At 68.8% G+C, this 56668-nt stretch carries 47 protein-coding genes, 2 pseudogenes and 2 CRISPR repeat arrays (1 of these 51 cut by a window edge); of the genes and pseudogenes, 19 read left to right on the forward strand and 30 right to left on the reverse strand.

What is annotated here, in order from left to right; all coding sequences use genetic code 11:
* Nucleotides 1–154 precede the first annotated feature (154 nt).
* Nucleotides 155–546: direct repeats of the CRISPR family, unit length 37 nt; unit sequence GTTTCAACCCACGCCCCGCTCCGAAGAGCAGGGCGAC.
* A 101-nt stretch (nt 547–647) separates the two neighbouring features.
* Nucleotides 648–3386: direct repeats of the CRISPR family, unit length 37 nt; unit sequence GTTTCAACCCACGCCCCGCTCCGAAGAGCAGGGCGAC.
* A gap of 189 nt (nt 3387–3575) precedes the next feature.
* From cas2 to NR810_RS49475, 19 genes and pseudogenes are all read right to left on the reverse strand, one after another.
* Nucleotides 3576–3866: a CRISPR-associated endonuclease Cas2 gene (gene cas2, locus NR810_RS49385; RefSeq protein ID WP_257463037.1), complete on the reverse strand. Its 291-nt coding sequence runs from the start codon at nt 3864–3866 to the stop codon at nt 3576–3578.
* A gap of 166 nt (nt 3867–4032) precedes the next feature.
* Nucleotides 4033–4572 (reverse strand): annotated as a pseudogene (cas1, locus tag NR810_RS49390) (CRISPR-associated endonuclease Cas1); the annotation flags it as partial.
* Nucleotides 4573–4647: 75 nt separating this feature from the next.
* Entirely contained in the window at nt 4648–5589 is a 942-nt protein-coding gene (gene cas7c, locus NR810_RS49395; protein ID WP_257463039.1) for a type I-C CRISPR-associated protein Cas7/Csd2, read from the reverse strand.
* Nucleotides 5590–5629: 40 nt separating this feature from the next.
* The gene (cas8c, locus tag NR810_RS49400) at nt 5630–7360 is read right to left on the reverse strand and encodes a type I-C CRISPR-associated protein Cas8c/Csd1 (protein ID WP_257463042.1); all 1731 of its coding nucleotides are present in this window, start codon (nt 7358–7360) and stop codon (nt 5630–5632) included.
* Nucleotides 7357–8019, reverse strand: coding sequence for a type I-C CRISPR-associated protein Cas5c (gene cas5c, locus NR810_RS49405; protein ID WP_257463052.1), 663 nt, complete (start codon nt 8017–8019; stop codon nt 7357–7359). The genes cas8c and cas5c overlap by 4 nt, the downstream gene beginning before the upstream one ends.
* A 25-nt stretch (nt 8020–8044) precedes the next feature.
* Entirely contained in the window at nt 8045–9568 is a 1524-nt protein-coding gene (locus tag NR810_RS49410; protein WP_257463175.1) for a CRISPR-associated helicase/endonuclease Cas3, read from the reverse strand.
* Between the two features lie 189 nt (nt 9569–9757).
* Nucleotides 9758–10297, reverse strand: a pseudogene (locus NR810_RS52735) (CRISPR-associated endonuclease Cas3''); the annotation flags it as partial.
* A 148-nt stretch (nt 10298–10445) separates the two neighbouring features.
* Nucleotides 10446–11147, reverse strand: coding sequence for a phytanoyl-CoA dioxygenase family protein (locus NR810_RS49420; protein WP_257463059.1), 702 nt, complete (start codon nt 11145–11147; stop codon nt 10446–10448).
* Nucleotides 11148–11260: 113 nt separating this feature from the next.
* The gene (locus NR810_RS49425) at nt 11261–12352 is read right to left on the reverse strand and encodes an alpha/beta hydrolase (protein ID WP_257463061.1); all 1092 of its coding nucleotides are present in this window, start codon (nt 12350–12352) and stop codon (nt 11261–11263) included.
* 165 nt (nt 12353–12517) lie between these two features.
* The gene (locus NR810_RS49430) at nt 12518–14461 is read right to left on the reverse strand and encodes an ATP-binding protein (protein WP_257463065.1); all 1944 of its coding nucleotides are present in this window, start codon (nt 14459–14461) and stop codon (nt 12518–12520) included.
* Nucleotides 14462–14535: 74 nt separating this feature from the next.
* The gene (locus NR810_RS49435; protein WP_257463066.1) at nt 14536–15684 is read right to left on the reverse strand and encodes a glycosyltransferase; all 1149 of its coding nucleotides are present in this window, start codon (nt 15682–15684) and stop codon (nt 14536–14538) included.
* A gap of 143 nt (nt 15685–15827) precedes the next feature.
* The gene (locus NR810_RS49440; RefSeq protein WP_257463068.1) at nt 15828–16694 is read right to left on the reverse strand and encodes a hypothetical protein; all 867 of its coding nucleotides are present in this window, start codon (nt 16692–16694) and stop codon (nt 15828–15830) included.
* Nucleotides 16695–16778: 84 nt separating this feature from the next.
* Nucleotides 16779–19535: a serine/threonine-protein kinase gene (locus NR810_RS49445; RefSeq protein WP_257463074.1), complete on the reverse strand. Its 2757-nt coding sequence runs from the start codon at nt 19533–19535 to the stop codon at nt 16779–16781.
* A 447-nt stretch (nt 19536–19982) separates the two neighbouring features.
* Nucleotides 19983–22184, reverse strand: a complete 2202-nt coding sequence (locus tag NR810_RS49450) for a sensor histidine kinase (RefSeq protein WP_257463080.1) — start codon at nt 22182–22184, stop codon at nt 19983–19985.
* A 51-nt stretch (nt 22185–22235) separates the two neighbouring features.
* Nucleotides 22236–24026 carry a hypothetical protein gene (locus NR810_RS49455; RefSeq protein WP_257463082.1) on the reverse strand — a complete coding sequence of 597 codons (1791 nt, stop codon included), beginning with the start codon at nt 24024–24026 and terminating at the stop codon, nt 22236–22238.
* 16 nt (nt 24027–24042) lie between these two features.
* On the reverse strand, nt 24043–25848 hold the full coding sequence (locus tag NR810_RS49460; protein ID WP_257463083.1) for a hypothetical protein: 1806 nt from the start codon (nt 25846–25848) through the stop codon (nt 24043–24045).
* Between the two features lie 235 nt (nt 25849–26083).
* Nucleotides 26084–26356 carry a mersacidin/lichenicidin family type 2 lantibiotic gene (locus NR810_RS49465; protein ID WP_257463101.1) on the reverse strand — a complete coding sequence of 91 codons (273 nt, stop codon included), beginning with the start codon at nt 26354–26356 and terminating at the stop codon, nt 26084–26086.
* A gap of 64 nt (nt 26357–26420) precedes the next feature.
* Nucleotides 26421–26831, reverse strand: coding sequence for a cupin domain-containing protein (locus NR810_RS49470; protein WP_257463103.1), 411 nt, complete (start codon nt 26829–26831; stop codon nt 26421–26423).
* Nucleotides 26832–26993: 162 nt separating this feature from the next.
* Entirely contained in the window at nt 26994–28397 is a 1404-nt protein-coding gene (locus NR810_RS49475) for an amidase family protein (protein WP_257463105.1), read from the reverse strand.
* A 201-nt stretch (nt 28398–28598) separates the two neighbouring features.
* Between NR810_RS49475 and NR810_RS49480 the strand changes: the two genes are divergently transcribed.
* Nucleotides 28599–29717, forward strand: coding sequence for a saccharopine dehydrogenase family protein (locus NR810_RS49480; protein WP_257463106.1), 1119 nt, complete (start codon nt 28599–28601; stop codon nt 29715–29717).
* Entirely contained in the window at nt 29714–30319 is a 606-nt protein-coding gene (locus NR810_RS49485) for a TetR/AcrR family transcriptional regulator (protein WP_257463115.1), read from the forward strand. The genes NR810_RS49480 and NR810_RS49485 overlap by 4 nt, the downstream gene beginning before the upstream one ends.
* Nucleotides 30320–30358: 39 nt before the next feature.
* Here the strand turns inward: NR810_RS49485 and NR810_RS49490 are convergent, their stop codons facing one another.
* Both NR810_RS49490 and NR810_RS49495 read right to left on the reverse strand, forming a co-directional pair.
* Nucleotides 30359–30904, reverse strand: a complete 546-nt coding sequence (locus tag NR810_RS49490) for a glutathione peroxidase (protein ID WP_257463120.1) — start codon at nt 30902–30904, stop codon at nt 30359–30361.
* Nucleotides 30905–30949: 45 nt separating this feature from the next.
* Nucleotides 30950–32305: a DUF2254 domain-containing protein gene (locus NR810_RS49495; RefSeq protein WP_257463122.1), complete on the reverse strand. Its 1356-nt coding sequence runs from the start codon at nt 32303–32305 to the stop codon at nt 30950–30952.
* A 140-nt stretch (nt 32306–32445) separates the two neighbouring features.
* On the opposite strand from NR810_RS49495, the gene NR810_RS49500 reads away from it, so the two are divergent.
* The gene (locus tag NR810_RS49500; protein ID WP_257463123.1) at nt 32446–33738 is read left to right on the forward strand and encodes a CapA family protein; all 1293 of its coding nucleotides are present in this window, start codon (nt 32446–32448) and stop codon (nt 33736–33738) included.
* On the opposite strand, the gene NR810_RS49505 is transcribed toward NR810_RS49500, so the two are convergent.
* Nucleotides 33735–34403 (reverse strand): hypothetical protein, encoded by a 669-nt coding sequence (locus NR810_RS49505; RefSeq protein WP_257463130.1) that lies wholly within the window; start codon nt 34401–34403, stop codon nt 33735–33737. The two genes, NR810_RS49500 and NR810_RS49505, sit on opposite strands and share 4 nt — an antisense overlap.
* A gap of 334 nt (nt 34404–34737) precedes the next feature.
* On the opposite strand from NR810_RS49505, the gene NR810_RS49510 reads away from it, so the two are divergent.
* Genes NR810_RS49510 through NR810_RS49530 form a run of 5 tightly spaced genes read left to right on the forward strand, consistent with a single transcriptional unit; the run spans nt 34738 to nt 38383 of the window.
* Entirely contained in the window at nt 34738–35097 is a 360-nt protein-coding gene (locus NR810_RS49510; RefSeq protein ID WP_257463137.1) for a helix-turn-helix transcriptional regulator, read from the forward strand.
* Between the two features lie 20 nt (nt 35098–35117).
* Nucleotides 35118–36068, forward strand: coding sequence for a prenyltransferase (locus NR810_RS49515; RefSeq protein WP_257463139.1), 951 nt, complete (start codon nt 35118–35120; stop codon nt 36066–36068).
* Nucleotides 36065–36790, forward strand: a complete 726-nt coding sequence (locus NR810_RS49520) for a ferrochelatase (protein ID WP_257463140.1) — start codon at nt 36065–36067, stop codon at nt 36788–36790. The genes NR810_RS49515 and NR810_RS49520 overlap by 4 nt, the downstream gene beginning before the upstream one ends.
* The gene (locus NR810_RS49525; protein ID WP_257463143.1) at nt 36787–37677 is read left to right on the forward strand and encodes a prenyltransferase; all 891 of its coding nucleotides are present in this window, start codon (nt 36787–36789) and stop codon (nt 37675–37677) included. Before NR810_RS49520 ends, NR810_RS49525 begins: the two co-directional genes overlap by 4 nt.
* 7 nt (nt 37678–37684) lie before the next feature.
* On the forward strand, nt 37685–38383 hold the full coding sequence (locus NR810_RS49530; protein ID WP_257463145.1) for a lycopene cyclase domain-containing protein: 699 nt from the start codon (nt 37685–37687) through the stop codon (nt 38381–38383).
* On the opposite strand, the gene NR810_RS49535 is transcribed toward NR810_RS49530, so the two are convergent.
* Nucleotides 38375–39565 carry a cysteine desulfurase-like protein gene (locus tag NR810_RS49535; protein WP_257463151.1) on the reverse strand — a complete coding sequence of 397 codons (1191 nt, stop codon included), beginning with the start codon at nt 39563–39565 and terminating at the stop codon, nt 38375–38377. The genes NR810_RS49530 and NR810_RS49535 overlap by 9 nt on opposite strands.
* A gap of 53 nt (nt 39566–39618) precedes the next feature.
* On the opposite strand from NR810_RS49535, the gene NR810_RS49540 reads away from it, so the two are divergent.
* Nucleotides 39619–40653, forward strand: a complete 1035-nt coding sequence (locus NR810_RS49540) for a quinone oxidoreductase family protein (protein WP_257463152.1) — start codon at nt 39619–39621, stop codon at nt 40651–40653.
* 51 nt (nt 40654–40704) lie between these two features.
* Here NR810_RS49540 and NR810_RS49545 read toward each other — a convergent pair whose 3' ends face one another.
* The gene (locus NR810_RS49545; RefSeq protein WP_257463153.1) at nt 40705–41232 is read right to left on the reverse strand and encodes a pyridoxamine 5'-phosphate oxidase family protein; all 528 of its coding nucleotides are present in this window, start codon (nt 41230–41232) and stop codon (nt 40705–40707) included.
* 363 nt (nt 41233–41595) lie between these two features.
* Here NR810_RS49545 and NR810_RS49550 point away from each other — a divergent pair, with 363 nt between their 5' ends.
* A complete protein-coding gene (locus NR810_RS49550) occupies nt 41596–41937 on the forward strand; it encodes a hypothetical protein (RefSeq protein ID WP_257463154.1) in 342 nt (113 codons plus the stop codon).
* Nucleotides 41938–41948: 11 nt separating this feature from the next.
* Here NR810_RS49550 and NR810_RS49555 read toward each other — a convergent pair whose 3' ends face one another.
* The 3 genes from NR810_RS49555 to NR810_RS49565 form a co-directional block, all read right to left on the reverse strand.
* Nucleotides 41949–43850 (reverse strand): glycoside hydrolase family 15 protein, encoded by a 1902-nt coding sequence (locus tag NR810_RS49555; RefSeq protein ID WP_257463155.1) that lies wholly within the window; start codon nt 43848–43850, stop codon nt 41949–41951.
* Between the two features lie 137 nt (nt 43851–43987).
* Nucleotides 43988–44671, reverse strand: a complete 684-nt coding sequence (locus tag NR810_RS49560) for an amino acid ABC transporter ATP-binding protein (protein WP_257463159.1) — start codon at nt 44669–44671, stop codon at nt 43988–43990.
* On the reverse strand, nt 44668–46125 hold the full coding sequence (locus tag NR810_RS49565; RefSeq protein ID WP_257463161.1) for an ABC transporter substrate-binding protein/permease: 1458 nt from the start codon (nt 46123–46125) through the stop codon (nt 44668–44670). The genes NR810_RS49560 and NR810_RS49565 overlap by 4 nt, the downstream gene beginning before the upstream one ends.
* A gap of 179 nt (nt 46126–46304) precedes the next feature.
* Between NR810_RS49565 and NR810_RS49570 the strand changes: the two genes are divergently transcribed.
* Together NR810_RS49570 and NR810_RS49575 are read left to right on the forward strand one after the other, a co-directional pair.
* Entirely contained in the window at nt 46305–47276 is a 972-nt protein-coding gene (locus NR810_RS49570; protein ID WP_257463162.1) for a class I SAM-dependent methyltransferase, read from the forward strand.
* On the forward strand, nt 47273–47476 hold the full coding sequence (locus NR810_RS49575; RefSeq protein ID WP_257463163.1) for a hypothetical protein: 204 nt from the start codon (nt 47273–47275) through the stop codon (nt 47474–47476). Before NR810_RS49570 ends, NR810_RS49575 begins: the two co-directional genes overlap by 4 nt.
* A 1-nt stretch (nt 47477) precedes the next feature.
* Here NR810_RS49575 and NR810_RS49580 read toward each other — a convergent pair whose 3' ends face one another.
* Entirely contained in the window at nt 47478–48539 is a 1062-nt protein-coding gene (locus NR810_RS49580) for a lysylphosphatidylglycerol synthase transmembrane domain-containing protein (RefSeq protein WP_257463164.1), read from the reverse strand.
* 280 nt (nt 48540–48819) lie between these two features.
* Here NR810_RS49580 and NR810_RS49585 point away from each other — a divergent pair, with 280 nt between their 5' ends.
* Nucleotides 48820–49314: a hypothetical protein gene (locus tag NR810_RS49585; protein WP_257463165.1), complete on the forward strand. Its 495-nt coding sequence runs from the start codon at nt 48820–48822 to the stop codon at nt 49312–49314.
* Nucleotides 49315–49325: 11 nt separating this feature from the next.
* On the opposite strand, the gene NR810_RS49590 is transcribed toward NR810_RS49585, so the two are convergent.
* The gene (locus tag NR810_RS49590; protein WP_257463166.1) at nt 49326–50147 is read right to left on the reverse strand and encodes an aldo/keto reductase; all 822 of its coding nucleotides are present in this window, start codon (nt 50145–50147) and stop codon (nt 49326–49328) included.
* A 106-nt stretch (nt 50148–50253) separates the two neighbouring features.
* Here NR810_RS49590 and NR810_RS49595 point away from each other — a divergent pair, with 106 nt between their 5' ends.
* The 4 genes from NR810_RS49595 to NR810_RS49610 all read left to right on the forward strand — a co-directional run bounded on the left by NR810_RS49595 (nt 50254) and on the right by NR810_RS49610 (nt 54703).
* Nucleotides 50254–51444 (forward strand): LA_2272 family surface repeat-containing protein, encoded by a 1191-nt coding sequence (locus NR810_RS49595; RefSeq protein ID WP_257463167.1) that lies wholly within the window; start codon nt 50254–50256, stop codon nt 51442–51444.
* A 233-nt stretch (nt 51445–51677) separates the two neighbouring features.
* Complete coding sequence (locus tag NR810_RS49600) at nt 51678–52688, forward strand: zinc-dependent alcohol dehydrogenase family protein (RefSeq protein ID WP_257463168.1); 1011 nt, start codon at nt 51678–51680, stop codon at nt 52686–52688.
* 168 nt (nt 52689–52856) lie between these two features.
* A complete protein-coding gene (locus NR810_RS49605) occupies nt 52857–53495 on the forward strand; it encodes a TetR/AcrR family transcriptional regulator (RefSeq protein WP_257463169.1) in 639 nt (212 codons plus the stop codon).
* The gene (locus NR810_RS49610; protein WP_257463170.1) at nt 53492–54703 is read left to right on the forward strand and encodes an FAD-dependent monooxygenase; all 1212 of its coding nucleotides are present in this window, start codon (nt 53492–53494) and stop codon (nt 54701–54703) included. The genes NR810_RS49605 and NR810_RS49610 overlap by 4 nt, the downstream gene beginning before the upstream one ends.
* 52 nt (nt 54704–54755) lie before the next feature.
* On the opposite strand, the gene NR810_RS49615 is transcribed toward NR810_RS49610, so the two are convergent.
* Nucleotides 54756–55049, reverse strand: a complete 294-nt coding sequence (locus tag NR810_RS49615) for a hypothetical protein (protein WP_257463171.1) — start codon at nt 55047–55049, stop codon at nt 54756–54758.
* Nucleotides 55050–55194: 145 nt separating this feature from the next.
* Between NR810_RS49615 and NR810_RS49620 the strand changes: the two genes are divergently transcribed.
* The gene (locus NR810_RS49620; protein WP_257463172.1) at nt 55195–56394 is read left to right on the forward strand and encodes a lipase/acyltransferase domain-containing protein; all 1200 of its coding nucleotides are present in this window, start codon (nt 55195–55197) and stop codon (nt 56392–56394) included.
* Nucleotides 56395–56436: 42 nt separating this feature from the next.
* A protein-coding gene (locus tag NR810_RS49625; RefSeq protein WP_257463173.1) for an AHH domain-containing protein crosses the window boundary here: on the forward strand, nt 56437–56668 show its beginning. It continues 1088 nt past the right edge of the window; the window shows 232 of its 1320 coding nt (coding positions 1–232); the start codon lies at nt 56437–56439; its stop codon lies off the right edge, out of view.

Genomic DNA, 56668 nt, shown 5'->3' on the forward strand with positions numbered 1-56668 from the left:
CTTCCAGGGTGCGTTCCACTTGCCCGGAATCGGTGTTCCACATGGCCGGAATGGGCGTTCCACATGCTCCGGAATCAGTGTTCCACTTGCCCCGGAATCGGTGTTCCACATGGTCCGGTGCACGCAGTAGGAGCTCCGCGTCCTCGTACTCGTCGTTTCAACCCACGCCTCGCTCCGAAGAGCAGGGCGACGAGCGAGCCGCCCGTGTTGGTCTCGGCGAAGATGTTTCAACCCACGCCCCGCTCCGAAGAGCAGGGCGACCCAGCGAGCCCTTCGGGATGATGAACACCGGGAAGTTTCAACCCACGCCCCGCTCCGAAGAGCAGGGCGACCTGGGGTCCAGAGTCCACGGTCGCCCTGTACCTGGTTTCAACCCACGCCCCGCTCCGAAGAGCAGGGCGACCGAGCTGCTCTCCTTGCGCCTCACCGCCTTGTGGTTTCAACCCACGCCCCGCTCCAAAGAGCAGGGCGACTCCGCCGCCGGCACCCGCGCGAGCGCCGAGGAGGAGTTTCAACCCACGCCCCGCTCCGAAGAGCAGGGCGACTTCGGCGCCGTGACGAAGCTTCTACGTGAGGTGTTTCAACCCACGCCCGCTCCGAAGAGCAGGGCGACAGAAGTTCCGCTCGCGGTCCGCGTAGAAGGTGAGGTTTCAACCCACGCCCCGCTCCGAAGAGCAGGGCGACAGAAGTTCCGCTCGCGGTCCGCGTAGAAGGTGAGGTTTCAACCCACGCCCCGCTCCGAAGAGCAGGGCGACCTCTCCTTCTGCGGCGCGATGCCGCGGGTGATGTTTCAACCCACGCCCCGCTCCGAAGAGCAGGGCGACGGGAGCCCTGGGGCGACTGGAGCGCGATGATGGTGTTTCAACCCATGCCCCGCGCCGAAGAGCAGGGCGACTCGCCGGGGCGATGTCCACTGCTGACGTTGTAGAGGTTTCAACCCACGCCCCGCTCCGAAGAGCAGGGCGACCGTCACCGCGAAGAACATGCTGGTGTGGGACAAGTTTCAACCCACGCCCCGCGCCGAAGAGCAGGGCGACACAGGACGTGTCTCCGGTGGTGGACGCGTTGGAGTTTCAACCCACGCCCCGCTCCGAAGAGCAGGGCGACTCTCTGCTCAGGCGTCTCGTGAAGGCCCAGCTCAAGTTTCAACCCACGCCCCGCTCTGAAGAGCAGGGCGACCTCCGCTCTCCACGTCAGGAACGACATCCAACGCGTTTCAACCCACGCCCCGCGCCGAAGAGCAGGGCGACCGCACCGCGCGTGGAGCCACCATGACGCAGAACCTGTTTCAACCCACGCCCCGCTCCGAAGAGCAGGGCGACAAAGTTCCGCTCGCGGTCCGCGTAGAACGTCAAGTTTCAACCCACGCCCCGCGCCGAAGAGCAGGGCGACCACGATGAGCCGCCGAGTCACCAACGTGGACCCGTTTCAACCCACGCCCCGCGCCGAAGAGCAGGGCGACAAAAGCAGGCGCGGACGGGCAATGCGACGATGCAGTTTCAACCCACGCCCCGCTCCGAAGAGCAGGGCGACCGCAGCCGGTGAGCAGTGCCAGGGGGAAGAGGGTTTCAACCCACGCCCCGCTCCGAAGAGCAGGGCGACGCCGCGTGCGGGCAGCAGTCAGGGGCGCCCGAGGGTTTCAACCCACGCCCCGCTCCGAAGAGCAGGGCGACCTGCTCACCCCGGGCGGCTTCGATGCCGGCTGGATGTTTCAACCCACGCCCCGCTCCGAAGAGCAGGGCGACCTTCGCTGGGTGTTGGTGATGAAGGTCCACGATCCGTTTCAACCCACGCCCCGCTCCGAAGAGCAGGGCGGCCAGGAGGCGTCGAGACATGCCACCACGGCGTTCCAGTTTCAATCCATGCCCCGCTCCGAAGAGCAGGGCGACTCCGGCTCGTCAACCTGGTGCGCTACAGCTCGAAGTTTCAACCCACGCCTCGCTCCGAAGAGCAGGGCGACCAGCTCCTTGCGGGCGTGCCCGTTCCACAGCGCGTTTCAACCCACGCCCCGCTCCGAAGAGCAGGGCGACGTCTTGGGGTAGCTGCCGATGACGCACTCATAGACGTTTCAACCCACGCCCCGCTCCGAAGAGCAGGGCGACCTTCGCCTCGGACTCGTAGTCCAGGGCGTCCGCGTTGCAACCCACGCCCCGCTCCGAAGAGCAGGGCGACTTCGCCCCGCGCATGGAGCCACCATGACCAACCTGTTTCAACCCACGCCCCGCTCCGAAGAGCAGGGCGACCAAGGGACACAGCACGGAATCCAGGTGGGAGACGTTTCAACCCACGCCCCGCTCCGAAGAGCAGGGCGACCTCGTGGGTGGTGATAAGGCGGTGCAGGACGTGAAGTTTCAACCCACGCCCCGCTCCGAAGAGCAGGGCGACCTGACGGGCCGCGGACGCGTCCGCTTGGCTCTTGTTTCAACCCACGCCCCGCTCCGAAGAGCAGGGCGACTTGGTCACCTTCACAAGGCGGCCGGTCCTCTCGTAGTTTCAACCCACGCCCCACTCCGAAGAGCAGGGCGACAAGGCGTTCTCGGTGCCTACGCGGCGGACGGGAAGTTTCAACCCACGCCCCGCTCCGAAGAGCAGGGCGACATCTGCGCCAGCCCCTGCATCTGGCCGAGCTCTCCGTTTCAACCCACGCCCCGCTCCGAAGAGCAGGGCGACTCCGACTGGTCGTAGCTGTAGCGCGCCTCCACGGCGTTTCAACCCACGCCCCGCTCTGAAGAGCAGGGCGACGAGGGGGAGGGTGGCGGGGCGGCAGAAGAGGAGGTTTCAACCCACGCCCCGCTCCGAAGAGCAGGGCGACTGAGTTTCCCCGTCTACTGGCTCGGCTAGTACCAGTTTCAACCCACGCCCCGCTCCGAAGAGCAGGGCGACCGGCGACGGAGTTGTTGCGGTTGGCGAGGGGTTGCAGTTTCAACCCACGCCCCGCTCCGAAGAGCAGGGCGACGTGGGGACTCGCACGCCATCCTCGAGCTGGACATGGTTTCAACCCACGCCCCGCTCCGAAGAGCAGGGCGACCGGCCGTCTCGGACTTCCACAGCAGCCAGGAGAGGTTTCAACCCACGCCTCGCTCCGAAGAGCAGGGCGACCGGCCGTCTCGGACTTCCACAGCAGCCAGGAGAGGTTTCAACCCACGCCTCGCTCCGAAGAGCAGGGCGACTCCATAGCCATGACGAGCTCGTCAGGGTGCTGTTGTTTCAACCCACGCCCCGCTCCGAAGAGCAGGGCGACCGGCTAGGCCGCGCTTGGACGCGAGGAAGATCTCCGGTTTCAACCCACGCCCCGCTCCGAAGAGCAGGGCGACGCGACGCCGGCTGACGTGGACCTGGAGTACAAGGAGTTTCAACCCACGCCCCGCTCCGAAGAGCAGGGCGACCGCGAGTGACGTAACACACGGAACCCACTGAGGAAAGTAGCCGATTTTCGCGAACCTGGCTTCAGGTGACGACCGTGGGCTGGGCGTACTCCCGCAGCGCTTGGCCCAAACGAGTGATTTCGGTGAGTTACACGCTGCGCGAACCTACGGCGCGTAGCGCATCGGCCGGGGTTCGCGCTCCAGTCCGCCCTACACGACCAGAGGTCCGGTGGGGTCCAGGGGACGACGGACTCCGTAGTGCTCGATCCGCTGTGCATCAGCGATCGACACATAATAGAAACGTAGACTGCCACGCTGGGAGTCGTACTCGGACAGCAGCTTGTTCTTGAGGACGACCCAGTTTTTGGCTTCCAGCCGACACTCGAAGACGGAGTACTGCACCCGTACGCCATAGTTCTTGCAGGCCTCCGCGATATGGCGGAGGCGGCGGGCTCCAGTCGAATCCTGGTTGGACACATCGTAGCAGACGATGACGAACATAGATTGCTACCCCATGGAGAAGGGGGGATAGACGTCCAAATCCTTTCGCAAGGTGCGCGCCAGGAGCAGAGCCTGCAGGTGGGGCATGCGGCTCCAGGGGGGCGTTCTGCTGGAGGAACTCGTGACGCAACTCTCCGCGTTTGTTCTCCTGCCAGGAGGTGAGAAATGTCTTTCGGCCAGCGTCCGTGAGCCTCCAGGCCTCGTTGGGCTTCTCGACGAAGTCCTCGGGGCCGAGCTGACCACGATTCACCAGGGACAGGACGAAGCGATCCACCAGTGGGACACGGAACTCCTCCATCAGGTCGAGTGCCAACGAGAGTCGTCCGGGTCGCTCCTCGTGGAGGAATCCCACGGCGGGGTCCAAGCCCACTCCTGCGAGGGCTGCGGCGCAATCCTGCATCAGCAGGGCATATCCGAAGGAGAGCAGCGCGTTGATGCGATCCTTCGGTGGACGGTGTGAGCGTCCGCCAAAGCGGAAAGCCTCCTCTTGGCGCTTCACCAGCAGGGAGAAGACGGAAAAGTAGTCGCGGGCAGCCATGCCTTCCTGGCCACGGACCTCTTCCACGGAAGTGGCGCGGGAAAGGGCGCGCAAGTGGAGCGCGAGCCGGTCACAGATCTTTGCGAAGGCAGGCTTGCGCTCCTCGGCCGCATCTCGGCGGGCGTGGAGGAGGAACCTGCGTGCGTTGGCGACCTTGCCGACGACCATGGCGCGTGCCAGTTCCAGCGTCCGGATGACGCAAACTGCTATGCACTTGTCAAAGAGCGCTTCTCTGGACAGTCTTTAGAGCGTCCGCTCGACGAGATTGATTCCGTTGGGGACGGAGCCCACTGTCACCTCGTAGTCAGAGAAGTCGCGCGCGGGCCGCGAGCTGTCCTTGCGGCTGACCTTCACTAGGTCGAACAGCCGGTGGGCAGGGGCATTGCCAAGAGCGCTCTCGTGCTCGAAGACGATGAGGCGCCGCGAGGCCATCAGCCCGCGCGCGGCACTGCGATCATGCTCGAACATCTGGCCGAGCGCCTGCCACAGCAGCTCCAGGTCCTCGGGGCCGAAGCGCGTTTGTCTGGCCAGCGCGGGTGAGATGAATCCGTGGGTTCGGTAGAGCCCATAAGGCACCATCGTCTTGCGGCCCATGGTGCGGTTGTCTCCGCCCTGCTGGTCCGCTTCCTTCTGGGTGGCCACTGCCATGCGGGTGATGGCGTGCTCCAGACTGATGATGGGGTCCACCGAGCGACCGAAGGTGAGTTGGACCGGGCCGCGAACCTGGCCAGCGTTGTTCTCCTTGAGGGACATCACCGCCCCGAAGGTGCGGATGTCATAGAAACTGCGGCACATCCAGTCGCGTGCCTTTTCCACTACATCGCCGTCCGAGGCTTTCTTCGCCGGCTTCTTCGCGGCCTTCTTCTTGCCGCCCTCCTCGGTCCTGGAGGCATCCTCGCCATCGTCGGCGGCGGGGGCTTCGAGGCCTAGGGCCGCATAGGCGCGGCCCTGTTGTTGGCTGAGCACGGCCTTTTCCTTGATGTAGATGTCGTAGCCCTCCTGGCCGTTCCGTGCGAGCTGCACGAAGTTACGCACCTTGCGCTTGAGGCAGACGTCCGTCACCAGTCCGTGGCCGGTTTCCGGATCCACGCGCGGCAGGTTGCCCGCGTCGGGGTCGCCGTTGGGGTTGCCATCCTTCACATCGAAGAGGAGGACGAAGTCATAGCGATTCTTGAGTTCGGACATGAAATGCTCCTGCAAAGGATTGTCGGGAATCGGGAGTGGCTCACGCAGCGGTGGGCTCGGAGTTCGCAGTGCGCCCCTCGAAGAACCGATGGCGCTGGTGGTAGTAGCCCACTGCGAAGAGGCCCTGATCTTCCAGGCCGAGAGTCGTGGGGAATGTGCGAGCGGGCAGACCCGCGCAGATCTGGTCCTTGAGGCGCTCCAGCCACCTTCCCTTCTCGTCGGCCTTCGATGCGTGGTGGTTGGAGAGACGCAGGAGTTGGGGAAAGACGATGGCGGGGTGGGCCATGGCCGAGCCGAAGTAGCGATCGCGCAGGGTCGTGTTGGTCTGGCCCAGGGCGGCGTACTGCAATCGCTCGAGCACGGCGAACAGCCGCCCGAGCAGGTAGGGAACGGCGGTGTTCTTTTCGTCCAGGGACACGGAGACCTCCAGGGATGGTAGGCCGCTACGAGGCAGCCTCGAGAGGGTGGCCTTGATGAGGGAGACGCGCGTGCGGAGATTCCAGGCGGGGTCCCCGTCACGTGGTGGAACACGCAGGCGCTGGAGGGCGGCTGCGAGTAGCTCGCGAGGGAAGGGGTGGCCGCGGAGGGCTGCGGACAGGAGCCGGGTGCCGAGCAGCGGAGGCAGCTCCGCGCGGCCGGGTGGATCCACGGCTTTCAGCAGCATCCAGAGTGGGATGGGCTGGTCCGCGTTTCCCGCCAGCTTCAGGTCCGCGAAGTAGCGGAGGACGTTTCGCTTGATGTCTCCAACCGTGGCTTCCAACCAGTCGCGTACGACGAGGCGAGCGTTGTTTCCGCTGAGGGTGACTGCATAGAAAGGAGTGGTGTCGAGGTCGGCGGGCTCCAGACCCCGCAGCGGCGAGCTGGCCAGTTCCATCGCGCGCTGGGCGTCCGGGGCCTCGAAGAGGGAGGTCAGAATGTCCTCGAAGCCGGTCTCGGTGCGCGTCCAGAAGACGGTTACCGCGCTGTTACCTAGAGCGACACCATGGCGGTAGCGGCGACCTTCCGCGCGTGCCAGCAGCCAGTTGAGCGCGGTGGTGTAACCCTCGGCGGCGGCTCGCGAGACGGGCGCGTTGGACCCCTGCTCCAGTCCGTGTGAACAGAACGATTCCTCATTGAAGGAGACGAGTGAGGTGCCGGAGCTCTGACCTCCGGGCACGTTCTTCACCGCAGGGTGAAGACGGGCGGGCGGTGCCAGTTCGCCAGTGATGAGGCATCGCACCCGAGAGGCTTCGCCTTGCTGCTCCTCGCGCTCACGCGTGGCCCTCCACCATGCACGCACAGGCTCGCGTTCGTGAACGCAGCGGACCTCGTCCGGTAGGTAGATGAAGGCGATGTACTCGTCTCCGCCCCATTCCTCACGCGGGCGCCAGGACAGCAAACGAGACAACCACTGGTCTCGGGCTTCGAGGAAGCGCAGTACGGCCCGGACTCCCTCGTCGCCGGTGGCCTGAGCCAGTTCGGTCACGCGTTCCTGGAACGACTCCATGCACTGCTTCAGTCGCTCCGGATTCTCCTTCTCCGGGTCTCCCAAGCCGAGGATGTACTTGGCGTTGTCTACGAGGAGTCCAGCGCTGACGCCAGAGGTGCGCCGGGGCAGCCTGGGAATGCGCAGTGCCTTGGCTCGACCCTGCTCGTCAACCGTGGATTCCAGCGACAAGGGGCGTCCCTCATCATCCACCCGCAGCAGGAAGTGGACGGAGTGCTCCTCGTAGTCCGGGTCTTCCAACCAGCCCTTCTCGCGGGCCAGCGTATAGAGCGCCTGCAACATCATGGGGTGCCCCCGTTGGCGCGCAGCACCTCGTCTCGTGGTGGCACGTGAAGGACACCGCCCTTGAGCCGGGCCTCGAAGAAGAGCGGACGTACGGAGAGTTGGCCGTTGGGCCCATAGTCGAAATCGTAGAACATCAGCCCCAGCGGCCGGTCCACCTCCGGCTGGATGGCGCGGAGCACAGGAGGCGCTGGCTCCACTTCGGCGACAAATTCGCGGCAGCCCAGGTAGGGCTGATGAAAGGACTGTCCGCGCTCGAGCCTCCGCTCGAACATCTCCTCGAACTTGCGGACGTTTTCTTCCGGCCCCGCCCGCCCGGTCAGCGCGAAGGAGCAGGTGACGACATAGTCCACGTCGCGCAGAGCCACGGTGTTGCGCTGGGCCCGGCGCTCCTCCACGTAGAAGTCCCGCACCTTGGGCGAGGCGCGGCTGCCCACCTCGTTGCGGCGGAAGCTGGTCCACTGGATGGGAGCCAGCACGGCAATTTCATGCACATGCCAGCGAATCGAGGGCTTCCACAGCACTGCCTCCAGGAGCCCGCGTGCAGCCGAGGGGGTCATGACTTCATAGCTGACACGCTCGGCCTTCATCTCCGGGCGGGTGAAGCAGGCCACTGGCCCCCGCGCCCGGACGCGGAAGCGGCCACTCTCCCTCTTCATCATCGGCAGGGTCCCCCCTTCAGGGACATCAATCGCTCACCACCAGCAAGCCCGCGTCGAGCAGGCCCACGCGCTCGGGCACCAGGCCGAAGCGCTCATCGTAGGCCGGTGCCAGCTCCGGCCCCAGGACCACCACCGTGTCCGCCACCGGCCGAGCCAGACCTCGTGCCAACCATGCTTCCCGCTGCTTCACTTGCACCTGCACCGTGAAGCCTTGCAACGCCCGTAGCCGCTCACGGCTGGGACCTGCGTGCTCCAGCCGTGCTACGTGTTCGGCCGCATCTCCCCAGGGGACGACTACCGGAGCGGACCAGCCGTCTTCCACCAGGTGGAAGTGTTGAGCCGTATCCTCGAAGCGGAGCTGTGCACGCATGGCTTGGATGCCCTTGGCGTCCAGTTCCTTGGCGGCGTAGAGGCGGCGGAAGTAGCGGCGGCACGTGTCTGGCTGGAAGGGGTCCAGGTCGGGACTCTCCGCGAGCAGGCCTCGGGTCACCTCGAGTGCCGTGCTGGCCACACCGCGGGGAGGGGCCGTGGGGGCGAGGAATACACGGAGCTCGCCCAGGCCGTTCAACCGCCCTTCGCGGTTGCAACGCCCGGCGGCTTGGGCGAGCGAGTCCAGCCCACCCAGTGCCCGGTAGACCACGGGGAAGTCCACATCCACCCCGGCCTCCACGAGCTGCGTAGACACCAACCGCACCGGCTCTTGACGTGCCTTGCGTGCTTTCAGTTCGGCCAACACCCGGCTGCGATGGCGCGGACACATGAGCGCGGACAGGTGCAGTGTGGTGGTGTCTCCCAGCTTGCGGTCCAGTGTTTCGCACAGCTCGCGCGCGTCCCGGCGTCGGTGGACGATGGCCAGCACGTCCGGCTCGTGCGTCAACTCCTCGGCCAGTGCTTCGTAGGAGGTGGGTTCGGGTGCGGCCGGCCATCGCACTCGCACCCGGCGCAGGCGCTCGAAGGCGCGAACCTCGGCCGGAACAATCTCTCGAACGTCCTCCAGCCCAACCGGCAGTTCCGCGGTGCGGCCCAGAGCCGGTTGCGTGGCTGTGCACACCACGAGGCTGGTTCCGTAGTCCCTCACCAATGAGCCCAGTACGTCGAGGATGGGGGCCAGCAGTTGAGGGGGTAGTGTCTGCGCCTCGTCCAGCACCAGCACGCTACGTGCCAGTCTGTGGAGCTTGCGACAGGCGCCTGGACGTCGAGCGAAGAGACTGTCGAAGAGCTGCGCCGTCGTGGTCACCACCACCGACGCATCCCAGTTCTCCGAGGCCAGCCGGTTGCGCGCAGTCTCCCGTATTGGATCCAAAGCGCTGTGGTGCTCTACCACAGCCTCCTCGCCCAGGGCGTCGCGGTACACTGCGGCGCTCTGCTCGATGATGGAGGTGAAGGGGATGGCCACCACCACGCGCTCCAGGCCATGGCGCGCGGCATGATCCAGGGCGAAAGCCAGCGAGGCGAGTGTCTTGCCGCCTCCGGTGGGAACAGTGAGACTGAATGCGCCAGGGGGCAGAGCGGTTGCTTGGAGGCAGGCCGCGAGCACTTCGGCGCGCACGCGGTTGACCTCGGAGGCGACGGCTCGGGCCCGAAGGCCCTCCTGATAAGTGGCTAGCCTCCCGCGTAGGACTTCAAGGGGAGGTCGGCCGCCCCTCAACTGTGCGCGGTCGGGGGCGAGGAACTCCTCGGTATCGAGGAAGTCCGCATCGCACAGCGCGGAGAAGAGTATGCGCGTCCACAGTTCCAGGTCTCTGCTGGCGGCTTGTGCCTCATGGCGGTCGCGAGGCTTTCGCGAGAGAAAGGAGGGGAGGGCAGGAGCGGTGGCTTCGAGAAGTACCGATGGAGGTTGAGCCCCCAATGCGCGCTGCAGCAGGTCCTTCCTGCTCTCCAATCGCTGCTCTAGGCGTTCACGGTTGGCGAGGCCGGCATGGTGGCCGGCGATGGCGAAGGCCAGGAGGGAGCCCAGATTCTTGCCCAGCCTTTGCCGAGCGTGAAGAGCACCCGCGGTGGAGTGGTCTCGTGGGCCGTTGTCACCTTCCTTCTCGAGGTGAGCTTCGAATCCGTTTTCTTCACGGATGATGCGCTGAAAGCTGTGAGCGTACTTACCCAGGTCGTGCCAGCGTCCGGCCAAGCGAGCCCATTCTCCGGCTCCGAATCTCTCGGCGAACTCGCGTGCGCGCTCGCCCACCTGGACCAGATGGTCATGCAGGAGGTGGGCTCGGCCAGCTTCGTCCAGATGGGCCAGAGGCTCCGTGGTAAGTGGCTGCTGCTCAGTGGCTGCACGCATGCTTTAGTCGAAGTGTGAATGCGCTCAGAAGGAGGGCAAGAAAACGTGCCAGCCCTGCGGAGGCAATACCGCGAAGGAAGTAGAGACATGCTACGGCGCGTTCACCTTCGGCGGGTGCACACCACAAGGGTCGAGACCCCTGCGTGCCTCACCATCGCTCGTGCCACTCCAGTCCGTCCGGCAAGGCCTCCGCCGCGTACTCCAGGTGAAGCACCCGGCGATGCGCGGGAGCCGTGGCGGGAGAGGAGGCGTGCAGCAGCAGTGGCCGCATCACCAGCAACCCACCTCGGGGCACGAGGCACTCGACGGGCGCGGTGCGCTCGCGCCACGCGGCGATGTCGTCCGGGCCGAGTCTCCCGACGCGGTGGGAGCCGGGCAGTACGCGCACTGGTCCGTTCTCCGCGCCACAGTCATCGAGGTGCAGGCGCACCGCCACCATCCGCTCCAGGTGCCCGGTGGGCGGCTGCACGTGGGGAATGCCCGCCTTCTCGGTCCAGGGGCCGAATCCCTCGACGGAGCGGCGCTCGCGCACGGCGAGGGTGAGGTCCTGGTGCCAGATGACCTTCCAGTTGGCTTCGGGTGTCTTGTCGAAGAGGAGGGCCCGGACGGCGAAGCACCCGGGGCCCAGCACCGCCTCGGCCGCCTCGCGCATCGCTCCCGTGCGAGCAAGCTCTCGCACCCTGGGAACGGACTCGAAGAGGTTGCGAACACCCCCGCGCCGCCGTGGCTCGGGGTCAGTGGAAAGGGTGGTGAGCGCCGCGAGCAACTCATCGAGGACAGTGCCAGGCACGGCCTCCGGGACGATGGCGAAGCCCTCCTGTTCGATGCGTGCGGTCAGCTCCTTGTGCATACCGTTCTCTCCTGCGTTCAGGGGTCATGGCCACGACGCGCTCTCCGGAGGCTGAGCCCGGCGAGCCAAGGCCCACGACGTTGTGGCTATCGAGCACAGCCGACTTCGCGAAATCAGTTCCCGAGCGGAGGGAAGCGCGCGTCGAGCCAATCCAGGATGACCGCGTATGTCGTGGGCGCGTTGCGGTGGAGGTTCAGGTCGTGGCCCGACGCCGGGATGGCGACGAGCGTGAGCTGGGCGGCCGGCGAGTACATGAGGGGCTCCAACGTCGTGGCGCTCAGGAGGTCGCCGCACGCGGGGATGCCGCAGAAGAGCTTGTCGTAGCGCCCGACGACGCTGAGCACCGGCACGTCGACCTGGTGGCTGATGGCCGCGCTGCCGACCACCGGAACCTCGGCGACCTCGAGCTCGGTGGTGGTCTCCTTCGTCGCTTCGTCCAGCGCGAGCACCGCGGGGTCCGTGTTGGCCAGGTGGTAGAACATCCCGTCCCGGCTGCCGGAACGTGTCGTGAGATAGCCCAGGTCGAGGCCCGCGCCCGCGAAGCGTGGATCCAGGGGAGCGGGCATGTAGTTCGGCAGGGTCAGGGGGAAGTAGGGGCCGAGGGTGTGCAGCCAGCCGGTGACGACGAGTCCCTCCACGTCGTGGTACGTCGCGCTCTGCGCGATCGAGATGATGGAGCCCAGGGAGTGGCCGACGAGCACCACGCGGCTCCACGCATGTCCGAACGCACCGTTGCGCAAGGCCTGCACGAGCTGGTGGCCCACGTAGGCCTGCGCGGTCAGGTTGACGGCGAGTGACAGGGGCCGGTCGCTGTTTCGGCTGCCAATGCGGTCGATGTTCAACGTCGCGTAGCCCGCGGCGTTGGCGTGGCGCACGAACGAGTAGCGCTCGGGCTGGTACGGGAAGTCCCAGTACTGGCTGGAGTACGTCGAGCCATGCATGGTGAGCAGCACCGTGTCTCGCGAGTGCTCGGCGGGCACGCAGAGCTCGGCGGCGACTTCGTGATGCGCGGGTTGTCCCCGGACGAGCGCGACCGGGTACCGGAATGAGGTGCAGCTCCGTGGGCCGGGGTCTTTCACGAGGGGGGTCGCACTCTCGGGCTCCAGTGGCTCCTGATGCTCCGCGTGGGCCTCACCCAGACAGGTGAGTGCGAGCGCGAGCCCGAGCACCCGCGTGACGGATGGCAGACAAAGAGGACGGCGCATGTGGAAGACCTCCGGACAGGCTGGCGAAGGGGCCGGCGAGAGGGAAGGCCGCTCCTGCCAGGGACGGCTGAGACTATGGGACGTTGCTGGGGTTGGTGAGCAAGTACTCGTGGCCCTGGTATGTGTTCCAGTGCGTTACTCTCAGGGACCGAGGCGCTGGAGTTGTCATCGAACAACATTCTGCTGCCCCAAGGGCTGAGCCTCGGTGTCTGCCTCCATGGGGAGATCCAACGTGAAGGTGGCGCCCTGGCCGGGGCCGGCGCTCGTGCAGGTGAGGCTCCCCTTCAGCTCGAGGGCCGCCAGCGCGCTGGTGTGCAGCCCGAAGCCGTGGCCGCTCTTCTTCGTCGTGAAGCCCTGGGAGAAGAGGCGCGTCAGGTGCTCCGGCGGGATGCCCACTCCATTGTCGGATACCTCGATGACCAATCGCTCTCCTCTGGCATCCTGGCGGATGCGGATGCGCAGGCGCTTGTCCGGGGTGTTGCTCTCCAACAGCGCATGCCGCGCGTTGCTCAGCAGGTTGATGAGGATCTGCAGCAGCTTGTGTCGATCCACGAAGATGGGAGGGACCTCGGCGTACTCCCGCTCGATGTGGATGCCCTCGCGCCCGAGCGAGCCCGTGTGCAGGCGCAGGGCTTCCTCGATGAGCTCGGGCACCGGGAGCTGCTCCACCACCCCGGCGGCACGCGCGTGCCGCTGCTGCATGCTCACGATGGACTTGATGTGATCGACACTCTCGCTCAGGGAGTCGAGCTCCTTCCGCATCGTCTCGCGCTCCTTCTCCAACTGCTCCGAGAGGGCGATGAGGTAGCCCGGGAGCCGTTGCCCACGCGGATCCCTCGTGAGGAAGGTGCCGAAATCCGGAGCGTGTTCGCGCAACATCCGGGCAGCCTTGAGCAGGCCGGAGAGCCGCGAGGTGCGAAGCTGGTCTTTCAGCAGGCCCGTCGAGGTGTTGACGCTGTTGAGCGTGTTGCCCACGTTGTGCAACACGCCCGTGGCGACTTCCGCCATGCCCGCCTGGCGCGAGATGTCCATCAGGGTGCGGTGCATCTCCTTCAACCGGGCCTCGGCCTGCTTGCGCTCGGTGATGTCCCGCGAGAAGAGGGTCACGCCCGTCACCCGGCCTTCCTCCGCCACGATGGGACTGATGGAGACATCCATCACGACGGGCTTGTCCCCCATCCTGTCGTCATCCTCGATCCTCTGACGGTGTCCGGCGAGTGCCTTGTCGAGTCGCGGGGCCCAGCGCGCCTGGAACTCTGGTGGCGTCCCGGTGAAGAACTCCTGCCCTGGCTGGAACTCCCGGCCGTGGATGATGCGGTAGGCCCGCCGTATCGCCGCGTTGGTGGTGATGACGTGCCTGTTGGTGTCGAGCGCGCAGATCAGGTCATCGGTGCTCTCGATGACGCTGAGCAACTTGCTCTCACTCTCCCGCAGGGTCTTCAGCGCCCGCTCGAGTGCCTCGTGGGCCGCATCGCGCGCGGTGCTGTGCAGCGTACCCAGCAGCCATGCTCCCAGAAGGGATACGGCCGCGGTGATGTGCGTGTTCCAGAACGCCTCGAGGGTGTAGGTCCCGAGGTCGGCGCCGATGTGAATGCGATAGAGCGGGAGGACGAACCCCGCGAACAGGCAGAGGAAGGCCGTGATGAAGAACCCCGGGCGGGGGCCCGCCAGATAGACCGCGATGGCGGGGAGCAGCATGGCCGAGGCATGGGTAGCCCCCAGGGGAGCCCCGTTGATGAAGTTGGAGGACACCCATCCCAGCGTCGAGGCCGCGCTCAGGAGCAACCCAGGGAGGGCGAGCGAGGTGGCCCTGCGTGCCAGCACGAGCACGGCCAGGTAGCACAGGCCCACGATCATCGTGGGCACGTGGGAGGGCTGGAAGGGGGCGAACAGCAGGAACAGCCCCGAGAAGAGGAAGGAGAACAGGGTGGTGCCGATCAGCACCCGGTACCGGAGGAGCTCGGAGGGGGGCGCCTTGCGCAGGTGCTCCGAGAGGAAGCCGTCCAACAGGGGCGAGAGCCAGGTGTGCGGCCCTCTTCGTGTTTCGCCCGGCTTGGGCGGCGTGGGCTCTTCGGGGAGGACGGGCTTCAACTCGGATGAACTCGCCATGGAGAGATTGCGCTCACCAGGGTGGACCCCTGTGTCGCGCGTAGCTAGGAGATGAGACCGCAACTCGACGGCCGTCAGCGTCCCATGCGCTGCCCGGCGCGCACCACGGACGTCGGGTAGAACGTCCCTCGCCACATGACGCCCCCTCGTACGAGTGCCAGCACTGCCGAGCGGATCGCCGCCCAGGCGGCGGGCAGGACGCCCAGGAAGGCCAGGGGCGCGGGTCCTCGGGGAAAGCCCGACCAGACACTGAAGGCCCGGGTCATCACGGAGCCCAGTGCCCATGTTCCCACTCCCAATAACACGAGCGCCGGGCGTCCCGAGAACACTCCCGCGAGGAATCCGCACTCGAGCACCATCAGGAGCAGGTTGCCCAGGAGGAGCGCGGGGAAGGGAAAGGACGCGCCGCTCTTCTCGATCGCTCGGATGAAGGCGCCGAGGGACGGGTAGAACTCGAGGCTCACGCCGTTCCGGCCGTTGAGCACGGCCGACTTCGCGCCGGAGCGCTTGAGCATCATTCCGAGCGCGACGTCGTCGACGATCTCCATCTTCAACCACTCCAGCCCGGGCGTGCGCTCCAGGGCCGAGCGACGCACGAGGTTGAAGGCGCCAGCCCCCATGGCGGCGGACGAACGCGGATCGGACACCGCCCACATCCGGGTGCTCACGCACAGGAGCCGGAACATGGAGACGAGGGCCATCTGGAGCACGAATCCGGAGCAGGTGATCTCGGGCAACACGCAGACATGGTCGAGCCCCTCGTGCTCCGCGTAGGCGATGATCTTCTCCAGGGCTCCCGGGGCCAGGTGGACGTCCGCGTCGCTGAAGAGGACCCACTCGCCGCTCGCGCGTTCCATCCCCCGTTGCATGGCGTGGACCTTTCCGAGCCAGCCCTCGGGCAGGTACTCGACGTGCACCACCTGGAGCCTGGGCTCGGTCCGGGCGAAGGTGTCGGCGAGGGTACCCGTCGCATCCGTCGAGCGGTCATCCACCAGCACCAGCTCGAGCTCCGGATAGGTGTTCCCCAGCTTGGAGCGCATGGCGGACTCCAGCGTCTGCTCCTCATTGCGCGCGGGCATGATCAGCGACACCCGAGGCCACCGTGCGGGCGGCGGCGCGTTCAACCGCTGGAGCTGGGGCACGGCACGCATGACCCGGACCAGCAGGACGGCCATGGTGAGCGAATAGAGTGCACTGGCGGCGGTGAGGAGGAGGAGGAACATGGTTTGCCCAGGAGGAAGCTTCCCCGCTCCATATCGGTTCTTGCGCGCCGGAGGGAGGTACTCCGGGGGTCGAGACCCCTGAGCGACTCACTCCTGGCCGGCGGCGAGCCCGGACCGCGTTAGCCGCATCGAGTCTCCTTCGGTCACTGACAGGAAGCCGTTTCCAGCTTCACCCGGACCGTCTCCGTCCACAACGGACCGAGCAGGCCCGGCCGGCACTTCCAATGAGAGCCATCCTCCACGCACGACAAGGCACATGGCCCCAGCGTCAAGAGGCCGCACAGCGGCACGTCGTCGCAGATCCGCTTCTCGAGGAGCAGGGGCAGTCCCAGCAGGCCACAGGATTGGGGCAGCAGCGACTCCCAGCAGACGAACACGTTGAACGCGGGCAGAATCCCCAGCAGGGGCGTGGTGGACGAGAACAGGTCACCGAAGACGGTCGACTCCTCGATGGGGTACTGCGAGGCATGAGCCGTTCCCCCCGCGAGGGCGGAATGGGGTCCATCGAGAAGGATGGGGACGGAAGTCCCGTAGTAGTTCAGTCTCTGGACCATGCACGCCGTCACATACCGGCGGCCCTCGGTATTCAGCACCTCACCGCGCCACGAGGGGGCGAGTCCCCACCAGCCCGTGTAGACCTCGTCCGTCACGGGATCTCGTATGGACTGGTCCGGTGTGAGGGCACACTGGACAGCGGAGCGGAGGACGTGCCGGCAGGACTGGGAGACCTGGCTCAGGGGGATGTCCGGGAGCGACCCGGCGCCCTGGTCGAGGGCGGCGCCGCCCAGCATCCTGAGCGCCTGCTGGGTGCCGGAGGCCCAGAAACAGGAGGGTTTCGTGCCGTTCAAGCCGTTGGGCGGGGGGCGGTCACCGCCCACATCGCCCGTATTCCGCACGACCGCCTGTCCGGTGGCCGCGTCCTGCTCGAGGTCTTCCCCGGTACTTCCACATCCGGCGAGACCCGGCATGACGAAAGTGAGGAAGAGAAGGTGTACGCACCTCATCTGCATGGGATTCTCCTGGGTCGTTTCGAGCACGAGAGGTCGTGCCCTGCTGTCTGGTTTTGAGTCGAATGCCTTCCAGGACGGATGGAGTCACGTCTTGGATGTCTTGATTCGGGTGGAGGGGTTCTCCGAATCGCTTTTCTGGAGGAACTGGCACTCGCGGGCCAGGAGCGGGCTCAGTTGAGCCGCCGCCTTGCAGATCCTCCTGGCTCGCCGCCTGTCCATCTCGCCCACCTTCCGCAGCGAGGCCCGTGCTTTCGCCAGGGCCGTCGCGGGAGCCCTCCCCTGGCGCCGCTCGTTCTCGGCTTCGAGGAGGCGGTCCAACACCCACTCCGTGAGCAGCCAGGCGTCCTCCGGCGGGTCCCCCGCAACGGAGCCGAGCACTTCGAATGCCTTCTCCAGCGACGGACGGGGATCCCGGCCGAGCACGAAGTCGTGATGGGCACGGAGCCGATGCGCGCGTGCCGTCCACAGCGCGACGACCTGGGGGCTCGAGCCCACCTGTTCGAGCCGGGTCAGCGCGTGGAAGAGCGCCTGGTGCGCCTCGGGCGCCTCGCGCTTCCGGGCGATCTCCGCTTCGATCCGGACAGTCGATGCCTCCAGCAAGCCGCCCACGGGCAACGCGAACCCGGAGTCGAGCGCCAGGGCCTGTTCGTACTGCCGCGAGGCCTTCTCCAGCAGTTGCGTGGCCTCCTGTCCCAGCGCGAGGATTCTCATGGCCTCCCCGAGATACGCCTCGCCCAGCTCGTTGTGGGCCCAGGTGAAACCCGGCTCCAATGACAGGACCCGCTGGTACGCCGCGATGGCCGGCTCCATGGAGGCCTCGCGATCCAGCGCGGACAGGATCCGGGCCCGGAGGTAGAGGGCCTGGGCCAGCGCGTAGTGGGCCATGACATCCCGGGGGCGCGCTCGCATCCCCTCCTCGGCGGCCGCGAGTGCCTCCTCCACCACGGGAACCGCATCCTCCGAGACGCTGCCACCCAGCACATGCACCCGCGCCAGGAGCACGAGGGCCCGTTGCACCAGGGCCTCGCCCTCTTTCGAGCTCGAGCGCACCGCGCGGTTGCACGCCACCTCGGCGGCCTCGAAGGACGGGCCGGGCGGCAGTCCCCGCGAGTAGTCCGCCCACCCCATCTTCTCCCAGAGCTCGCACTCCGCCCGGTGGATGGAGGGATCGCTCCTGCCCATCTCCGCCGCCACCCGGTAGGCCCGTGAGGCCCGCTCGAAGTAGCCCTTCATCTTCTCGTAGTCGAACGCCGCGTCGTGCCTGTACTTGCTGCCCTCGGCGTACAGCGCATCCCCCTCGAGCTTCTTCGGCTCGTACATCCAGGGGGCCTTGTCGAAGGCCGCCCGCGCCTTCTCGATCGCCTGGTCGTGGTTGCCCTCGTACAGGGCGATCAATCCCTCCACGTACTCGGGCACCTCGAGCCTCGAGCCCATCGCCGCCCGCAGGTGGAGGAGGGCGGGCCCGCGCAGCTCCTTGTCGAGGAGCGCCACCTTCTCCTGACGTTCCCCCGGGTGGGTGATGCGCCGGGTGTCCTCCAGGGCTCGCCGGAACAGCTCTCCGAGCGCCCGTCCCAATGCATACTCGAGGCTCGCCGACGAGTACCCGGCCGCGAGTGCCTTCTCCAGGTGCTCCCGCGCCAGCCTGGGCTCCCCGAGCGCGAGGTATCCCAGCCCGAGCGCGTGGTGTCCGGGCGCCCTTCCGGTCTCGCCCGCGGCGCGCAGGTGCTGCTCCAGCTCTCCGAGCCGGGCGCGCACCACGTCCCGCTCCCGCTCCACGTCATGGAGAGGCAGCCCGTACGCCGCGCGGAGGAACAGCTCCATCTCCTTCACGCTCTCACCCAGCTCCCGGGCCAGCCGCGCCTGCTCCTCCGCGTGCCTTTGGGCTCCCACCCAGACGGCTCCAAGCCCGAGCGTTCCCAGCACGAGCGCACCCAGGCTCACCGTGAGCAGCTTGTTCCTGAGGGCCTTCTTCCAGAGGCGGTATCCCCAGGAGGCCTGTTTCGCCTGGATGGGCTCGCCGTCCAGGAAGCGCCGCAGCTCCTCCGCGAGCGCCCGCGCGGAGTCGTAGCGGCGCGCCGGCTCCCGCTCGAGGCACTTCATCACGAGGGTCTCGAGATCCTTCGGGACTCCCGGCTTCACCTGTCCCAGCGGCGGCGGGTCCTCCTGCACCGACATCAGGAGCAACTTCCACGGGTGCTCCGAGACATAGGGAGGCCGCCCGGCGATCACGTCGTACAGCGTCGCCCCCAGTGAGTACACGTCCGTGCGGCGGTCCAGCTGGTGCACGTCCCCATTGGCCTGCTCTGGCGACATATAGGCGGGTGTGCCGAGCACCTCACCCGTCTGGGTCTGTCCCTGCTCCGCGACCTCGCGCGCCAGGCCGAAGTCCACCACGTAGGGCTTCCACGTCCCGTCCTCGCGCTGCTCGACGAGGATGTTCCCCGGCTTGAGATCCCTGTGGATCATCCCCTGCCGGTGCGCCTCGTGCACCGCCGTGGCGACCTCCTGGAGCAGCTTCACCTGCTGCTCGAGCGTCATGCGCTCGCGCACGCGCGACAGCGGCTCGCCGTCGATGTACTGCATCACGATGTACGGCTCGCCATCCGCCAGCCCGGCCTCGTACACGCTGCACACGTGCTCGTGCTGGATGCGCGCCTGGGCGCGTGCCTCGGCGATGAACCTCCGGCAGAGCGACGGCTCGCCGCTCTTGAGGAGCTTCAGCGCGATGGGGCGTCCGAGCCGCGGATCCTCCGCGCGGTAGACGGTTCCCATCGCCCCTTCGCCAGCGAACCGGATGTCCTCGTACCGCGCGGCGAGCGACGGAGGCAGCCTCCTGCGCACGGGCGACGGTTCGGCTCCATTTTTCAAGAATGTTGGAGCGAACCCGTGAGCGCTCTGGCTATCCTTCGTCTGCATGGGTCACTCCTGCGCTGGCATTGTCTGCTCAGCGACGAACGACGCCCCCCAGGAGGCACCGCGAGATGCGAGCCTTCAGGTAATTCCTCCCCCGGAGTCAGCCCATGGGATCTTTGTTGAATTGACAGTTTTCCTGGATTTTTACTAAAATGGCGTAAGCCTGGAGCGTGCTCAGGGCAGTGATTCCAACCGCTCCATCAGCCGCACCAGCTCCGCCACCGCGTACCCCTCCACCTGGAACATGTGCACGAGGCTGCGCAGTACCGAAGGGTCATCGTCCACGACGAACACCGTGGGACGCTCTTGAGGCGGGCGGCCTTCCAACGCGAGTCCTCGTCACTCCGGTTGGCGTCCCAGGCTAGCACAGCCCTCTCAGGCGAGCGGGAGGGTGCAGCGGAAGCGTGCGCCGCGGCCCGGCCGGCGCTCGCCCTGGAGGCGTCCCTGGTGTTCCTCGAGGATGGAGCGGCTGATGGACAGGCCCATGCCCAGGCCCTTGGGCTTGGTGGTGAAGAAGGGCTCGAAGATGTGAGCGAGCACTTCCTCACTCAAGCCCACGCCCGTGTCCTCCACGATCAGCTCCACACGGTCCTCCACCTGACGGGTGCACACCTGGACCTGCCGTTCTCCGGGCGGGCACGGGCTCACCGCGTCCAGGGCATTGACGATCAGGTTGAGCACTACCTGTTGGAGCTGCACGCCGTCTCCCTTGACGGGGAGGGGTGAGCCGGCCAGGTGCAGTGTGAGGGAGGCCCCGCGAAGCTGCGCGTCATTGCTCACCAGGCGCGTCACCTGCCGCACCAGCTCGTTGAAGTCATGGGCGGTGGCCGGGAACTCGCCCTTCCTCAACAGTGCCCGCATGTGGCGGATGACCTCGCCGGCCCGCTTGTCGTCGGAGATGATGTCCTGGAGCATCTCGCGCACCAGGGAGAGGTCCGTGGGATTTCGCTCCAACAGGCGTTGAGCGGCCTCGGCGTTGGTGAGGATGGCCGCCAGGGGTTGGTTCAGCTCGTGGGCGATGGAGACACCCAGCTCTCCCACGGCGGCCACGCGCTCCATGTGGGCCCGCTCGTCCCGGGCCCGGCGTGCCTCCAGCTCGGCGCGCCGGCGGGGGGTGACGTCCACCAGGGACACGACGGCCCCGCCCTCGGGCAGCTCCAATCGCCGGGCGCGCAGCTCGAACCACGAGTCCGCCGCGAAGCCGTGGAACTCCACCACGTCCTCGTGAGCGTGGCCCGAGAGCACCTCCTGGAGCAGCGTGGCCACCCTGGCCGCCTCGGGGTGGCCCGTGCGCGCCGCCTCGCGGAAGGTCTCCAGGTACGGGCCTCCCGGTACGAAGAGCTTCTCGGTGGGCAGCCCTCCCAGGCCCTCGAGCCGGGCCGAGGCCGGGTTGGCCCGCAGCACCACCCCGTGCCTGTCGAGGATGGCCACGGAGCCCGGGAGCGAATCCAGCACCGCCAGGTTCACCCGCTGGGCGCTCATGCGCCCGCGGCGCTCCAGCAGCAGCACGGCGATGAGCACGGCCTGGAGCAGGCCGGCCGCCAGTGCCAGCGTCACCTGCCAGCGGTAGCGCTCCCAGAGGCCATGCTCGCGGAAATGCACCACGCTGCCGGGGGGCAGGCTGCTCTCGGGGATGCGCCAGCGCTTCAGCTCCCTGGCGTCGAAGGCGAGCACGTTGGCCTCGATGGGACCGGGCGGCAGGCTCGCGGCCTGCTCACCCCCCAGCAGCCGCATGGTGCGCCGCGCCACCTGTTGGCCGAGCAGCTCGTAGTCCAGCAGGATGCCCCCGACGAGTCCCTGGCCCAGCATCGTCTTGTGGACACTGAAGATGGGGGGACTTCCGTCGGCATGCAGCAGCCGCAGCACGTCGCGCCCGATGAGGCTCTGACCCCGCGCGTCGCGCATGAAGCCGATCATGAAGACCACGCTGTCCTCGGGCAGGGTGCGCACACGCTGTCGCAGCTCCTCCAGCGTCAGCCCGGTGAGGCCGATGAACTCGCGGCCCGGCGCGGCGGAGCGGACCTCTTGCTCCACGAAGCTCCAGGCGTCCACCTCGCGTTGGCTGGAGCCGAGGACGAGGACGACATGGCGTGTGTCCGGGAGGAGCCGCAGGGCCATCCGCACCGTGCCCGGTATGTCGAGGTCCGCCCAGTTGCCTCGCAGGTAGGGGCTCTGGGGAAGGGCCCGCGCCAGGAAGTCGTCGTTGACGATGGAGAGGAGCGGCACCTGTGGCCACAGCTCCTGCTGGAGCTTGAGCAGGAAGGGGGTGGCATCCGCGAAGACGACGAGGGCCTCGGGGCGCCGCTCCCGGTACTTGGCCACATAGAAGTCACGCAGCGCCCGCTCGTACCCGGCGCTGCCGAACCAGGCCATGTCGAGGTACTCGATGTTGACGGTGACGGGCTCCCGCCACTCGCTCTGTAGCGTCTGCCGGAAGCTCCGGGCGAAGTCCGCGATGGCCGGCACCGAGACGTCCTCCGGCATGAAGAGCAGCACCGTCTTCGCCTTCGTCCGCTCGGGTTCCGCGAGTGAAGGAGCAGCCAGCAACAGCAGGAGCAGGAAGCCCAGGGCGCGCATACCGGAGGGACATGGTACCCGCTGATGCGATTCAGGGGAGCGCCTCCGCCGTCAAATCACGTCGAAAACGTGATCGAGCAGCATGATGACGCCGCAACCGACAAGATCAGGGGCCGCATGGGCGCTCAGCACATGCCCGCCGATGACGGTGGCCGCCTGCTCCGGGGGGGTGCCCTCTGGCACGTGATTCACGTTCTGCACCACGAGATGCACATCCCATTTGCCCTGCTTCTCGGTCGGGGGCAGCCTGATGCTCCCGGTATAACAGCAGCGCTTTGCCCTCAGCCGCCGGTCAGCCTGCTTCAGGTCCGGCAGTTCCAGGGCGAGCCCGGTGGCTATCGATTCGGTGATGACGTTCGACAGGTTTGTCCTGGCACCACCGTGAACACAGTATTCCAGCAACACACCCTCGCCTCCGCCCCCCCGGAGCACCACACCCACAATGCCCTCGGCCCCGAGCTCGAGCACATGCTCGACGCCCTGGACATTCGGTGCCGTGGTCTGGCCGAGCGATTGTCCCGACGCGTTGTAGGCCGCCATTGTCACTGGCGTGCTGGTGAACTGTACCACCCGCGCCGTTACGCGATTCGTTGGAATGTGCGACAGCCGCAACGAGCCCGCCGGGATCGCCAGCGCGGGCGTGTTGTTGTACCAGTTGACGATACGGACCGGCTCTTGCGACTGGCTGAGGTACGTCAACCAATTGAAGGCGCCCTTGGACGGATACTCACCCAGGGAGAACCGAGCGAAGTCCAGGCAGGTCCGCTGCTGGTCGTCATCTTCCGGCGGGAAGGGATGGATGCTGCTCGGGCAGGTCGTCGGGTGCAGCACTACCCTGAGCGCATCTCCAGGCCGATTGTGCGGCAGCAGGTGCGCCACGACGTGGTAGGCGTCGCAAGGGCGCGGTTGATAGTCCCAGACCGCGGCCGTCAGGTTGACCACGTCGCCCGGCTTGTAGGAGCCGCGGTCGGTCACGATCATCTTGCCCAGGAGGAATTGCGAGTTGACGCGTTCCTCCTTGACCGTGTGCTCAAGCACGCGGCGCTCGGTATGGCGCTGGTAGTGCCACCGTACCTGCGTATGGAAGGGGCGGCCCGGCAACGGCAGCTGCGGGTACTCGATCGCCATCTCCACCTCCTCGCGCAGGGTGCGCTCACCTGGATCCGGGGTGGTTTGATCCTGGCCACGGCGGATCGGGTCGCGGTAGTCGCTGGCCGCTGCCGCCACGGCCGCCGCCGCCGCCCCACCGTAGAGTCCGCCGGCCAGAGGTGAAGGCGCTTCCCATTCAATGACGGTGCTCAAGAGCGGCCCACAGGCCAACACCTTTCCCACGCCCTCGAGGTGGTCGCCAGCCGTCGGGTGCCCGGGTTGGATGATGTCGTCACCCTCGTCGCCGCCGTCAGCCCAGACATGCCAGTTCGACAGCGCCATGGGCGCGTTGGTGCTCGCGTCCCGCACCAGCATGCCGAGCGTGCCGCTGCCGTTGAACCAGAAGAGATGCTCCTCCGCATTGCTGGTGGCCGGCCCACCGACGAGCGGGTCGAACTGTCGGTCATCCCGCTGTCCAGCCGACTGGGTTCCCGGGCGTACCTCTTCGACATCGGTCGGATATCCCTCGAGCTCCTCTGGAATGGGATGTGAGCCCGCCGAGGCGATGGCCCGTTCCGAGGGCAGCTTGGATTTGACGTAGAAGATGATGCTGAGTACGTCCTGGAGGGAACCCTTCGAACGCTTGAGTCCCCAACCGATGGTGCGCACGTTCGGATCGCTGGCGTATTCCCCTCGCAACCGAGCGACCAGCGCGTTCAGTTTGTCGATCTTCGCTCGGTTGTCGTCCGGCATGTTCTCAGCCTCCCCATCAAAGGGTTATGCCCATTCTGGCGAATACATCCTCGAGCAATGACGCCCAGGCGGTGTCGCCCGTGGGGTTGTCGTTGGCATCCCGCGAGCCGCTGTGGTTCAGCGCGATCGGCCGCAGGGTCGCCGTGTGTACCCAGACCGAGCCGGAATCGCCGGGGATGCTGACGTCTTCACCAAAAGCCGGATCGCGGTCGATGATGAGCTGATCGATGCCCCAGGTTGCCTTGTCGTGTCCATCCGGTGCGAGCGTGCGGATCATTCCGTGGGTGAGGCCGGTGGTGGCGCCGGACTTGAAGACCCGCCGCCTCGGGTCGTTCGGCGGTGTCGTCAACAGGATGTCGTCGATCTCGGCGCGCGTCATCACAGGCCCGCTCACGTTGACCAATCCGTCGAGGGCGTTGATGAAGCCTTGATTGTCTTCATCGGATTGGGCGTCCAGCACCTGCGAGAAGCCCAGTGCCCGATCGGTGTCGAGCAGGCAGAGCGCCGCGTCGATGTCGTTCTGGCTCCAGCGGTTGAGCGTTCCAATCACCAGATCCTCGTCGTGGTAGGCGAGGTCGGAGGATTGCTCGAGCAGGGCCGCGATCAGGAGAATGGCCGCGATGATGAGGAGCAGCACCTTCCACCACGGGTCCTGGTAGGGAATGGGCCCGTACTGGCCCGTGTAGGGAGTGCGCGGTGTCACCGAGAACGAGAACCGGGTGGGAAAGGCGTAGAAGGGGTCGTACTCGAAGCGGCCGTCGTGGGGCTTGTCGGGGTCTCTCGGTCCTCCAGGTCTCCCGTTCCCCGTGCAGTGGCAGGCCAGCAGGTGCAAGACTTCGCAGGGATCGACCTCGCGCCCGTCCAGGATTGACTTGAGGGCCTCCCGTATCGCCTCGCGCACCGCCGGATCGCGACCAGGACCTCCGGGGCGCTTGGGCAGGCGCCTGCGGCCCTTGTAGGCGGTCTCCCGGTCGAAGGCGAACTGCTTCAGGCTGAAGCGCAGTGTGCCTTCCTGTACTTCGGAGACGACCTCCCCCGTCGTCTGGTCGATGCGGGTGCGGCTGACGAAGATGTGCTTGCGCACCCGGCGGTTGGGGTTGTTGACATCTTGCATGCCGGCCATGTTCCAGCAGACGAACTCGACCTCGTGTTTGCGCGGGGCCGCACCACTGACATTGACCTTGAAGTAGACGGTGCGCGCGGCTCCTGGCACCAGCGGTCCCAGCACGATGCCGCTGCCGAGTTGCGTCTGGCCGAGCGCGGCCAATTCCGCGTTGGACCAGCCATCGAGCACGACGATGCCACGCGCGGCCAGGATGGCACGGCTTTCCGGCGTGATGTCGAGGACGTGGTTCTCGGTGAAGGGCAGGCCCCAGCGGTTCACCACCCTGACCGCCATGTAGTACGTGCCGAGCGCCGCCTCGAAAATGCCGTCGGGCATCTGAAAGAGGTCGGTGGTGCGCACCGCATAGGGCCGGTAGGGGATCTCCAGCATCGTGCCGCCGAGGTACCTGGCCTCCCACTGGATGTCCTCGAAGTCACGGGAAGGGAGCGGGTCCTCGGCACCGATGGTGGCCAGGATGTCCACCCGCTCGACCCCTGGGTCGATCATCATCTCCGAAGGTTTCCAACCGTCCGCGGTGGACTCCCGATATTCCGCGACCAACGACCAGCTCGCGCCGTCGGCAACCACCGCGAGGCCGACGGTGGGCGGATACGTGCCGCTGCCCGTGGTCGCTCCCTGGATTCGGAAGCGATTCTCCCAGGAGTGAATCGCCTTGGTGACGCTGAGGCTCCAGCGGCCATGGAGTTGTATGGTCATGCCATCCTCTGCCCGCAATGGGCCGCGCCGCGACCCGCGCCTCGAGAACGGACAGGTGTTCCCGCATGGGGTCCAGGGACCTGGGGTTGGGGGGCGTCCCTCGTGCTCGAACAGGCAGAGTGGCCTCGCTCTGGATGTGAGGAGGTCCAGGCGAGTCAGCGGCTCTTCCGCGGTGGGCTGCTTGGACAGCATGGGGGCTGAAGCCCGGCGAACCGGGCTCCAGCCGTGCATGCCCTCACTCCAGCACGGGAGGAGGGGGACACGGGCCGACCCAGGTGAGGGTGGGCCCGCATTTGGCGATGGCCACGGTGCGGCAGCGGATGGGCGAGGTGATGATGCCGCCGCCCGGCAACCCGCCACCCACGGCCTGGTCCAGCTGCGACTCCTCGAGCTCCGCCATCGACTGGCCCGCGGGGCTCTCCGGCAGCGCCGCGCGCTCCTCCGTGGACAGACTCGCCCGGTACCGCGGGTCCTTCCACGCCCGGATGATCAGCTCTCTACGATTCATGGCGTCCTCCTGGTCATGCCCTTGATCGGGCATCTGGGTGGAGTCGCCCGCCGTACCTGTGACTTCAAATGAGTGGGGTCGTCAGTCCCGTGGACTCCTCCCGTTCCGTGGAGGCTTCGCGCTGCGCGTAGTTGGACATGCCCTCGAAGTCCACCAGTACGCAGGGCTCATCGCCCACCACCCTCGCATCGTGCCCGGGCGGAATGTAGGCCACGTCCCCCGCGTGAAGCGTCTTCCGGGTGCCGTCGTCCATGATGACCTCCATGCTCCCGGAGACGTAGTAGCAGGAGTGGGCAACCTGGCAGCTCTTCGTCCCAGCGATGGGCTGGACGTCCTTCGACCAGGTCCATCCGGGCTCGCAGACGATCAATCCCATGGTGCGGCCGTCGAGATGGATGACGTCCACATGGCCATGCGCGATGAAGGGCCGCCGCTCATCGGGTTGGGAGAACTTCTTGGTGATCAACTGGCTCATGGCATTCGCCTCCTCGACCGTGGGCGGAACTTCCAGAGGAAGTTGGGGACGCGCCCGGGCCCGCGTGGACCCTCCTTCGAGCGAGGGAAGGCTCAGCCAGATGCCCACCGCCCGGCTGGCCTCTTTCGAGGACAGGCTCCGGCGGCCGAGCCCCATCCCCTCTCATTCGTAGAGCGCGGGAATCGAGTAGGGCGCCCAACGGTCCTTCCACGGGCGCGCCTGTTCGAGCTGGTACGCGAGGCCGAGGAGCAGCGCGTCGGCGCCGGGGGCCGCGGCGAAGTGGGTGCCGATGGGCAGACCGTTCTCCGGGAAGTGGAGGGGCACGGACATCCCGGGGCAGCCCGCGATGTTGTGGAGCGATGTGTAACCGACGGAGCGCCCCGTGCGGCGGATCAGCTCTTCACGCCCGAGGATGGGCGAGAGGTGCCCGATGCGCCAGGGCTCGGTGGCGATCGTCGGCGTGAGCACCACGTCATACCCTCGGGTCGTCTCGTGGTAGGCGTGCACCGCCCGCGCGAAGACGGCGCGCGATTGCGGCAGCGCGTCGGGACCGCGCGCGAGGAAGGTCTCGACCAGCGCCCAGGTGAACGGCTCGAGCTCGTCGCTCTGCACGGGCACACCACGCGTCTGGTCGATCATCTCGACGATGCCCGCGATGGCCGCACCCGAGACGATGAAGAACGCGTCACTCAGCGCGGCACGGTCGAACCCGGGCGGCGCGATTGGCTCGACGCTGTGACCGAGCCCGGTGAGTAGCGCCACCGCCTCATCGTAGGCGCGGCGTACCGCGGGCTCCGGCTCCTCGCCCATCATCGTCCGCGTCCAGGTGGCGATGCGCAGCTTGCGGGCGATCGGCTCGCGCACGAAGCCGACGGGCGTACCACTCGAGCGATCCTCGGTGATGGACAGGAACAACGCGCTGTCACGCACCGAGCGGCTGATGCAGTGCTCGCTCGTCATGTCGCCGAAGTCCGAGCGGCCGAAGCTGGCCGGCACCGTGCGGCCACGGCTCGGCTTGAAGCCGAAGAGCCCGCACGCGGACGCGGGGACGCGGATGGAGCCGCCGCCATCGTTGGCGTGCGCGAGCGGGACGAGCCCCGCGGCGACCGCGGCCGCGCTGCCGCCGGACGAGCCCGTGGCCGAGCAGGCGAGGTTCCACGGGTTGTGCGTCACGCCCTCGAGCAACGTCTCGGTGCTGAAGAGCAGACCGAACTCCGACGTCGCGCTCTTGCCGGCGCACACGAGCCCCGACTCCTGGAGCTGCTTGCCGTAGGGCGTCTGCTGCCGGGCGATGTTGGCCGCGAACAGCCGCGAGCCCATGGTCCAACGCAGCCCCGGCCACGGCGTGGCGTCCTTCACCAGGAACGGCACCCCGGAGAACGGACCCGCGTTCGTCTGACGGGGGCGCTCGCGAGCGGCCGTGGTGACCGCACGCAACAGCGGGTTCAACGCGTCGATGCGCGCCAGGCACGCGTCGAACAGCTCGTCCGCGGAGATCTCTCCCCGCGCACACAGCTCCGCCTGGGCCATGCCGTCGAGGCGGGCGAGAGACGCCAACTCCTTCATCTGATACCCCCATTCAGGAACGGGAACGACATGCGCGTGATTTCCGTCTCGGTCAAGGTCTCACTCACTGGCCAAGGTGCTCGAGCTGGTGACCGGCGCCAACGCGCCGAACGGCGGCATCGTCTGAGCCCGGCGAGCTCGACGCGCGAGGCTTCGTCGACACCCGTTGAAGAATTAGGTCAGATGACCTATATTCTTCCCATGAGCTCTCGGGAAATCGTCGTGAGGGACACGCTCCGGTACGACCCCAACGGGGCCGTGGTGCTCGCCGGGGGGTATGGAGTCGTCGGAGGTGAGGTGGCCCGGATGCTCCGGGCCCGTCATCCCTCGCTGCCGCTGGTGTTGGCCGGACGGACGCCCTCACGGGGCGAAGCCCTGGCGGCGGAAGTGGGGGCGTCGCTCCATGCGTTGGACCTCATGGGAGCGGCCCCGCTCGACTTCTCCGCACGTGCCGTGGTCACCCTGGTGAACGATCCCCTGGACCGGCTGCTGCGCGCGTGCGTTCACGCGGGCATCCCCTTCGTGGACATCACCCGCTGGACGGCGCGCGTGCAGCAGGCCCTGGCGTGCGTGGCGGTGGAGCCGCCCCGTGCTCCTGTCGTTCTCGCCTCCGGATGGATGGGAGGCATCGTCCCACTGGTGGGCGCGGCGCTGGCCCGGGAGTTGGGGGGCGCGCAATCCATCGACACCTCCATCCTCTATGACCTGGCCGATCGCGCGGGCGAGGACTCGATCGAGTTCATGGACCGCATGCACCTCCCCTTCGAGGTGATGGAGGAGGGACGGCGCCGGGAGGTGGAGCCACTGACCGGAGCGCGCCGGGTCGAGCTCGCGGGCCGGCCCCGCCGGGTGGTGCGGCTCGATACGCCCGAGCAGCTCACGCTTCCCCTGGTGCTCGGCGCGCGGACGGTCTCCACGCGCATCGGCTTCAGTGACGAGTCGGCCACGCTCGCGTTCCAGGCCCTCCGGGGGCTGGGTCTCATCCACCTGCTCCGGGGGGAGCGTTTCCGGGGCGTGCGTCGCGCCCTGTTGCGTAGCTCCGGCCAGGGGGGCCGGGCCGTGGTCCGCATCGAGGTCTCCTCGGGAGGTGGGTCGCGCACGGCCACGCTGGTGGATGCTCGGGGTCAGGCCCACCTGACCGCGGCGGGAGCCACCCTGGCCCTGGAGCGCGCGCTCGGGCTGGATGGAGACGCACCCCCTCGAGGAGTCGCCTTCCCGGAGCAGACCCCGTCTCCAGAGCGAGCGCTCGCGGCGCTGCGCTCCCTGGGGGTGGAGCTCGAGGTCCAGGGCGGCACGGAGGGGGAGAGGCGGGCGGCATGAGCACGCGTGGTGCCTCCCGCAAGGGCCAGGAGCGGAGCGAAGCCATCCTCGACGCGGCGCAACGGCTGCTCGTGGACGAGGGACACGCGGCCCTCACGCTGCGCGGGGTGGCCCAACGGGCGGGCATCCGGCTGGGCAACCTCCAGTACTACTTCGCGACTCGCGAGGAGCTGGTGCGGGCCCTGCTCGCGCGCGTCCTGGAGCGGGCGACGGCGCGGCTCGAGGAGCGGATGGGCGCGGCGGGAGACCCGGCCGAGGCACTCGACGAGTCGTTGAAGGCCCTGTTGGAGGATCAGCTGGACCCCGCCAGCTACCGGCTCTTCTACGACTTGTGGGCGCTAGCGGCGCGGGAGCCCGCCATCGCCGCGGAGCTTCGGACCTTCTACGCGCGCTATACCGACACGGTGGCGGAGCGGCTGGGCCAGTTGGCTCCAAGGCTGTCCCGCGCGGAGACCCGCGCACGCGCGGAGCTGCTCGTGGCCCTGCTGGAGGGGCTCTCGCTCTTCCGGTCCGGAACGGTGGGGGAGCCCGATAGGAAGGTGGAGGCCGAGCTGCGGCGCGTGGTGTCCTGGCTCACGGCGGGGAGCGGGCGCGCGCCCTAGGGCCCGAGCCTCCTCCCACGACCCGGTATCGCGCCCGGCCTACTCCGCCAGGGCCTTGTCGAGGGCGCTCTTGAGCTCGGCGCTCTCGGGCGTCACCGAGCTGGGGAAGGCGGCACGCACCTGGCCGTCCTTGCCCACCAGGTACTTGTGGAAGTTCCACTTCGGCTCGCCGTGCTTGCGCGCCAGGAACTCGTAGATGGGCGACTGGCCCGCGCCCTTCGTCTTCACCTTCTCGAGCATCGGGAACGTCACCTTGAAGCGCAGCTCGCAGAACTTCGCGATCTGCTCCGCGCTGCCGGGCTCCTGGCCTCCAAAGTCGTTGGAGGGGATGCCCAGCACCACCACCCCCTTGTCCTTGTACTCGCCCCAGAGCTTCTCCAGCCCCGCGTACTGGGGCGTGTAGCCGCACTCGGACGCGGTGTTCACCACCAGCACCACCTTCCCCTTGTACTCGGAGAGGTTCACGGCCTGGCCATTGAGGCGCTTGGTCTGCAGCTCGAAGAAGGACATCGCACGCTCCGCGGATACGGCGGCCGTACCCATCAGCACAGCCGCCACGGTGAGGGGAAGCAGTCGGTTTGGCATGCCCCCCAGATGCTCGAGCCCTCCGCGCGTTTCACCAGGAATTCCTCAGTGCACCGTTTCGCACGGAAGGGAAGCGGACAGGGGAGCCTCCTTCTGCTGCAGCCCGAGCCAGAGCTCATCGATGAGCCGCATGTCACGTTCGCGTTGCTCGGAGAGCCGGACCGCCGCGTAGACCGACCGGCCGGTCCGCACCAGCATCCTCCGGATCGTCGCGTCCTGCTCGACACTGGCGATCTGCGCGAGCACCTCCAGGATGCGCAGGATGACCCGGGGCTGGGAAGAGGCGGCGAGGGGAATCTCCCCGAACGCGTCCTGCAGGAAGGGCGCGAGCCCGAAGCCAGGGCGCAGCAGCGTCACGCCACGGATGCGCCGCATCCACCAACCCTGGCCGAGCAGCCGCTTGTGTGCCACCGCCCGCCCCACCGCGCCCAGCTCGTTGATCACCATCACCGACGTGGTGACGTCATTGATGGCCGGCGAGAGCGCCTTGAGGGCCATGTCCACCAGCTGCCTTACCCCGTAGAGCACGTCCTGTTGTGTGGTGCGGGTGCTCCCCACGGCGAGCGCGGCGTGCAGCCGTTTCCGTTGCCGCTCGGTCAAGGGGACCGGGGGCCAGAGCGACAGGAGCGGCAGCCCCGGGAAGAGGAAGTCCCCGGTCCTCACGTCGAGCCGCACCGTGTGCACCTCCTTGGGAAGGGCCGCGATCAGCCGCTCCTCGTCCAGGAGCTGCACGTAGCCCGTCTCCCTCGCGGTGACGGTCGTGGACTTCCCGGCCGGGCCGGGCAGCTCTTCGCCCAGCTCCCGCATCTCGTCGAGCTTCAACCGGTCCAGCTCCTGGATGACCTCCCTTCCGATGGACGAGATGATGGTGTTCGCCTGCACGGACCAGCCGGCGTGGTGGAGGAAGTGGGGCAGCAGCAGCAGGCAGCCCAGGGTGAGGAGCATCGCCACCCCGAGCGACAGGACTGGCAGGTCCCTCTTCTGGCCCTCGTACTCCGGAGTGCCCACCACCGATAGCAGGAGCAGCAGGTAGACCACGGTGAGCAGGTAGGTGCCGAGCACCCGCTGCGTGTCGTGGTCCGCCATGAAGCGCCCCAGCAGCCGTGGGGTGTACTGCGTGGAGGCGAGCTGCACCGCCACCATCGTCATGGAGGTGGCCACCGTCATGACGGTGACCAGCGCCGCCGCCATGCTGATGAGCACCTCGCGGCTGCTGTCCGGCGTGGTGGGGATGTAGATGGACAACTCGTGGGAGCGCACTTCCCGGCCCAGTCCCGGCCAGATCCGGTCGAGTGTCGGCAGCACCAGTCCGAGCACGATGCCCGTGGCCACGAACAGCACGGGCCGCAACCAGAGGCTCGATTGGATGGAGTTCCACAGCTTCGCCAGGTGCGGTGGCATCGACGGGCCCTCCAGACCCGGATGGGGGGGACTGCTCTTCCCTTCACCCTGTGAATGCCCCCAGGTGCTCGCAAGCTGCTCTCCCGTCCACGAGGGGGGCCCCCTGTCCATCACCCCGCCTGCTCGGATAGCGTGAGGGCGTGCTCGTTCAGGCGTTTCTGCTCGTTCCCCTGCTGTATGGCGCCACACCCGACCGCGTGGAGCTCGTCTTCGGTGGGGATGTCATTCCCCATGGCGAGGTGAAGGAGGCCGCGGCCGACCACGCGCGCTCCATCCAGGACGGAGATGGCACCCACCGGTCGCTCAACAACGAGGGATGGGACCACGTCTTCGGACCCATCACCGACGTGCTGCGCACCGCCGACGTCGCCATGGTCAATCTGGAGACGCCCGTCAGCGGAGATCCCCGCGCGCCCACCGCGCCCCTCATCTTCGACGCGCCGCCCGCCATGCTGCGCGCCCTGGCCTCCGCCGGGGTGGACGTCGTGTCCACCGCCAACAACCATGCCTTCGACCAGCGCCGCGCGGGTGTCTCCTCCACGTGGAAGTACCTGGCGGAGGCGGGCCTCCGGAGCGTCGGCTCGGGCTCCTCCGAGGCCTCCGCGTGGACGCCCCTCATCCTCGAGAAGCGCGGGATGCGGATCGGCTTCCTGTCCTTCACCCGGTGGTTGAACGGCGCGCGAAATCCGAACGAGCCGGACACCTCGCCCCACGTCGCCTACGTGCCCTACAACGCCAAGGCGGGTGGTTCCTGGCTGGCCCCGGAGGCCGCCGTGGAGGTGGTGCGCGCCGCTGCCCGGCGCTGCGACGCGCTCATCGTCGCCATCCACTGGGGCACCGAGTACTCGCACACGCCGCATCCGGATGACCGGAAGCTGGCCCGTGCCCTCCTGGAGGCCGGCGCGCTCGCCATCATCGGCCACCACCCCCATGTGCTACAGCCCATCGAGTCGTACCGCACCACCTCCGGACGCGACACGCTCGTCGCCTTCTCCCTGGGCAACCTCATCGCCAACCAGGATCGGCACTACGTCCACGGCCCGCGGTCGGAGGAGGTGGGCAGCAAGCGCGACTCCCTGCTGCTGCGGCTCTCGCTCACGCGTCCCCATCCGGGCGCGCCCGTGTCGCTGGAGGGCTCGTCCGTCCTGCCCGTGTGGATCGAGAACAACCACTACGTCGCCCTCGGCCGGGGCAAGGTTCCTCGCCACATCCAGCCCGTGCTCCTCGACCAGGAGGTGCAGGTCATCCATGAGCGGCTGGTGGCGCTCGCGGCCCGCGCCGCCACCCAGTCCCACGAAGTCCGTCAGGAGCGCACCGCGCTCGAGCGCCGGCTCGACATGGCCCGGCGCCGGCGCGAGCTCATCCTCCAGATAGCCCGGCCTCCCGGCTCCAGCGTGGGCACGGCGGAGCCCGGGAGGCGTCCGGCGGGTTAGCGCTGCTGCTGGCCCGTGCCCGGAGGGCTCACGGTGTCCTGATCGGCCTGCCCCTCCTGATGGTCGAGCCCCTCATCGCGGAGGATTCCCTCGTCCTCATCACCCACGCGGTCCTGTCCGAGGTCACCCGCGCCGCCGGTGCCGGGCTCGTCGAGCGCCGGGTCATCCGTCATGTCATCGGCGCCCGCGCCGCCGGTGCCGGGCTCGTCGAGGGTACCGGGCTCGTCGAGGGTGCCCTGGTCCTGCGTGGTGCCCGTGCCGCCGGTGCCGGGCTCGTCCAGGGTGCTCGTGTCACCCGTGTCGTTCGTCCTGGATGGGTCGAGGGTGCCCTGGCCCTGCGGGGTGCCCGCGCCGCCCGTGCCGGTGTCAGTGCTCGTGCCAGTGCCAGTACCCGCGCCGCCGGTGCCGGTGTCAGTGCCGGTGCCCGTACCAGTCCCGGTGCCGGTGCCCGTACCAGTCCCGGTGCCCGTACCCGTGCCCGTGCCACCCGTACCCGTGCCCGTGCCACCCGTGCCCGTGCCGGTCTGTCCCATACCGGTGCCGCCGCCCTGTTGCAGGGCGAGGCCCAGTGGGGTCGTCCTGGCCTCCGCGCGCATGCCGGCGGTTCCCAGCGCCATGGAGCCCGCGAGCAGTCCAGCCAGTGCGAGTTTCGTCTTCCCGGTCATCGTTCCGTCTCCTCGTTGAGATGTCGTGGGGTGTTCACTGTCAGACCGGGAACGTGGTCATGCGGGTCGCGAGGCCGCAGGAGGCGCCCGCCCTCCCGTGTGCTCTCCTGGCGCGCGGGGGACCTCCCAGGTCGGAAGAGGGGTCCAGGAGGACTCCCCCGGTCGTGGGGCGGTGCACGACCCATGGAGCAGGAGGCGGTGCTTCCGCGCGAGGACGAGATGCCGCAAGTTCCTAGGCGCGGGTTGGCCTCTCGGGTAATGTCTTCCTACGTCTCTTTGTACGTCAGGCACCATGGCATCGAAACGCATCCCACCCCCCATTTCGCAGCAGCGCATGGATGACAAGCTGGCCCTCGCATTGGGGGCGGCGGCGCGTGCCGCCCGGTTGCGCGCGGGGCTCACCCAGGCGGAAGCGGCCGAGAAGGTCGGTCTGGCTCCGGGTGTGTACGGCCGCATCGAGCGCGGGGGAATGATGCCCAGCGTCCCCACGCTGCGCCGGTTGAGCATCATCCTGAAGATTCCCTCGGACACGCTGTTGAGCCTGAGTCACACCGAGGTGACGGCCTGGGTGGACTCGCTGCCAGCGAAGGAGGAGCGCTCCCCGGAGCTGCGCAAGCTGGCGCGCTCGCTGCGCACCCTGTCTCCGTCCCAGCTCAAGGTGCTCAACGTCATCGCCACCGCGCTCACGCGTTGAATCTCACGTCGGGAGGCGCGGTGCGTGTCGGGTCGATGAGTCTCGCGGCGCGGTGGTGGTATGCCCTCAAGCCGGCGAGCTGGCCGAAGGTGTTCGTCCCGGCGCTGTTCGGACAGGCCGTGGGCGCCGCCACCACGGGCCGGCTGTCCGTGGGGGCGCTCGTCTTCGGCGCGGTGTGGATGCTCGCGGATGTCGCCTTCGTCGTGCTGCTCAACGACTGGGGGGATCGCGAGGTGGATGTCCTCAAGCGCCGCATGTTCCCCCAGGGCTGCTCGCCGAAGACGATTCCCGACGGCATCCTCCCCGCCGGGGCGGTGCTCGCCGCGGGCCTGGGGGCCGGCGTCGTGGCGCTGCTCGTGGCGTGGGCGGCGGGCCTCGCCCTGGGGCGTCCGTTGTTGTTGCCCCTCGCGGCGCTGGGGCTGTTCGTCTTCGTCGCCTATACGTTGCCGCCCCTGCGGCTGAACTACCGGGGCGGCGGTGAGCTGCTGGAGATGGTGGGCGTGGGGGGCGTGCTCCCCGCCCTGCATGCCTATGCCCAGTGTGGCGATTGGGCACCCGCGTGGTTGCTGGCACTGGCCCCGGGCATGCTGGCGCTGTCGCTGTCGAGCGCCCTGGCGAGCGGACTGTCGGACGAGGAGAGCGACCGGGCCGGAGGCAAGCGCACCTTCACCACGCTCCTAGGCAACGCGGCCGTCCGCGTGAGCGCGGAGGTGTTGCTCGCCCTGGGCGCGCTCCTCTGGCTCGTGGTGGCCTGTCTGACCGAGGACGCACCGCCGCCCGTCGCGGTGGTGCCGGCCGTACTGCTCACGTTACTCTTCGGAGGGCGCTCGGTGCGGAAGAGTCCGGGCGCGGTGACGAATGCCTTCGGCGCGCAGTCGGCGTACAAGGCGGAGCTCCATCGCGCCATCTGGTGGGGCACGGTCACATTGTCGGCGCTGGTACTCGTCGCGAGCTGGAGAGGGCCTGGGTGAGAGGACTGCCGGAAGACATCCTCGCGGGACTCGAGCGGTTGGCCCCGCTGGTCAGCGGGGGCGCCTCGCTCGACCCCAGCCGTCCGCGCGCGCTCCTCCCCGTGGAGCTGGCGGCGCGGGTGATGGACGGCCTGGGTGACGTGGAGCGGGCGCGGGCCTTCGCCGAGGGGCTGGGCGAAGTGGTGCGGGTCTTCGCGGAGGACTTCCCGGACAACATCTTCTGGGACCTCGACTATCTGGCCTGCTGTATGTGGAACGCTGGCGGGCCGGGCGAGATAGAGGGCTTCGTGCGCCGGGTGGTGGTGCTGTGCCGTGGCTTCGGCAACAAGTCCGAGCTGCGCTTCCGTTACGCCCACGACTTCCTGTACGGCTACGACTGGGCCCGCTGGGTGGCGCGCCAGCCCGGGGACCGTGCGGGCATCGGGCCATTCGACCTGGCGTTCTTCGACTATCTCGACGCCCGGCGCCAGACGTTGCTGGAGCTCATCGCCCGCAACGATGCCAAGTACGGGCAGCTCCAGGGCCCCGAGTTCCGCAACCCCTTCTTCTTCTGCCGCGAGCCTCGCGAGGAGGCGCACCTGCACCAGGTGCTCGCCCAGGCGGACCTCATCCCCGTCAAGGCCTGGCGGCTCGATGGCGAGCGGCGCTGGGACCTTCCCTTCACCGACCTGCGGACCGAGGCCGCGCGGCGTCTCGGCCTCGCGCGGGATGCCACGTCGTGAGCCGGGCGTGGCTCCAGGCCTCGCGGCTCCCCTCCCAGTCGTACATCGCGCTCCCGCTGCTGCTCGGCCAGCTCGTCGCCGTGCGCATGCGGGGACAGTCGCTCGACCTCGGGACGCTGGTGGGGGTCCAGCTCTTCGGGCTGCTCGATCAGCTCTTCATCGTCTACGCCAATGACTGGGCGGATCAGGAGACCGACCGCCGCAACCGGACGGCCACCGTCTTCTCCGGCGGCTCCCGCGTGCTCGTCGAGGGCCGACTCTCGCCGCGTGCGCTCGGGACGGCCGCCCTCGTCTGCGCGGGCTCGCTGCTGGCCGTGTCGGTGGGGCTGGCCGTGGCGCGTGGCGCACCGCTGCTCGTGCCGCTGGCCGTGCTGGCGCTGGGGCTGTTGTGGGCCTACAGCTATCCGCCGCTCCGGCTCTCCTATCGGGGCGGTGGTGAGTGGTTGCAGGTGATGGGCGTCGCCGGAGTGCTGCCACTCTATGGATACGTCGCGCAGGGCGGGGTCCTGGGGCACTTCCCCTGGGCGCTCGTCGTGCTCCTGCTGCCCACCCACCTGGCCTGTGCCATCGCCACCGCGCTCCCCGATGAGCCCTCGGACCGGGAGAGCGGCAAGCTCACGGTGCCCGCCCGGGTGGGCGGCGAGCGGGCCGCGTGGGGCATCCTGACGCTGAACGGGCTCACGTTGGCGCTGGCCCCGTTCGGCCTGGGCTCGGTGGGACTGCGCGCGGATGCGTGGTTGCTCGTTCCCGCGGTGGCGGCACTCGCGGTGCCGCTGGTGCGTCCCGCGCCGCCCGGCTCGAAGCGTGTCCAGGTCCGGGTCGCCGCCGCCATCACCGCCACCCTGGCGACGGTCGCGCTCCCGCTCATCGCCCTGGCGGCCAGCTGAGGGCCCCATGACGTACGAGTTCCTGGTGCTGGCGCTCCTGTTCCTGGTTCCGGGAGCCCTCATCTGGCTCGTGCGCGCGGATCTGCGCGGGTTGATGGGACGGGTGGCGCTGGCCTCGCTCCCGTTCGCGGCGACCGAGTGGCTGTTCTATCCGGAGTATTGGGCCCCACGGTTCCTGTTCGACCTGGCGGACCGGATCGGCTTCGGCATCGAGGACGTGCTGTTCGTCGTCGGGCTCGGTGCCTTCTCCTGCAGTGCGTACGCGGTGGCGTTCCGCCGGACGGTGGTGCCCCTGGGCGGGAGCGTGCGGCCGTGGACTCGGGCCGTGGGGGCCATCGTCGCCCTGCTGGCGGTGGCCGGGCTGTTGCTCGCCCTGGGCGTGCCCATCCTCTACGCCTCGGTGCTGGCGATGGTGGGGATGGTGGTGGGGTTCCTGGTGATGCGCCCGGACCTGGTGGCGCCGAGCCTGCTGGGCGCGCTGGTGTCGGCGGCCATCTACCTCGGGCTGTGTCTGGTCTTCGAGTGGCTCGTCCCCGGTGTCTTCGAGCGCACGTGGAGGCCGAGCCTCCTGCTGCGGGGCAGGTTGCTCGGCGTTCCGCTGGATGAGCTGCTGTATGGGTGGGGCTCGGGGTTGGCCGCGACGGCTTTTCCGGCCTGGGCCTTCGGGCTGCGGTTCGCGCCGCTCACGGAGACGCGTTCAGGGTAGCGCGTCCAGCGCGGCGAGGAGCCGGTCCACGTCCTCGAGCGTGTTGTAGTGCAGCAGCGAGACGCGCACCGCGCCCTCGGGCATGAGGCCCAGCGCCTGCATGGACAGGGTGGCGTAGTAGTGGCCCGCGGCCACGCCCACTCCCCGTTGGGCGAGGTGCTCGGCCACAGCGCGCGGCGCGACTCCGGGCACGTTGAAGCAGAAGGTGGCCGTCCGGCCCTTGGGCTCGGGGATGCCGTACAGCCGCACGCGCGGGTGGGCACGCAGCCGCTCCAGCGCGGACTCCAGCAGCGGGCGCTCCAGGGACTCGATGCGGCGCCAGGCCCGCTCCAGTCCCGCGCGCCCGGGCTGCCCGTCACCGAGCACCTCGCGCACGTAGCGCAGCGTGCCCAGCCAACCCGCGAGAGCCTCGTGGTTGGCGGTGCCGGGCTCGAACTTCTGGGGGCTGTCGTCGGGGACGAACCACAGCTTGTCCGCGGGCAGCCGGGGCAGCAGCTCGCGGCGCACGTACAGGCAGCCCAGGTGCGGTCCGAAGACCTTGTACGGGGAGAACACGGCGAAGTCCGCGTCCCAGCCCTTCATGTCGGGCAGCTGGTGCGGGCTGGAGTGCACCGCGTCGATGATGCTCCACGCGCCCACGGAGTGGGCCAGCGCGGTGGCACCGGCCACGTCTGGCATCGTGCCCACCGAGTTGGCGGCGGCCGTCACCGCGACCAGCCGGGTGCGCGAGGTGAGCAGCGCGCGCAGATCCTCGAGCTCCAGGCGCCCCTCGGGCCAGTGCGCGCGCCACACCTTCACCACCGCGCCCTGGGCCTCCAGCCAGCGCCAGGGGCTGGCGTTGGACTCGTGCTCGAGCTCCGAGATGACGATTTCGTCCCCGGGCTGGAACAGGCGGGAGAAGGCGCGCGAGAGCTGGAAGGTGAGGGCGGTCGCGCTGGTGCCGAGCATGACCTCCTCGGGCTGACAGTGGAGGAATCCGGCGGTGGCGGCGCGGGCCTGGGCCTTCACCTCGGTGGCGCGCACGGAGGCCTCGTAGGGCTGGCCCACGTTGCAGCTGCCGCTGGTGAGGAACCGGGTGATGGCGTCGATGGTGTGCGAGGGCACCTGCGCACCGGCGGCGTTGTCGATGTAGCTGAAGCCCGACCGCAAGGCGGGGAAGTGCTCGGCGAAGGGGGAGGTCATGACGCGCGGGAGCATAGCCTTGGGCGGGGTACGCCGGTACGCTCCGCCGCCCTATGCGCGTCATCACTCAGCAGGCGTTTGGTGGAGTCGAGCAGTTGGTGGAAGAAGACTGGCCCCTGCCCGAGCCGGGCCCCGGGGAGGTGCGGGTCCGCATCCGGGCCGCGTCCTTCAATCCCATCGATGTCTACTTCCGCCGGGGAGGCTTCGGGGGCCGGTTGCCGCAGGTCCTGGGGCGGGACTTCTCGGGCGTGGTGGACGCGCTGGGCGAGGGCGTGAAGGGACTCGCCGTGGGTGACGCGGTGTATTGCTACCGCGCGGGGCAGGGCAGCAATGGCTCACACGCGGAGTACATCTGCATGCCGGCGTTGCTGGTGCTCCCCAAGCCCGCGCGTCTGGGTTTCCTCGAGGCGGCCGCACTGCCCGTGGTGGCGCTCACGGCATGGCAGTCCGTCGCCCGGGCGCGCGTCCAGCGGGGCGAGGCCGTCTTCGTCGCCGGAGGCTCGGGAGGCGTGGGGTCCATGGCACTCCAAATACTTCGCCACCTGGGCGCTCACCCCCTCCTGACCACGGCCGGCGGCGACGCGAGCGCCGACTACCTGGTGCGGCAGCTGGGCGTGGAGCCCGGCCACATCCTCCGCTACCGCGGGCTGTCACGGGAGCGGTTGCTCTCGGAGGTGCTGGCGATGAACGGCGGACGGCACGTCCCCGTGGCCCTGGACTTCGTCGGCGGCACCATGAAGGAGCTGTGCTTCGACGTGGCGGCGGTGGAGGGGCGCGTGGTGTCCATCGTGGAGGAGCCCGCGGACTCCCCCATCAACCTCTGGGACGAGGCGCGCAGCCCGCTCATCCTCCGCTCGCTGGAGTTCCACTTCATCCAGCTCGGCGCGCGGGCCCTGTACGCCCCGCGCGAGACATGGAGCGTCTACCGCGAGCAGCTCGGGACGATTTCCCGGCTCATCGAGGAGGGCGCCCTGAATCCACCCGCGGTGCGCTCCGTGGGCCCGCTGTCGGCGGTCTCGGTGCGCGAGGCCCACCGGTTGCTCGAGGAGGGCCGCGTGCAGGGGAAGCTCGTCGTGGAGTGCGGCTGAGCTTCCCGCGTCTGGCTCTTGGGACGCTGCTGGAAAAGTGCAGCGAGGGCGTCAGTGCAGCGAGGGGCCGGCCTCGTCGAGGTTCACCTTCTCGTTGTCGCCCGGACGGTACGGCTCGCCGGTGATGACACCCTTCACGAAGCCCACCAGCTGCACCATGCGGCTGTTGGGGGTGTCCCAGTACTCGGCCTTGTTCACCTGGACACAGAGGAGCGCGAGCTCGGGGTCATCGAGCCCTTCGGGGAACCAGGCCTTGAGGGTGGGGTTCCACAGCTCGCGGGCCTTCTCCTTGTCGAGCACCAGACGGGCCAGGCCGCTCACCGACACGTAGCGGTCCCGTCCCGGCTCCGAGTACGAGAGGTTGACGTGATGGTCCCGCTCCACCGCGTCCACCTTGGGCGAGTGCTCGCGGGTGAAGAACCACAGCTCTCCATCGAAGTCCCGGTCGTGGGTCCACATGGGGCGGCTGCGCAGGGTGCCGTCCTCCTCGACCGTCGTCATCATCGCGACCTTGATGCCGTGGATGAGCTCGCTCAGGTGCGCGATGGGGTCCTTCTTCTCCGTCTTCTTCGTGGCCATTCCTGCCTCCCGAGCCCTCACGGTAAGCAGGGAGGGAGAGGGTGGCAGGAGCGCGCATGTCGCTCCCTCGTCCGCCCGTCAGGTGGGCCTCTGCGTGAAGCTCTCACTCGGCGGGTGTTGCTTCCCAGGCAACTCATGCGCGGTGCCCGGAAGGCAACTATCAGACGCTGAGCGTGGCGTTCTTCACATTTGAGAAAGCGTTGCGCGATTGCTCCTGTACGCGGAGTATTGGAACCTTCGCGCCAGTCGTGTGTCCGCGAGGGCTCGCTCTCGGCGTCGCTGTGCAGGCGGGCAGGCCCTTATGTACTCTGTGATGACTGTTCATCACGGCCTCGGCCGGACTCTTCGAACAGGGGGACAGTAATGGCTGGCATCCTGGGCATCGAGGGCCTGTCTACTGCACAGGTCCAGGAAGAGTTGCGACGTGGGGGAAGATTCGTGGTCTTCGAGTACTGCGTGTCCTTCTTCGTCACGACGACGCGTCGCTCCTCGGACGTCTACTTCGTCCGGGCCGGACAGGGCACGTTTGGCCTGAGCCTTGGCTATACGCTGCTGTCGCTGTTGCTCGGCTGGTGGGGCCTGCCGTGGGGGTTCGTCTATACGCCCCTGGTCCTGGCCACGAACCTGTTGGGAGGCAGGGACGTGACGGCGATGGTGGTGCCCTCGCTGCTCGCGCCCCGGTACGACCCGCGCCTGGGTTGCTAGCCACCGCGCGCTCACATCACCGCTTCCCACGAGAAATGGGACATGAGGATGGAGCGCCGGCCCAGGTGGTAGGTGAGCGCGAAGTCCGCGTAGTCGTATGCGCCGGGCCGCGGGAGCTGGAAGCTGCGGCCCGCTGAGAGCTGGGCACACGAGGCCACCAGGGCCATGTGCGTGAAGGCTTGCGGGAAATTGCCCATCGCCTCGCCCGTGCCCGGCACCGCCTCCTCCGCGTAGAGGCCCACGTCGTTGGCCAGGCTCAGCAGGTGGCGCAGCAACTCCTCCGCCTCCTGCGTCCGACCCGAGTGCACCAGCACGTCGTGCAACCAGAAGGAGCACAGCAGGAAGGTGGCCTCCCCGCCGCTCAGCCCGTCCGGGGCGTGGTAGCGGAAGAGCAGCCCGTCGCGCTCCAGCGTCTGGCGCACCTTGTCCACCGTGCGGCTCACCAGCGGGTGGGCCGACGGGAGGAAGCCGAGCGCGGGCAGTTGCAGCACCGACGCATCCGCCCTGTCCGAGCCCACCGCCTGGGCGAACCACCCGGTGCGCGCGCCCTCGCGCAGCAGGTACTCGCGCAGCAGCATGCGCTCACGCGACCAGCGCCCCACCGCCGCCGGCAACCGCCGCGCCCGCGCGATGCGCAGCCCCCGGTCCACCGCCACCCAGCACAGCAGCTTCGAGTGGATGAAGTGCCGGGGCTCGTCGCGGATCTCCCACAGGCCCTGATCCGGCTCGCGCCAGCGCTCGCACACGCCGTCCACCAGCCCGCGCAGGAAGTCCCACGCCTCCCCCGTCATCCGCCCGCCCATCTTCGAGAAGAGCCACGCCCCCTCGAGCATCTCCCCGAAGACGTCGAGCTGGAGCTGCTTCACCGCTCCGTTGCCCACGCGCACCGGCCGTGCACCCTGGTGGCCCTCCAGGTGGGTCAGCTCCACCTCCGGCAGCCGCCGGTGGCCGCGGATGCCGTACATGATTTGAACGTCCTCGGGCCGGCCCGCGCTGGTGCGCCCCATCCAGTGCCGGAAGGCGATGGTTTCCTCCCGGTAGCCCAGGAGCATCAGCGAGATGAGCGTGAGCGTGGTGTCCCGCAGCCAGGTGTAGCGGTAGTCCCAGTTGCGCACGCCGCCCGGCTCCTCGGGCAGGGACGTGGTGGGGGCCGCGACGATGGCGCCCGAGGGCGCGTACGTGAGCGCCTTGAGCACCAGCGCAGAGCGGCGCACCGCCTGCGTGTACTCGCCCTCGTAGGCGCAGTGGGAGATCCACTCGCGCCAGAATGTGATGGTCTCCTCCAGCCGCCGGCGCATCGCGTTCTGGTCCGGCATGTCCTCCAGACCGCGCTGGACGAGCGAGGGCGTCCACGCCGCCTCCACCCAGACCTCGTCTCCGGGCCGCAGGTGCCAGCGGGCGCGCAGGGCGTTCTCGTGCGCGGAGAGCGGGCGCGTGGCCGTCACCCACAGCGCGTCCGCGCCGCCCACCAGCTCCGCCGTCCGAGGCGAGGTGAGGCGGATGTGTGGCACGAAGGCCCCGTACTCGAAGCGCGGCGCCACCACCATGCGTGCATCCACCTCGCCACCGACACAGCGCAGCCGCCGCAGCAGCGAGTGCCGCGTCCCCACGCGCGAGCTGCGCGCCAGCGCGAGGCGCACGGGCATGCAGTCCGTCACCTCCAGCACGCCGGTGGGCGTGGTGAAGGTGGTGACGAGCACGTTGGTGTCGTCGATGTAGCGGCGCCTGGACTGGTAGGGGCCCTCGGGGCTCACCCGGAAGGAGCCCCCCTTGCGCAGGTCGAGGAGGCGGCAGAACACCGCGGCGGAGTCGAACCGGGGGAAGCACGCCCAGTCGATGGAGCCATCACGGCCCACCAGCGCCGCGGAGTGGCAGTCGCCCAGCAGGGCGTAGTCGTCGATGCGCTGCCGCATTCCATCCCCCGTGGCCCCTCCACGGCCTGGAGCCTTCACCGTCATTGAGTACGGCCGGGAACCGTTGCAACAAGGAGGCGAGCGCTCCTGGCGGGGGAATGCCCGGTCTCCTTCCGGGCGGGTGCGCTCCGGGGTGTTCAGCCGTGGACCTGCGCGAGCAGGCGGCGCGTGGCCTCGTGCCGGGGGGCATCGAGCACCTGTTGGGGCGGGCCCTGCTCCACGAGATGGCCGTGGTCCAGCACCAGCACCACCTCCGAGGCCCGTGCGAGCGCCACGTCGTGCGTCACCACGAGCTGGGTCATCCCCAGCGAGCCCACCCGGCGCAGCGTCTCCACCACCTCGCGGCGCAGGGACGGGTCCAACGCGCTCGTCGGCTCGTCGTAGAGCAGCACCGCCGGCTCCATGGCCAGCGCCCGCGCGATGGCCACCCGCTGCCGCTGCCCACCGGAGAGCATGTCCGGGTAGGCGTCCAGCCGCTGTGCCAGCCCGAGTGCCTCCAGCAACTGGCGCGCACGTGCCTCCGCGTCGGCGCGTGAGCGCTTCGCCACCAGCCGTTGCGCCAGCACGCAGTTGTCCAACGTCGTCAGGTGGGGGAACAGCTCGAAGGACTGGAACACCAGCCCCGCCTGTCCGCCCAGGTGGATGGCGCCCGAGTCCGGCCGCTCCAGGCCCACGATGCAGCGCAGCAGCGTGGACTTGCCCGAGCCGCTCGGCCCGAGGATGGCCGCCAGCCTGCCCGTCTCCAGGGTGAATGACACGCCGTCCAGCGTGGGCGCGGCCGCTCCGGGGAAGCGCTTGCGCACGTCCTCGACGCGAATCATCGTGTCACCTCCTTCAGGTGCCGGCCGAGCCGGGCCTCCACCGTGCGCGCCAGGTGCGCGAAGGGCAGGCCGAGCAGCAGGTAGATGGCGGCCACGAGGAGGCCGAGGCCCAGGTGGTCCCGCATGGCGTTGGCCAGGTTGAGGTAGGTGCGCGTGAGCTCGGTGAGCGTCACCAGCGACACCAGCGAGCTGTCCTTGAGCAGCGCGATGAAGTCATTCGTCATTGGTGGCAGGGAGATGCGCATGGCCTGCGGGAACACCACGTGCCGCAACGTCTGCCACCGCGTGAGGCCAAGCACCCTGGCCGCTTCGTGCTGGCCCGCGGGCACGCTGGAGATTCCGGCGCGGTAGTTCTCCGCCTCGGCCGCCGCGTAGTTGAGCCCCAGCGTCAGCACGCCCGCCGTGAGCGGATCCAACCGCAGGCCCAGTTGCGGCAGTCCGAAGTACACCAGGGTGAGCTGCACCAGCAGCGGCGTGCCTCGCACCACCTCGATGTAGGCCATGGCCAGCCAGCGCAGGGGCAGGGGACCGAAGACGCGCATCACCGCCAGCACCACGCCCGTCGCCACCGCCAGCGCCATGGACAGCAGCGACACCCCCAGCGTCATCAGCGCTCCCCGGGCGAACAAGGCCAACGTGGCCGGGTAGCGTTCCCTCACGCGCTCGAGGAAGGGCGGCACCTTTCCCACCGCCGCCCGCCACGCGTCGTACTGCTCCGGCACGCCGCTCGGGCTCGGGTTCGGGTCTCCCAGCAGCGCCGCCGTCTCGGGGTTCCACAGGCCCCACCGCTCGTAGATGGAGCGCAGTGTGCCGTCGCGCGCCAGCTCGTCCAGCGCCTCGTCGATGGCTCGCAGCAGGTCCTCTTCCCCCAGCCGCACGGCCACCGCGTAGCGCACCTCGCCGAAGGAGCCCGGTGCGACCTCCAGGTCCGGTTCGATGGTGCCGTAGTACCGGGTGATGGGCTCGTCGAGCAGGACCGCGTCCGTACGGCCCAGCTTCAGGTCCGCGAAGATCTCATCCTGCCCACCCTCGTAGGTCCTCACCTGCGCGCCCTCGCGGCGGAGGATGCGCTCGGCGAGCGAGCCGGGCAACGTGCCGACCGGACGGCCCTTCACCTGTGACAGCACGTGGGGCGCCTGGGGGTCTCCCCGGCGCACGGTGAGCCGCTCTCCGGCGGAGTAGTAGGGGCGCGACAGGAGGCAGACGCGCCGCTTCTCCTCGGCCACCTCGATGCCGTTGAGCGCCACGTCGAAGTCGCCGCGCGCCAGCAGCTCCAGCAGCGAGTCCCACGGACCGAGCACCGGACGCGCCCGCACGCCGAGCTTCCCGGCGAGGGCGTTGGCCAGGTCCACCTCGAAGCCGATGAGCCGGTTGGGGTCCATCGGATCCTGGAAGACGTAGGGCGCGCCGCCTTGCGCGTCGGCCCCCCACAACAGCTCTCCACGGGCTCTCACCGCCGCGAGCCCCTGGAGCCCGGTGGACGGTGCATCCTGCGCGAAGGTGGGGAGACCGCAGAGGAAGAGGCCGACGAGGAGGATTCGGGTCAGTGGTGGGCCCTCCCGTGGTGAAGAGAGGAGTGCAGTCTAGCGTCCCGCCACGTGGGGTGAAGAGTGTGCTATGCCCTGCCGCCACCATGATGTGGGAGTCCCCCTTTCTTCGCTGCCCCCGGAGCGGCGAGCCGCTGCGCGCCGAGGGCGATGCGCTCGTGAGCTCCACGGCCCGCTACCCGCTGCGCCACGTGGCGGGCTCCACCTACGCCGACTTCCGGCTGGAGCTCGACGAGGTGGCGCGGCTGCAGCGGGAGACCTACGAGCAGGAGGACAGCCGCTACGTGCGGGAGGGCCTCGAGGACAAGCGGGCCTTCATGGCCGGTTTCGTCGAGGACCGGGTGCGCGGGCGGGTGAAGGCCAAGGAGGAGTTCCTCTTGCGCGCCCTGCGGAGGCTGCCGCTCGGCGCCGGGAGCCGCGTGCTGGAGGTGGGCTGCAATGATGGGCGCTACCTCAACACCGTGGCCGCGCTCTCCGGTTGCGAGGGCGTGGGCATCGATCTGTCGGAGCGCTCCATCGCCCAGGCGGTCGCGGCCCGCCCCGAGCACCTGCGCACCCGCTTCCACGTGGCCCAGGCCACCGCGCTGCCCTTCGCGGATGCCTCCTTCGACGTGCTGCTGTCCTTCGACGTCTTCGAGCACCTCGGGCACCCGGGCTTCATCGCCACCATGCGCGAGTGCCACCGGGTGCTGCGTCCCGGCGGCGTGCTGCTGGTCTACGTCGTCTCGCAGAAGGACACCTTCACCCTGCACGAGACCATCCGCCGGGTGAGCCACGGGAAGCTCGGCGTGGACGATGGCGAGGGCCACCGGTACGAGAACTTCATCCACCCGGACTTCTTCCGCTCGGCGGCCAGGGAGAGTGGTCTGGAGGTGAAGGACGTCACCGCCTATCACGGCTACTGGACGCTGCTGGCCGAGGAGTGCCTCCACAACGTGGCGCCGCGCGCCTTGTACCGGCTCTTCTCCTTCCTCGACGCGCCCCTGGTGCGTCAGGAGCACGGCAACGGCTTCCTCGCGCTGAGCGAGCGCCCGGCCCGCGCGGAGGTGCGGCGATGAGAATCCCGAGGAAGCGCGAGCAGTACGTGCTGGCGCTCAAGCTGGCCACGGTGCTGTGCGTGGAGACGGCGCTCACCCCTCCCCTGCTGGCGGCCATGACGCTGCTGGGAGGCGTGGTGCCACCGCGCGAGCTACTCGACCTGCAGAACAGGTTGCGCCGTCGCACGCTGGTGTGGATGTTCCCCCACCTGCGCGGCTGAGTCAGGTGGGCTGCTGGCGAGCCCTCCACACCAGGGGCGTGAGGGCGCCGATCAGCACGAACAGCACCTGCATCGCATGGGCGATCAGCGCGATGGACATGGTCTTGGCCGCGGTGGTGCCGAAGGCCTTGGCCGACAGCGCGAAGGCCCCGTCGCTCACTCCGAACTGCCCTGGCACCAGCGTGCCCACCGCCAGCGCCACCAGGTTGAGCCCCTGCGCGACGAGCGCTCCCACCACCGTCACGTCGATGCCCACCGCCGCCGCCAGGACGCCGTACTGAACCACCTGCAGCACCCGGCCGAGCAGGGTGGCCAGGATGGGCCGGGTTGGCAGCAGCGCGCTGCTCCGCGCCGACTCCTGGAAGACCTCCGTATGCGTGGCGATGCGGTGGAAGCGGCGCTTCAGCCAGGCTCCGAGCCGGTGCGCCCTCATTCCCGCGCGCATGCTCGCGCCCGCGAGCACCAGCACTACCATGTGCACCCCCAGCGCCAGCGTCAGCCACGAGGGGCCCGTCATCACGTACGCGGCCAGCGCGCAGGGGATGGAGATGAGGCCCGTCGAGACCAGCGAGGCCGCCTGAGACGTGGCCGCCGCCGCCATCGCCGTGGCGCCTCCCGTGTACGGGCTGACCAGCGCCGCCTTCGTCGCCTCGCCCGCGACCCGTCCCGCTGGCGCCAGCGTCGACACCACCGTGCTGATGAGCTGCGCACGGAACATGGAGCGGAACGGCACCTGCCGTGCCCGGCCGCCATACGCCACCCACGTGGCCAGCGCGTCCAGCGACAGGCGCCCCAGCTCGAGCGCGAACACCAGCGGCAACCAGGGCGCCGCCCGCGTCAGCACCTTCCGCAACTCCTCGGCCCCCACGTTCCGCACGAGCAGGACGAGCATGCCCAGTCCCAGCACCGCGAACGCCGGGCGTAGCACCGCCTGCACGCGCGCCCGCATGGGTTTGCGTGCGGCCAGGGGGCCATCCGGGGCCGGCAACGGTTCCGAGGCTCGTGCCGTCAGGGGAACGCCCGCCGGTGCCTCGAGGCTCAGCTCATGTCGCTCGCTCCCCATGGCTCGCCCTCCTTTCTTCCGCGCTCAGGCGCTCAGGCCAAGGTGGGCAGTGCCCGGCCCCATGGCGAGCGCCATACTTGCTTGCTCCTCTGGCCTCCGTGGAGGCCAGAAGCCACGTCCGGGGCCGGACAGCGGCTCGTACCGTGGTCCAGGTGGAATGTCGGGTTTCCGAACGCGCGGCACCATTGGACTCTGGAACGTGATAGGGGCCACGCGCCCTGCCCGCGGGAAGTCCCCGGGATGGACTGCGGGCCTCCCTGGCCCGAGGAGATGGACGGCGATGCTGAAGACGGCGATGAACGAGTGGGCCCTCAAGGCGATCCAACTGGAGACGGCGCTGATGGCGCTGGACGAGGCCGGGTTGCCCACGAACATGAAGGCGCTCCAGGACAAGGCCGAGCAGTCCATGCGCGACCTGGTGAAGGGCTGGCAGGCGCAGAAGCCCAAGGCCGACGAGCGCAAGTGGAAGGTGGAGGAGAAGGCGGGCGGCACGCCTCGGGACGAGGAGCTCGCCGAGGTGACGTCCCACCTGAAGGAGGAGGGCATGGAGTGGACCGTGTACCTGGCCACCAGTGACAAGGGGGACACGGTGGAGACGGTCGTCTCCGAGGACCGGGCGTGGATGACGGCGGGCGGCGAGTACTACCTGGGCCAGTGGGACGAGGACGACAAGGTCGTCGACGTGGGCCGTGACGACGAGGAGGGCGAGCTGGGCACCGGCCTCGTCTTCTCGCTCACCGGCGAGCTCGTCTTCGAGTCCGAGCTCGGGGATTGAGCCTCGCGCCGCTACAGGCCGAGGTACTCCACCATGCGGGCCCGGGTCTTCGTGTCGGGCAGGCGCCCGGTGCCCGCGCGCAGGTTGTCCTCGAGGTGACGCGGGTTGCTCGTGGCCGGAATGGGGCACGTCACCGCCGGGTGCCCGAGGATGTATTTGAGGAAGAACTCCGCCCAGCTCTTGCAGTCGAAGTCGGCGGCCCAGGGGGGCAGGGCCTTGCCCTTTACCCGCCGGAAGAGGTCCCCGCTCTCGAAGGGGCGCATCACCAGCACCGCGGTGCCGTGCTCGGCGGCCGCGGGCAGCAGCCGCTCCTCCGCGTCGCGCAGGGCGATGGAGTAGGGCAGCTGCACGAAGTCCAGTGACTCCTCGCGGATGAGCTTCTCCAGGTCGTCGAAGGCGCTCCGCAGGTAGTGGGTGACACCGAGATAGCGGATGCGCCCGGAGGCCTTCCACTCGCGCAGGGTGGGCAGGTGGGTGCGCCAGTCCACGAGGTTGTGCACCTGCATCAGGTCCAGCTGGCCGTGGCCCATCTTGCGCATCGAGTCACGCATCTGCTCCTGGCCGGCCTCCTTGCCCGAGGTCCACACCTTGGTGGCGAGGAAGGGGGGGCGCTCCTCGCCGAGCTCCCGCAGCAGATCCCCCACCACCTGCTCGGCGCGGCCGTACATGGGGGAGGAGTCGATGACCCGGGCGCCGGAGGCGAGGAAGCGTTTGAGGACCGCCTTCTGCTCCTTGCGCTCGGCGGGGGAGGGCCCCACGTCGAAGGTCTGCCACGTTCCGAGGCCGATGGCGGGCAGCTTCTCGCCGCTCTTGGGATGGGTGCGCGTCAGCATGGGGGCAGCGTACCGGTTCCGCGAGGGCAGGTGACACTTTCGCCGGGCATCGGTTTTCCAGTGGCCGGAGGGGGCGGTGCCGCCCCGATGGCAGGAAGGATACGCGATGAAGCTCGAGGTCTCGGTGTGCGCGGGAGTGATGGCGGCGATGGTGGGGTTTTCGGCGGGGGCCGAGCAGCCAGCGCCCGAGCATCAGCCCGCGGTGGCGGAGGTCACCCAGCCGGCTCCGGCCCAGGAGGTCCACATGCCCGTGAGCCTCTCCCTCCTGCCCGGCATCAGCACCAATGGGTTCACGAGCGGCAACGTGGTGAACAACCTCTCCGTCGGATTGCTCGCCACGCACGCGGGCCGGGTGGACGGCATGGCCGCGTCCATCGTGGGCAACTGGGTGAACCGGGAGCTGCGGGGCGCCGAATTCGCGGTGGGTGCCAACTACGCCGGCCAGGTGAAGGGGGTGCAGTCCTCGGTGGGGGCCAACGTGTCCGGGGGCTCGATGCGGGGCCTGCAGGTGGTCGTGGGCGTGAACATCGCGGGGGGCGAGATGGTGGGCGCGCAGCTCTCCAGCGGCATCAACATCGCGGCGGGTGACACGCGCGGCCTCCAGGCGGCGGTGGGTCTCAACGTCGCCCCGGACATGGCGGGCCTGCAGGTGTCCTCGGCGGTGAGCATCGCGCGGCGCCTCGACGGCGCTCAGCTCTCCCTCCTCAACGTGGGAGGGGACGTGAACGGCGCGCAGGTGGGCCTCGTCAACATCGCGCGGAAGGTGAAGGGCCTGCAGCTGGGCCTCCTCAACGTGGCCGGAGAGGCGGAGGGAGCCCCCATCGGCCTGCTGAGCTTCGTGGGCAACGGCCAGTTGCACCTGCAGGCCTGGGCCAGTGACGTCACCCTGACGAACGTGGCGCTGAAGCTCGGCGGCAAGAACATCCACACCCTGTTCACGGTGGGGGTGGAGCCCGGCCGCGCGGGCCAGCAGCGCCGTTGGTCGGCGGGCCTCGGAATGGGGGGCCACATCCCCTCCGGACGCTTCTTCGTCGACGTGGATGCCCTCGCCTTCGCCCTGCGCGAGGGCACCTTCCTGGGTGACAGCAACGACCTGCTGGCACAGCTCCGGGTGATCGGCGGCTGGCAGCTGGCCCCGCGCCTCGCGCTCTTCGGCGGGGTGACGGGCAATACGCTCATCACCTTCCGCGGAGAGGCGCTGGAGGGGGTGGACCGGTTCGGCCTGGGCCGGGTCTACAGGTCGGGAGACACGAGCGTGCGGCTGTGGCCGGGGCTCGTCGCTGGCATCCAGATCTGAGCAGGGCCGGGCAGCGACCGAGCCCCCATTCCCTCCTCCGAGGCGCGGCCGGGCGCCGGGAGGTGGGGGTGGTGTCCGGCTCGGAGGTTCCTAGTTTTCAGATGCGTGCCCGGCACGGGACCAAGAGTTGGAGTCCGGTGCGGGACGGGGTGGGTACCGGTTGGGTGGGTGTGGGGCAGGTGAGCCCCGTGTCGGACGCGCTCCTTTTCCGCTGAGCCCGGGTGACAATCCGAATGCGTGCCATGGTGCTCCCCGCTCCGGGGCAGCCACTCCGGTTGGAGGAGCGGCCCATTCCGGAGCCGGGTCCCGAGCAGCTCTTGTTGAGAGTCCACGCGTGCGCGGTGTGCCGTACGGACGTGCACGTGACGGATGGCGAGCTGGCGCGTCCCAAGCTGCCGTTGGTGCTGGGGCACGAAATCATCGGCCGGGTGGTGAAGGTGGGGGAGCGCGCGCGAATCTTCGCTCCAGGCACCCGGGTGGGTGTGCCGTGGCTGGGGTGGACTGACGGGACGTGTCAGTACTGCCTCTCGGGCCGGGAGAACCTCTGCGACAACGCGCGCTTCACCGGCTATCAGATCGACGGCGGTTACGCCGACTACGCCGTGGCGGACCACCGCTTCTGCTTCCCCATCCCCGAGGGCTATCCGGACCTGCAGGCGGCGCCCCTGTTGTGCGCGGGGCTCATCGGCTACCGCTGCCTGCGCATGGCCGGGAACGCCGAGCGGCTGGGGCTGTATGGCTTTGGAGCGGCGGCGCACGTCATCATCCAGGTGGCCCGATACCAGGGGCGGCGGGTGTTTGGCTTCACGCGCCCGGGAGACGTGGCGGCGCAGGACTTCGCGCTGCGGTTGGGGGCCGAGTGGGCGGGGGACTCGGACGTGCCGCCGCCCGTGCAGCTGGATGCGGCCATCCTCTTCGCGCCCGTGGGGAGCCTGGTCCCCGCCGCGCTGGCCTGCGTGGTGAAGGGGGGCACCGTGGTGTGCGGGGGCATCCACATGAGCGACATCCCCGCGTTCCCCTACTCCCTGCTGTGGGGTGAGCGCACCGTGCGCTCGGTGGCGAACCTCACGCGGCAGGACGGGCTGGACTTCCTCGCGCTCGCCCCGCGGGTGCCGGTGCACACCGAGGTGCAATCCTTCCCCTTGGAGGCCGCCAACGAGGCGCTGGCGGCCCTGCGAGGGGGACGGGTACACGGCGCGGTGGTACTGGACATGGGCATCTCCGCCCCCGCGTCAGGCCAGTGAACCCGGTAGGTGTCGGTTTTTTGACATTCTTGAAACGCTTGGAGCTCCAAGCGGGTCTGTTCGTCTCGGACTTCAAGGAGGTTGCATGGAGCGAGCGTTCAGACTATCTGGTCTAACCAGGAGGTTCGTACCCCTGGTCTGGCCATCGGGTCCGAGGTTCACAGCACCATGCCCCGTCCGCGTTTCGAGAAGCTTCCCCCCGAGCGTCGCGCCCACATCCTGGAGGTGGCGGCGCGCGAGTTCGGCGCACTCGGCTACGAGGGGGCCTCGCTCAACCGCATCCTGGAGAAGGCGGACCTGAGCAAGGGCGCGGCCTACTACTACTTCGACGACAAGGCGGACCTGTTCCTCGCGGTGGTCCGGCACTGCCAGGAGCAGGCGATGTTCGTGGCCTGGCTGCGGCCCGAGGAGCTGCGCGCGGACACCTTCTGGGACGTCGCGCGCACCACCTACCAGCGCCAGTTCGTCCTCTTCCGCCAGAGCCCGTGGCTCATGGGCGTGGCGCGCGCCGTGTGGACGCTGCCGGCGCAGCTGCGCGAGAGCGGACCGCTGGCCGCCATCTTCGAACAGGGCCAATCCATCACGCGCACCATCCTCACGCGGGGCCGCGAGCTGGGCGTCGTGCGCGACGACGTGCCCGAGGAGCTGCTCGTGGCGTGGGTGGGGGCCATCGACAGCGCCGGAGACAGGTGGCTGCTGGCGAACTGGGAGCAGCTCGACGAGGCGGCCATGCAACGGCACGCGGAGCTGCTCGTGGATGGTTTTCGCCGGCTGCTCACGCCGGCCCAACCGGGAGGGAAGTCATGAAGCGTGTTCTCATCGTCGGAGCGGGACCGGCGGGTGCCGCCCTGGCCTACATCCTCGCGAGCCGGGGCGTGCCGGTGCACCTGCTGGAGCGCCAGCGGGACTTCTCGCGTGAGTTCCGCGGCGAGGGCTTCCAGCCGAGTGGCCGGGACGTGCTGCATCAGATGGGGTTGGGCGCACGTTTCGAGGCGCTGCCGTCGGTGCGGCTGGCGAGCCTGGCGGTGTGGAGGGGCACGAGGCGGTTGGTGTCGGTGGACGTGCCCGAGTCGGCCCGCGACAACGTGGCGCGCATCGTGAGCCAGCCGGCGCTGCTGGAGATGCTGGTGGAGGAGGCGGGACGCTTCCCGCACTTCCGTCTGGAGCGGGGCGTGGCGGTGCGGGACGTGGTGCGCGAGGCCGGGCGCGTGGTGGGCGTGCGCGTGGAGCGGGACGGGCACGAGGAAGAGCTGCGCGCGGACTTCGTCATCGGCACGGATGGGCGCAACTCGGTGCTGCGCCGCAAGGCGGACCTGCACGAGGAGCGCATGCCTCAGTCCTTCGACATCCTCTGGTGCAAGGTGCCGCTTCCCACCTCCTGGCGGCCGGGCCACTCGGAGATCTACGCCACCCTGGGAGGCATGTGCCTGTCCTTCCCCTCCTATGACGGGACGCTGCAACTGGGCTGGAGCATGGGGAAGGGCCAGTTCAAGCAACTGCGCGGCAAGGGCGTGGATGCGTGGATGGAGGAACTGGCCCGGGTGGTGCGGCCGGAGCTGGCCGAGCACATCCTCGCGCACCGTGAACAGGTGAGCCACCCGTTCCTCCTGGATGTCATCTGCGATCGGCTGGTGCGCTGGACTGCACCGGGGTTGCTGCTCATCGGGGACGCGGCGCACCCCATGTCGCCCGTGGGTGGGCAGGGGGTGAACGTGGCCCTGCGCGATGCGCTCGTGGCCGCCAACCACCTGTTCCCCGTGCTCGCCGCGGATGGCTCCCCCGAGGCGCTGGATGCCGCGGCCACTCGCGTCCAGGCCGAGCGGCTGCCCGAGGTGACCGACATCCAGGCCATCCAGACGCGGCAGGCGCGCTTCCTCTCGGGGACGGGGCTGCTGCCCCGGCTGCTACTGGCCTCCCTCCCGCTGCTCGAGAAGCTGGGCATGATGCGGGGCTTCGCCGTAGGAGGGGACCGGCGCTTCCGAGGCGTGCTGAGACCGCTGCGGCTCGCCGTCTGACCCCACCCTCTCCCTCTGGGAGAGGGACGGGGTGAGGGTATCCGCCCCCGTCCTATTTCCCTGGCTCCTCGTCCTCGCGAGCGGGCGCGTCACCCTCAGGGGAGAACCGGGCCACCTGCTCCCTGCTCGCGTTCCAGGCGTCCTCCGCGTCGTGGGCGTGCACCTCCGAGGCCGCCTCGTCATCCTGCTTGCTCGCCCAGGTGGTATGGCCCCCGGCGAAGCCCTCGAGCGGGCGTGGGCCCCGATTCGCCTCCACTTCCAGGTCCTTGGCCTCCAGCTCGCGCAACCGCTCCCGCTCCTGTTCCCGCTCGCGCTGGTGCAGCTTCTCGATGGGATCTTTCGACATCGGGTCTCTCCTTTGCCCGAAGGTGCGAACGGTGCTTCAGGGCGTCAGCGGGTGAAGCCGGGCCATTGGGGGCTCGGGTGCCCGGCCGCCGGGCGGCGAGACGGCGTCCTTGCGGGGCCGTTCCATCCCCCGGAAGCTGCGCGCCATGAAGACACTCCACCGCTCGTACGTCCTGTTGCTCCTGCTGGGCGCTGTGCTCGCCGGTTGCACCGTCGCCCGCGTCCATGTGCTACCGCCCACCGGGGACGAGGTCACCCTGCTGGTCCCGGGCTATCGCGGCAGCTTCCTCGTCACCGAGGGCCCCGAGCCCGAGCGGGCCTGGCTCTCGGTGGGGCAGGCGCTCTCGCGCGGAGAGCGTACGCTCGCCATCCCCTTTCCCGGACAGCGCCCCGTGCCCCACTACGGGCCGCTGCGCCCGGATGGACCGCTCACCCAGCTCTCGGCGGTCTTCGTGTCGGTGGACGCGTACCGCACGTTCATGGAGTTCGGCCGCGACCATCTCCCGGGCTTCGTTCCGTTCTCCTACGACTGGCGGCGGGACATCCGCGAGAGCGCGGGCCAGCTGTGCGCGCGCATCGAGCAGCTCGTGGCGGAAGGGGGAGGGCGGCGGAAGGTGAACATCGTGGCCCACAGCATGGGCGGGCTGGTGACGATGCACTGCCTGCTCCACGGAGGCGCGCAGGCGGGCGAGCGCCCCTGGGCCGGTGCCGAGCACGTGAAGCGCGTGGTCATCCTCGGGACTCCGTTCTCCGGCGGACCGGGCATCTTCGATGACCTGCTGGTGGGCACGGAGACGATGCGCAACCGCGCGCTGCTCGCGCCCGAGGCGCTGTTCACCTTCGCCTCGGCCTTCCAGCTGCTGCCCCCGCGCAGCGACTTCTTCGTGGACGCGGAGGACAGGCCCGTCGAGCTGGATGCCTTTGATCCGGCCGTCTGGTTGAAGCAGGGGTGGGGCCCCTTCGCGGACCCCGCGTTGCGCGAGAACGAGGCCTACCGCGCGCAGCTCGTCCACATGCTGGACGCGCACCGGGAGCTGACCGGGGCGCTCGCGCCGAAGCCGGGGTTGACTCCGGCTCCCTTCGAGATGCTCGTGGTGGTAGGCAAGGGGCGGCCGACGGTGAGCGGCGTGCGGGTGGTGGATGGGAAGCTCGACCTGGAGCACCCGCCGCGCGCGGATGGGGACGGGTCCGTGCTGGCCTCGCGCGCCCTGCCCGTGCTGCCCATTCCCTTCCGCCACCTGGACAGCCCGGCCGAGCACGTGGCGCTCATGTCCGACGCCGAGGTGCTCCAGGCCGTGGAGCGCTTCCTCCAGGGCGAAACGGTGGGCACGGCGCGGTCGCCGTGACGACTTCGGTCAACGCTGCTCGGGCACTGTGAGGAGCCTGTCTTGAATCCGCGCCTCTGCCTGGCCTTGTTCCTGTTGCTGGTGGTGCCGCTTTTGGCCCGAGCGGCCCCGCCCGAGGTGGAAGCGCGGCTCTCGGTGCTGGAGCCAGTGGGGGTGAGCGAGTACCACGGAAGCCAGGGGCGAGGGCTGAAGCTCACCTTCAAGAAGCTCGAGCCCAACCCGGCGCTGGAGCTGTTCTCGTTGGAGGAGGCGAGGGCGGTGGTGGAGGAGTTGG

Source organism: Archangium lipolyticum, from assembly GCF_024623785.1.
Taxonomy (GTDB): Bacteria; Myxococcota; Myxococcia; order Myxococcales; family Myxococcaceae; genus Archangium; species Archangium lipolyticum.

Excerpts from the sequence above, each read along its gene's own strand:
- cas2 (WP_257463037.1), bottom strand. The coding sequence starts at position 3,866 with ATGTTCGTCATCGTCTGCTACGATGTGTCCAACCAGGATTCGACTGGA.
- cas7c (WP_257463039.1), bottom strand. The coding sequence starts at position 5,589 with ATGTCCGAACTCAAGAATCGCTATGACTTCGTCCTCCTCTTCGATGTG.
- cas8c (WP_257463042.1), bottom strand. The coding sequence starts at position 7,360 with ATGATGTTGCAGGCGCTCTATACGCTGGCCCGCGAGAAGGGCTGGTTG.
- cas5c (WP_257463052.1), bottom strand. The coding sequence starts at position 8,019 with ATGATGAAGAGGGAGAGTGGCCGCTTCCGCGTCCGGGCGCGGGGGCCA.
- NR810_RS49420 (WP_257463059.1), bottom strand. The coding sequence starts at position 11,147 with ATGCACAAGGAGCTGACCGCACGCATCGAACAGGAGGGCTTCGCCATC.
- NR810_RS49425 (WP_257463061.1), bottom strand. The coding sequence starts at position 12,352 with ATGCGCCGTCCTCTTTGTCTGCCATCCGTCACGCGGGTGCTCGGGCTC.
- NR810_RS49430 (WP_257463065.1), bottom strand. The coding sequence starts at position 14,461 with ATGGCGAGTTCATCCGAGTTGAAGCCCGTCCTCCCCGAAGAGCCCACG.
- NR810_RS49435 (WP_257463066.1), bottom strand. The coding sequence starts at position 15,684 with ATGTTCCTCCTCCTCCTCACCGCCGCCAGTGCACTCTATTCGCTCACC.
- NR810_RS49440 (WP_257463068.1), bottom strand. The coding sequence starts at position 16,694 with ATGCAGATGAGGTGCGTACACCTTCTCTTCCTCACTTTCGTCATGCCG.
- NR810_RS49450 (WP_257463080.1), bottom strand. The coding sequence starts at position 22,184 with ATGCGCGCCCTGGGCTTCCTGCTCCTGCTGTTGCTGGCTGCTCCTTCA.
- NR810_RS49455 (WP_257463082.1), bottom strand. The coding sequence starts at position 24,026 with ATGCCGGACGACAACCGAGCGAAGATCGACAAACTGAACGCGCTGGTC.
- NR810_RS49460 (WP_257463083.1), bottom strand. The coding sequence starts at position 25,848 with ATGACCATACAACTCCATGGCCGCTGGAGCCTCAGCGTCACCAAGGCG.
- NR810_RS49465 (WP_257463101.1), bottom strand. The coding sequence starts at position 26,356 with ATGAATCGTAGAGAGCTGATCATCCGGGCGTGGAAGGACCCGCGGTAC.
- NR810_RS49470 (WP_257463103.1), bottom strand. The coding sequence starts at position 26,831 with ATGAGCCAGTTGATCACCAAGAAGTTCTCCCAACCCGATGAGCGGCGG.
- NR810_RS49475 (WP_257463105.1), bottom strand. The coding sequence starts at position 28,397 with ATGAAGGAGTTGGCGTCTCTCGCCCGCCTCGACGGCATGGCCCAGGCG.
- NR810_RS49480 (WP_257463106.1), top strand. The coding sequence starts at position 28,599 with ATGAGCTCTCGGGAAATCGTCGTGAGGGACACGCTCCGGTACGACCCC.
- NR810_RS49485 (WP_257463115.1), top strand. The coding sequence starts at position 29,714 with ATGAGCACGCGTGGTGCCTCCCGCAAGGGCCAGGAGCGGAGCGAAGCC.
- NR810_RS49490 (WP_257463120.1), bottom strand. The coding sequence starts at position 30,904 with ATGCCAAACCGACTGCTTCCCCTCACCGTGGCGGCTGTGCTGATGGGT.
- NR810_RS49495 (WP_257463122.1), bottom strand. The coding sequence starts at position 32,305 with ATGCCACCGCACCTGGCGAAGCTGTGGAACTCCATCCAATCGAGCCTC.
- NR810_RS49505 (WP_257463130.1), bottom strand. The coding sequence starts at position 34,403 with ATGACCGGGAAGACGAAACTCGCACTGGCTGGACTGCTCGCGGGCTCC.
- NR810_RS49510 (WP_257463137.1), top strand. The coding sequence starts at position 34,738 with ATGGATGACAAGCTGGCCCTCGCATTGGGGGCGGCGGCGCGTGCCGCC.
- NR810_RS49530 (WP_257463145.1), top strand. The coding sequence starts at position 37,685 with ATGACGTACGAGTTCCTGGTGCTGGCGCTCCTGTTCCTGGTTCCGGGA.
- NR810_RS49535 (WP_257463151.1), bottom strand. The coding sequence starts at position 39,565 with ATGACCTCCCCCTTCGCCGAGCACTTCCCCGCCTTGCGGTCGGGCTTC.
- NR810_RS49540 (WP_257463152.1), top strand. The coding sequence starts at position 39,619 with ATGCGCGTCATCACTCAGCAGGCGTTTGGTGGAGTCGAGCAGTTGGTG.
- NR810_RS49545 (WP_257463153.1), bottom strand. The coding sequence starts at position 41,232 with ATGGCCACGAAGAAGACGGAGAAGAAGGACCCCATCGCGCACCTGAGC.
- NR810_RS49550 (WP_257463154.1), top strand. The coding sequence starts at position 41,596 with ATGGCTGGCATCCTGGGCATCGAGGGCCTGTCTACTGCACAGGTCCAG.
- NR810_RS49555 (WP_257463155.1), bottom strand. The coding sequence starts at position 43,850 with ATGCGGCAGCGCATCGACGACTACGCCCTGCTGGGCGACTGCCACTCC.
- NR810_RS49560 (WP_257463159.1), bottom strand. The coding sequence starts at position 44,671 with ATGATTCGCGTCGAGGACGTGCGCAAGCGCTTCCCCGGAGCGGCCGCG.
- NR810_RS49570 (WP_257463162.1), top strand. The coding sequence starts at position 46,305 with ATGATGTGGGAGTCCCCCTTTCTTCGCTGCCCCCGGAGCGGCGAGCCG.
- NR810_RS49575 (WP_257463163.1), top strand. The coding sequence starts at position 47,273 with ATGAGAATCCCGAGGAAGCGCGAGCAGTACGTGCTGGCGCTCAAGCTG.
- NR810_RS49580 (WP_257463164.1), bottom strand. The coding sequence starts at position 48,539 with ATGGGGAGCGAGCGACATGAGCTGAGCCTCGAGGCACCGGCGGGCGTT.
- NR810_RS49585 (WP_257463165.1), top strand. The coding sequence starts at position 48,820 with ATGCTGAAGACGGCGATGAACGAGTGGGCCCTCAAGGCGATCCAACTG.
- NR810_RS49590 (WP_257463166.1), bottom strand. The coding sequence starts at position 50,147 with ATGCTGACGCGCACCCATCCCAAGAGCGGCGAGAAGCTGCCCGCCATC.
- NR810_RS49595 (WP_257463167.1), top strand. The coding sequence starts at position 50,254 with ATGAAGCTCGAGGTCTCGGTGTGCGCGGGAGTGATGGCGGCGATGGTG.
- NR810_RS49600 (WP_257463168.1), top strand. The coding sequence starts at position 51,678 with ATGCGTGCCATGGTGCTCCCCGCTCCGGGGCAGCCACTCCGGTTGGAG.
- NR810_RS49605 (WP_257463169.1), top strand. The coding sequence starts at position 52,857 with ATGCCCCGTCCGCGTTTCGAGAAGCTTCCCCCCGAGCGTCGCGCCCAC.
- NR810_RS49610 (WP_257463170.1), top strand. The coding sequence starts at position 53,492 with ATGAAGCGTGTTCTCATCGTCGGAGCGGGACCGGCGGGTGCCGCCCTG.
- NR810_RS49615 (WP_257463171.1), bottom strand. The coding sequence starts at position 55,049 with ATGTCGAAAGATCCCATCGAGAAGCTGCACCAGCGCGAGCGGGAACAG.
- NR810_RS49620 (WP_257463172.1), top strand. The coding sequence starts at position 55,195 with ATGAAGACACTCCACCGCTCGTACGTCCTGTTGCTCCTGCTGGGCGCT.